At 34.6% G+C, this 57,671-nt stretch carries 55 protein-coding genes and 1 pseudogene (1 of these 56 running past the window's edge); 27 read left to right on the plus strand and 29 right to left on the minus strand.

Annotated elements, in window-relative coordinates; translation table 11 throughout:
- A pseudogene (locus tag EGI22_RS07390) lies at window positions 1-370 on the minus strand (hypothetical protein); the annotation flags it as partial.
- A gap of 151 nt (window positions 371-521) precedes the next feature.
- Between EGI22_RS07390 and EGI22_RS07395 the strand changes: the two are divergent.
- The gene (locus EGI22_RS07395) at window positions 522-788 is read left to right on the plus strand and encodes a rhodanese-like domain-containing protein (protein ID WP_255067484.1); all 267 of its coding nucleotides are present in this window, start codon (window positions 522-524) and stop codon (window positions 786-788) included.
- Here EGI22_RS07395 and ruvX read toward each other — a convergent pair.
- From ruvX to EGI22_RS07435, 8 genes are all read right to left on the minus strand, one after another.
- On the minus strand, window positions 771-1,190 hold the full coding sequence (gene ruvX / locus EGI22_RS07400; protein WP_255067485.1) for a Holliday junction resolvase RuvX: 420 nt from the start codon (window positions 1,188-1,190) through the stop codon (window positions 771-773). The genes EGI22_RS07395 and ruvX overlap by 18 nt on opposite strands.
- A gap of 11 nt (window positions 1,191-1,201) precedes the next feature.
- On the minus strand, window positions 1,202-2,461 hold the full coding sequence (locus EGI22_RS07405; protein WP_255067486.1) for a pitrilysin family protein: 1,260 nt from the start codon (window positions 2,459-2,461) through the stop codon (window positions 1,202-1,204).
- 81 nt (window positions 2,462-2,542) lie between these two features.
- Window positions 2,543-2,689: a hypothetical protein gene (locus tag EGI22_RS07410; protein WP_255067487.1), complete on the minus strand. Its 147-nt coding sequence runs from the start codon at window positions 2,687-2,689 to the stop codon at window positions 2,543-2,545.
- Window positions 2,690-2,928: 239 nt separating this feature from the next.
- Window positions 2,929-4,314: an NADH-quinone oxidoreductase subunit N gene (locus tag EGI22_RS07415; RefSeq protein ID WP_255067488.1), complete on the minus strand. Its 1,386-nt coding sequence runs from the start codon at window positions 4,312-4,314 to the stop codon at window positions 2,929-2,931.
- A gap of 35 nt (window positions 4,315-4,349) precedes the next feature.
- Entirely contained in the window at window positions 4,350-5,792 is a 1,443-nt protein-coding gene (locus tag EGI22_RS07420) for a NuoM family protein (protein ID WP_255067489.1), read from the minus strand.
- 15 nt (window positions 5,793-5,807) lie between these two features.
- The gene (gene nuoL / locus EGI22_RS07425; RefSeq protein ID WP_255067490.1) at window positions 5,808-7,742 is read right to left on the minus strand and encodes an NADH-quinone oxidoreductase subunit L; all 1,935 of its coding nucleotides are present in this window, start codon (window positions 7,740-7,742) and stop codon (window positions 5,808-5,810) included.
- A gap of 19 nt (window positions 7,743-7,761) precedes the next feature.
- On the minus strand, window positions 7,762-8,106 hold the full coding sequence (nuoK, locus tag EGI22_RS07430) for an NADH-quinone oxidoreductase subunit NuoK (protein ID WP_310588135.1): 345 nt from the start codon (window positions 8,104-8,106) through the stop codon (window positions 7,762-7,764).
- Window positions 8,107-8,161: 55 nt separating this feature from the next.
- Window positions 8,162-8,974: a 3'-5' exonuclease gene (locus tag EGI22_RS07435; protein WP_255067491.1), complete on the minus strand. Its 813-nt coding sequence runs from the start codon at window positions 8,972-8,974 to the stop codon at window positions 8,162-8,164.
- 145 nt (window positions 8,975-9,119) lie between these two features.
- On the opposite strand from EGI22_RS07435, the gene EGI22_RS07440 reads away from it, so the two are divergent.
- From EGI22_RS07440 to EGI22_RS07450, 3 genes are all read left to right on the plus strand, one after another.
- Window positions 9,120-9,602, plus strand: coding sequence for a hypothetical protein (locus tag EGI22_RS07440; RefSeq protein ID WP_255067492.1), 483 nt, complete (start codon window positions 9,120-9,122; stop codon window positions 9,600-9,602).
- Between the two features lie 78 nt (window positions 9,603-9,680).
- Complete coding sequence (locus tag EGI22_RS07445; RefSeq protein WP_255067493.1) at window positions 9,681-10,838, plus strand: acyl-CoA dehydrogenase; 1,158 nt, start codon at window positions 9,681-9,683, stop codon at window positions 10,836-10,838.
- A gap of 289 nt (window positions 10,839-11,127) precedes the next feature.
- Entirely contained in the window at window positions 11,128-12,054 is a 927-nt protein-coding gene (locus tag EGI22_RS07450) for an AraC family transcriptional regulator (RefSeq protein ID WP_255067494.1), read from the plus strand.
- 56 nt (window positions 12,055-12,110) lie between these two features.
- Here the strand turns inward: EGI22_RS07450 and EGI22_RS07455 are convergent, their stop codons facing one another.
- Window positions 12,111-12,593, minus strand: coding sequence for a hypothetical protein (locus EGI22_RS07455; RefSeq protein WP_255067495.1), 483 nt, complete (start codon window positions 12,591-12,593; stop codon window positions 12,111-12,113).
- Between the two features lie 40 nt (window positions 12,594-12,633).
- On the opposite strand from EGI22_RS07455, the gene EGI22_RS07460 reads away from it, so the two are divergent.
- Window positions 12,634-13,752 carry a tail fiber domain-containing protein gene (locus EGI22_RS07460; RefSeq protein ID WP_255067496.1) on the plus strand — a complete coding sequence of 373 codons (1,119 nt, stop codon included), beginning with the start codon at window positions 12,634-12,636 and terminating at the stop codon, window positions 13,750-13,752.
- Window positions 13,753-13,760: 8 nt separating this feature from the next.
- The gene (locus tag EGI22_RS07465) at window positions 13,761-14,132 is read left to right on the plus strand and encodes a hypothetical protein (protein ID WP_255067497.1); all 372 of its coding nucleotides are present in this window, start codon (window positions 13,761-13,763) and stop codon (window positions 14,130-14,132) included.
- Here the strand turns inward: EGI22_RS07465 and EGI22_RS07470 are convergent.
- Complete coding sequence (locus EGI22_RS07470; protein ID WP_255067498.1) at window positions 14,119-17,271, minus strand: VCBS repeat-containing protein; 3,153 nt, start codon at window positions 17,269-17,271, stop codon at window positions 14,119-14,121. The two genes, EGI22_RS07465 and EGI22_RS07470, sit on opposite strands and share 14 nt — an antisense overlap.
- A gap of 264 nt (window positions 17,272-17,535) precedes the next feature.
- On the opposite strand from EGI22_RS07470, the gene EGI22_RS07475 reads away from it, so the two are divergent.
- Window positions 17,536-18,561 (plus strand): glycosyltransferase, encoded by a 1,026-nt coding sequence (locus EGI22_RS07475; protein WP_255067499.1) that lies wholly within the window; start codon window positions 17,536-17,538, stop codon window positions 18,559-18,561.
- Window positions 18,562-18,583: 22 nt separating this feature from the next.
- On the opposite strand, the gene EGI22_RS07480 is transcribed toward EGI22_RS07475, so the two are convergent.
- Window positions 18,584-20,062 (minus strand): zinc-binding dehydrogenase, encoded by a 1,479-nt coding sequence (locus tag EGI22_RS07480; protein WP_255067500.1) that lies wholly within the window; start codon window positions 20,060-20,062, stop codon window positions 18,584-18,586.
- 131 nt (window positions 20,063-20,193) lie between these two features.
- Between EGI22_RS07480 and EGI22_RS07485 the strand changes: the two genes are divergently transcribed.
- Together EGI22_RS07485 and mazG are read left to right on the plus strand one after the other, a co-directional pair.
- A complete protein-coding gene (locus tag EGI22_RS07485) occupies window positions 20,194-20,838 on the plus strand; it encodes a thioredoxin family protein (RefSeq protein WP_255067501.1) in 645 nt (214 codons plus the stop codon).
- Window positions 20,839-20,841: 3 nt separating this feature from the next.
- Window positions 20,842-21,657, plus strand: coding sequence for a nucleoside triphosphate pyrophosphohydrolase (mazG, locus tag EGI22_RS07490; RefSeq protein ID WP_255067502.1), 816 nt, complete (start codon window positions 20,842-20,844; stop codon window positions 21,655-21,657).
- Window positions 21,658-21,725: 68 nt separating this feature from the next.
- Here mazG and EGI22_RS07495 read toward each other — a convergent pair whose 3' ends face one another.
- The 4 genes from EGI22_RS07495 to EGI22_RS07510 all read right to left on the minus strand — a co-directional run bounded on the left by EGI22_RS07495 (window position 21,726) and on the right by EGI22_RS07510 (window position 23,981).
- Window positions 21,726-22,091 carry a DoxX family protein gene (locus EGI22_RS07495; protein ID WP_255067503.1) on the minus strand — a complete coding sequence of 122 codons (366 nt, stop codon included), beginning with the start codon at window positions 22,089-22,091 and terminating at the stop codon, window positions 21,726-21,728.
- A 30-nt stretch (window positions 22,092-22,121) separates the two neighbouring features.
- A complete protein-coding gene (locus tag EGI22_RS07500) occupies window positions 22,122-22,490 on the minus strand; it encodes a DoxX family protein (RefSeq protein ID WP_255067504.1) in 369 nt (122 codons plus the stop codon).
- Window positions 22,491-22,554: 64 nt separating this feature from the next.
- Window positions 22,555-22,959, minus strand: a complete 405-nt coding sequence (locus EGI22_RS07505) for a transcriptional regulator (RefSeq protein ID WP_255067505.1) — start codon at window positions 22,957-22,959, stop codon at window positions 22,555-22,557.
- Window positions 22,960-23,048: 89 nt separating this feature from the next.
- Window positions 23,049-23,981, minus strand: coding sequence for a carbohydrate kinase family protein (locus EGI22_RS07510; protein ID WP_255067506.1), 933 nt, complete (start codon window positions 23,979-23,981; stop codon window positions 23,049-23,051).
- A gap of 95 nt (window positions 23,982-24,076) precedes the next feature.
- Between EGI22_RS07510 and EGI22_RS07515 the strand changes: the two genes are divergently transcribed.
- Window positions 24,077-24,565 carry a GAF domain-containing protein gene (locus EGI22_RS07515; protein WP_255067507.1) on the plus strand — a complete coding sequence of 163 codons (489 nt, stop codon included), beginning with the start codon at window positions 24,077-24,079 and terminating at the stop codon, window positions 24,563-24,565.
- A gap of 189 nt (window positions 24,566-24,754) precedes the next feature.
- On the plus strand, window positions 24,755-25,255 hold the full coding sequence (locus EGI22_RS07520) for a hypothetical protein (RefSeq protein ID WP_255067508.1): 501 nt from the start codon (window positions 24,755-24,757) through the stop codon (window positions 25,253-25,255).
- A 72-nt stretch (window positions 25,256-25,327) separates the two neighbouring features.
- On the opposite strand, the gene EGI22_RS07525 is transcribed toward EGI22_RS07520, so the two are convergent.
- On the minus strand, window positions 25,328-27,049 hold the full coding sequence (locus tag EGI22_RS07525) for a M3 family oligoendopeptidase (RefSeq protein ID WP_255067509.1): 1,722 nt from the start codon (window positions 27,047-27,049) through the stop codon (window positions 25,328-25,330).
- Between the two features lie 135 nt (window positions 27,050-27,184).
- Between EGI22_RS07525 and EGI22_RS07530 the strand changes: the two genes are divergently transcribed.
- From EGI22_RS07530 to EGI22_RS07540, 3 genes are all read left to right on the plus strand, one after another.
- Window positions 27,185-27,700 (plus strand): YceI family protein, encoded by a 516-nt coding sequence (locus tag EGI22_RS07530; protein ID WP_255067510.1) that lies wholly within the window; start codon window positions 27,185-27,187, stop codon window positions 27,698-27,700.
- A 214-nt stretch (window positions 27,701-27,914) separates the two neighbouring features.
- Window positions 27,915-28,130 (plus strand): DUF2683 family protein, encoded by a 216-nt coding sequence (locus tag EGI22_RS07535; protein WP_255067511.1) that lies wholly within the window; start codon window positions 27,915-27,917, stop codon window positions 28,128-28,130.
- Window positions 28,118-28,429: a hypothetical protein gene (locus EGI22_RS07540; protein WP_255067512.1), complete on the plus strand. Its 312-nt coding sequence runs from the start codon at window positions 28,118-28,120 to the stop codon at window positions 28,427-28,429. Before EGI22_RS07535 ends, EGI22_RS07540 begins: the two co-directional genes overlap by 13 nt.
- 82 nt (window positions 28,430-28,511) lie before the next feature.
- Here the strand turns inward: EGI22_RS07540 and prfB are convergent.
- Window positions 28,512-29,589 (minus strand): peptide chain release factor 2 gene (prfB, locus tag EGI22_RS07545; RefSeq protein ID WP_255067513.1). Its coding sequence is split into 2 segments (ribosomal slippage): window positions 28,512-29,537 and window positions 29,539-29,589, totalling 1,077 coding nucleotides; the frame shifts between segments, so codons are not numbered across the junction.
- A gap of 133 nt (window positions 29,590-29,722) precedes the next feature.
- On the opposite strand from prfB, the gene EGI22_RS07550 reads away from it, so the two are divergent.
- The 4 genes from EGI22_RS07550 to EGI22_RS07565 all read left to right on the plus strand — a co-directional run bounded on the left by EGI22_RS07550 (window position 29,723) and on the right by EGI22_RS07565 (window position 31,735).
- Window positions 29,723-29,863, plus strand: coding sequence for a hypothetical protein (locus EGI22_RS07550; RefSeq protein WP_255067514.1), 141 nt, complete (start codon window positions 29,723-29,725; stop codon window positions 29,861-29,863).
- Between the two features lie 391 nt (window positions 29,864-30,254).
- Window positions 30,255-30,539 carry a DUF2442 domain-containing protein gene (locus tag EGI22_RS07555; RefSeq protein WP_255067515.1) on the plus strand — a complete coding sequence of 95 codons (285 nt, stop codon included), beginning with the start codon at window positions 30,255-30,257 and terminating at the stop codon, window positions 30,537-30,539.
- Between the two features lie 176 nt (window positions 30,540-30,715).
- Window positions 30,716-31,423: a 2-phosphosulfolactate phosphatase gene (locus EGI22_RS07560; protein ID WP_255067516.1), complete on the plus strand. Its 708-nt coding sequence runs from the start codon at window positions 30,716-30,718 to the stop codon at window positions 31,421-31,423.
- Between the two features lie 42 nt (window positions 31,424-31,465).
- Window positions 31,466-31,735 (plus strand): hypothetical protein, encoded by a 270-nt coding sequence (locus EGI22_RS07565; RefSeq protein ID WP_255067517.1) that lies wholly within the window; start codon window positions 31,466-31,468, stop codon window positions 31,733-31,735.
- On the opposite strand, the gene EGI22_RS07570 is transcribed toward EGI22_RS07565, so the two are convergent.
- From EGI22_RS07570 to EGI22_RS07585, 4 genes are all read right to left on the minus strand, one after another.
- A complete protein-coding gene (locus EGI22_RS07570) occupies window positions 31,732-34,095 on the minus strand; it encodes a PA14 domain-containing protein (RefSeq protein WP_255067518.1) in 2,364 nt (787 codons plus the stop codon). The two genes, EGI22_RS07565 and EGI22_RS07570, sit on opposite strands and share 4 nt — an antisense overlap.
- Before the next feature lie 5 nt (window positions 34,096-34,100).
- Window positions 34,101-35,615, minus strand: a complete 1,515-nt coding sequence (locus EGI22_RS07575; RefSeq protein WP_255067519.1) for a DUF1501 domain-containing protein — start codon at window positions 35,613-35,615, stop codon at window positions 34,101-34,103.
- A 4-nt stretch (window positions 35,616-35,619) separates the two neighbouring features.
- Window positions 35,620-37,503, minus strand: coding sequence for a DUF1800 family protein (locus tag EGI22_RS07580; protein ID WP_255067520.1), 1,884 nt, complete (start codon window positions 37,501-37,503; stop codon window positions 35,620-35,622).
- 94 nt (window positions 37,504-37,597) lie between these two features.
- Window positions 37,598-37,948: a YraN family protein gene (locus tag EGI22_RS07585; protein WP_255067521.1), complete on the minus strand. Its 351-nt coding sequence runs from the start codon at window positions 37,946-37,948 to the stop codon at window positions 37,598-37,600.
- Between the two features lie 96 nt (window positions 37,949-38,044).
- Between EGI22_RS07585 and lipB the strand changes: the two genes are divergently transcribed.
- From lipB to EGI22_RS07610, 5 genes are all read left to right on the plus strand, one after another.
- Window positions 38,045-38,737 (plus strand): lipoyl(octanoyl) transferase LipB, encoded by a 693-nt coding sequence (gene lipB / locus EGI22_RS07590; RefSeq protein WP_255067522.1) that lies wholly within the window; start codon window positions 38,045-38,047, stop codon window positions 38,735-38,737.
- Between the two features lie 4 nt (window positions 38,738-38,741).
- Window positions 38,742-39,752 (plus strand): dipeptide epimerase, encoded by a 1,011-nt coding sequence (locus EGI22_RS07595; protein ID WP_255067523.1) that lies wholly within the window; start codon window positions 38,742-38,744, stop codon window positions 39,750-39,752.
- 52 nt (window positions 39,753-39,804) lie between these two features.
- Window positions 39,805-40,320, plus strand: a complete 516-nt coding sequence (locus tag EGI22_RS07600; protein WP_255067524.1) for an META domain-containing protein — start codon at window positions 39,805-39,807, stop codon at window positions 40,318-40,320.
- Between the two features lie 103 nt (window positions 40,321-40,423).
- Window positions 40,424-41,425 carry an SMP-30/gluconolactonase/LRE family protein gene (locus EGI22_RS07605; RefSeq protein WP_255067525.1) on the plus strand — a complete coding sequence of 334 codons (1,002 nt, stop codon included), beginning with the start codon at window positions 40,424-40,426 and terminating at the stop codon, window positions 41,423-41,425.
- Between the two features lie 132 nt (window positions 41,426-41,557).
- The gene (locus tag EGI22_RS07610) at window positions 41,558-43,690 is read left to right on the plus strand and encodes a peptidylprolyl isomerase (RefSeq protein WP_255067526.1); all 2,133 of its coding nucleotides are present in this window, start codon (window positions 41,558-41,560) and stop codon (window positions 43,688-43,690) included.
- 61 nt (window positions 43,691-43,751) lie between these two features.
- On the opposite strand, the gene EGI22_RS07615 is transcribed toward EGI22_RS07610, so the two are convergent.
- Both EGI22_RS07615 and recG read right to left on the minus strand, forming a co-directional pair.
- On the minus strand, window positions 43,752-45,119 hold the full coding sequence (locus tag EGI22_RS07615; RefSeq protein ID WP_255067527.1) for a Gfo/Idh/MocA family oxidoreductase: 1,368 nt from the start codon (window positions 45,117-45,119) through the stop codon (window positions 43,752-43,754).
- A 44-nt stretch (window positions 45,120-45,163) separates the two neighbouring features.
- Complete coding sequence (recG, locus tag EGI22_RS07620; RefSeq protein ID WP_255067528.1) at window positions 45,164-47,257, minus strand: ATP-dependent DNA helicase RecG; 2,094 nt, start codon at window positions 47,255-47,257, stop codon at window positions 45,164-45,166.
- Here recG and EGI22_RS07625 point away from each other — a divergent pair.
- The gene (locus EGI22_RS07625; RefSeq protein WP_255067529.1) at window positions 47,248-49,131 is read left to right on the plus strand and encodes a hypothetical protein; all 1,884 of its coding nucleotides are present in this window, start codon (window positions 47,248-47,250) and stop codon (window positions 49,129-49,131) included. The genes recG and EGI22_RS07625 overlap by 10 nt on opposite strands.
- On the opposite strand, the gene EGI22_RS07630 is transcribed toward EGI22_RS07625, so the two are convergent.
- The 3 genes from EGI22_RS07630 to EGI22_RS07640 are packed head-to-tail and all read right to left on the minus strand — an operon-like array spanning window position 49,132 to window position 53,015.
- Entirely contained in the window at window positions 49,132-49,527 is a 396-nt protein-coding gene (locus EGI22_RS07630) for a hypothetical protein (RefSeq protein ID WP_255067530.1), read from the minus strand.
- 54 nt (window positions 49,528-49,581) lie between these two features.
- The gene (gene nadC, locus EGI22_RS07635; RefSeq protein ID WP_255067531.1) at window positions 49,582-50,433 is read right to left on the minus strand and encodes a carboxylating nicotinate-nucleotide diphosphorylase; all 852 of its coding nucleotides are present in this window, start codon (window positions 50,431-50,433) and stop codon (window positions 49,582-49,584) included.
- Between the two features lie 53 nt (window positions 50,434-50,486).
- Window positions 50,487-53,015 (minus strand): M14 family zinc carboxypeptidase, encoded by a 2,529-nt coding sequence (locus EGI22_RS07640; RefSeq protein ID WP_255067532.1) that lies wholly within the window; start codon window positions 53,013-53,015, stop codon window positions 50,487-50,489.
- Between the two features lie 205 nt (window positions 53,016-53,220).
- Between EGI22_RS07640 and EGI22_RS07645 the strand changes: the two genes are divergently transcribed.
- On the plus strand, window positions 53,221-54,858 hold the full coding sequence (locus EGI22_RS07645) for an amidohydrolase (RefSeq protein WP_255067533.1): 1,638 nt from the start codon (window positions 53,221-53,223) through the stop codon (window positions 54,856-54,858).
- A gap of 1 nt (window position 54,859) precedes the next feature.
- Here the strand turns inward: EGI22_RS07645 and EGI22_RS07650 are convergent, their stop codons facing one another.
- Together EGI22_RS07650 and EGI22_RS07655 are read right to left on the minus strand one after the other, a co-directional pair.
- Complete coding sequence (locus EGI22_RS07650) at window positions 54,860-55,588, minus strand: polyprenol monophosphomannose synthase (RefSeq protein WP_255067534.1); 729 nt, start codon at window positions 55,586-55,588, stop codon at window positions 54,860-54,862.
- On the minus strand, window positions 55,589-55,897 hold the full coding sequence (locus EGI22_RS07655; RefSeq protein WP_310588137.1) for a DUF4296 domain-containing protein: 309 nt from the start codon (window positions 55,895-55,897) through the stop codon (window positions 55,589-55,591). It abuts the gene before it with no gap.
- Between the two features lie 127 nt (window positions 55,898-56,024).
- Between EGI22_RS07655 and EGI22_RS07660 the strand changes: the two genes are divergently transcribed.
- Window positions 56,025-56,885 (plus strand): DUF58 domain-containing protein, encoded by an 861-nt coding sequence (locus EGI22_RS07660; protein WP_255067537.1) that lies wholly within the window; start codon window positions 56,025-56,027, stop codon window positions 56,883-56,885.
- A protein-coding gene (locus tag EGI22_RS07665; RefSeq protein ID WP_255067538.1) for a hypothetical protein crosses the window boundary here: on the plus strand, window positions 56,882-57,671 show its 5' portion. The gene runs 86 nt beyond the window's last position; only the first 790 of its 876 coding nucleotides appear in the window; its start codon is at window positions 56,882-56,884; its stop codon lies beyond the right edge, outside the window. The genes EGI22_RS07660 and EGI22_RS07665 overlap by 4 nt, the downstream gene beginning before the upstream one ends.

Below are 57,671 nucleotides of genomic sequence, written 5' to 3' on the forward strand. Positions count from 1 at the left end.
TTTGAAGACGCTCCAAAAGCATCAAAAAAACACTATCAAATAGGCTGAATTGCAGCTTACTCTTTTTCTGAATACGATCTAATAATGACTTTAAGCCATAATGCTCAAGGGAATAGCCGAATACCTTTTGGTAACCATAATTGTACCGGCCTAATTCCAATAATTCGCCTTCGAGAAGGGCTTTCAAGTCACCACCGCCTAATTCATAAAACTTGATTCCAATGTTACGAAGATCCTCAGGCTTATAATCTTCGACCTTCCCAAGAGAGTACAAAACCTTCGACGTTGGTTTACCATCAGCATTTCGATAACTCTCCAAAATGCGTAAATAAGTACCCGATTCTTTCTTTTCAACTTTCAAATAAGCCATAATGCAAAATTACAACCGTAAGACACTGAAAGTCAATACCTAAAAACCAAATCGGCTCTCTACAATTTTTTGAAAATTAAGCCAAAATCCTGCTCAGGTATTCATCTGAGAGCTTTTTGAAAAAATAGGTGTCAAAGTCAAGAAAAATCCTTTGGCCATTTCTAAAAATGAGTTTCTTGAACTAGACAACTTTACTTTGATAGATATCAGAGAAAACTACGAACACGAAGAATTTAATATAGGAGGAGAAAACATTCCGCAAGATGAATTCGAAATTGAAAATATCAGAGAAAACGAGAAAATAGTGTTGTATTGTAGCAGCGGTATTAGAAGCAAAACACTTGCAAACAAAATCAAAGCTAAAAATCCTCTGCTTGAAGTTTACTATTTAGATTGTAGCTTAAAAGAATTTATTTGAACTCAAAAAAGACTGAAGAATTATCACAGCACTAATCTTATCAATATTTCCCTTTTCCCTCCTATCTTTCTTTTTTGTACCTGAGTCTATCATACTCTGCAAGGCCATTTTAGAAGTAAACCTTTCGTCATAGAAATGAACCGGTTTATCAGGGAAATTAGTTTTTAAAGTCTCGGCAAATTTTCTCACATCAGCAGTAATGTCAGTGTCTTGAGCGTTGAGATTAACAGGTAAACCAAGCACAAACTGTTCAACGGGTTCATTTTGACAGTAATTTTTAAGATAAGCCAATAGTTCGTTGGTTGGAACAGTTTCTAAAGCTGTTGCAATAATCTTTAAAGGATCTGTAACCGCCAAGCCTGCTCTTTTTTTACCATAATCTATTGACAAAACTCTACCCATATCTGCATTTTTTAACCCGCTACTACACTATTTAAATCTGCCATATATTTATTTGCCATTTCCGAAATATCCATCGCTGTTACCATATCTATTCTACAGAGCAAAGTATCATAGAAATCTAAAGGAAGACTTTCATGCATTATCGCTTTGTGCTTATCCATGATGTCAAAAACCGTATTTGTACTGCTTAAAACCGAACCTTTCATATAGTTTTTGACCAAGTCTAATTCGTCTTGGCTTACAAAAACATTCTTTAGCACGTCTATTTCTTTTTGGATTTCGTCCATAGCCAAACCTACATTTTCTTTTTTCACATCGGCACCAATAGACCAATACCCTTCAGCAGCCAATGGAACCAATGAAGATGAGATACCATAAGTAAGACCTTTTTCCTCTCTAATATTCTTCATCAGTCTGCTACCAAAAAAACCTCCAAAAATGGTGTTAAATACCAAAAACTTAACAAAATCCTCATGGTGTCTATTAAACATCCTGCGACCTATTCTGATAGAAGATTGTACACTATTTTCTTTTTCAATGTTCAGATAAAACTGAGGCTGGCTAATCGGCGATATAATTGCTCTAGCTGCAACTTTTTCGACATTTTTATTGAAAATATTTTGTACCATTTCTATTTCTTTCGAAGAAATGTTTCCACTTAAAAAAATATTAAAATCTTCCTCTTTGATAAAATCATTATGAAAAGAAGCTAGACTATTACGGTCTATTTTTTCTATTTCATCTGGCCCCAGCGTCTTACCAAATGAATGCGTTTTACCAAAAAGATGTTCTCTGAAAAATTTATTCGCTTCAAAAGCCGTTTTTTCAACACTTACCAAATAGGATTGGGAAGCTACATTTTTTTGAATTTCCAATTCATTTTCAGGAAGCAAAGGCTCAAAAATCAATTCTTTAAGGATATCTAAATATTCTCCAAAATGTTGAGTTAGACCATGTAAAGTTATGATTAAACGTTCCTGATTTTGACCAGCTTCCAAAAAACCGCCAAATCTTTCGAAAGTCTCAGCTATTTCTTTGGCTGTTTTGGATTGGGTACCAAGCGGAAGTAATTTTGATACAAAAAATGACTGCCCAAACTGTTCCCCGAAATACGAACCCGCTTTAAAAACCACTTCCATCCTGAATACATCTAGGTTAGAATTAGAAATAGAATAAATGCCTATACCGTTGATTTGGCTATTTTTAACTATTGAAGGAAGATTTATGGAAATTGTTGGATGAAATTCAGGAGCTATCGTTCTGTCGAGCATAGGAAAAGAGTTTTTTCAGAAAATTAAACAAAAAAAAAGCCCTATCCGAAGATAAGGCTCAATTTCTTTAGCTTACTAAAATTAATTAGCAACTGAATCAACAACAGCAGCAGCTGAATCAACAACAGCAGTAGCAGCTGAATCTACCATAGTAGCAGCTGAATCGATTGCAGCAGCAGCATCTTCAGTAGCTTCTGTAGCAGAAGTACATGAAGCAAAAGCGATCATTCCAGCTACGAATAAAATTCCAAATACTTTTTTCATTTCTTAGATTGTTTATTGTTATAAGACAGTACAAATTTAAGAACATTTTAAGTTTCTGTCCAATTTTTCTTAAATTTTTCTTAAAAAAAATTTAAAATTTATTTAAAATATCAAAATGAATATTGAAAAAGTGCAATTTCGGCCTGGATTGTATTAAAATTATCTATTTTTTTGATTTTATAAAAACGAACCTTAATAAGTGTTTAAAATAAACTTCTTAAAATATTAGGGGCAATACCAAACAAAATTGTCAACGCAGCACATACATAAAGTGTGTATTTGCTCAAAGAAGAAATTTCAATTTTACCTAAGTCAGTTTTCTTAAATGAAGCTCGAATAGGATTGAAATAATAATATAAGGAAACGGCAGACATAAGAACTCCTAAGATAAGTATCCAGAAATATCCTTTAGCAGCTGCATCATTCAATACAAAAAACTTACTCCAAAATCCCGACGTTAATGGAATACCTGCCAATGAAAGCATAGAAATCAATAAAATTATAGCTAAATCTGGATTTCTAGAAAACAAACCATCAAATACATTTATATTCTCACTTGGTCTACCTTCAACTATCGTATTAGAAGAAATAACTAAAAATACGCCAAAGGCAGAAATAGTAGCCAAAGCGTAACTTAAGGAATAAAATCCTAAATTTCCGTAAGATTGTGCACCTAAACCTATCAAGCTTAAAAGCATAAAACCGGCTTGAGATATGCTAGAGAATGCTAAAACTCTTTTGAAATTAGTCTGAAAAACAGCAGTAACATTTCCAATAACCATACTTAGACCAATGATGATTACCAAAAACTTGGACCAATTTTCATATTCAAGATTAAAACTATAAGCTGCTAATCTAAATAAAGCAAAAATAACAGCTGTCTTAACGATTGTTGCCATAAAAGCTGAAAAAACTGTAGGTGCACCTTGGTAAACATCCGCAGTCCAAAAATGAAAAGGAGCAGCACTGATTTTAAACAATAAACCAATGAAAATAAATACCATGCCTAGCCAGAAAAACATTTTCCCTTCCAACAAATTGTTAGCCACTGAATTTCCACTGCTAATATCAAAAGACCCTGTAGCTCCATAAAACATAGCCACTCCAAAAAGAAATATCCCAGTGGCAAAAGAGCCCATTAAAAAATACTTTATAGCCGCCTCATTTCCTCTTAAGTTGCGTTTGTCGCTTCCTGTCAATACATACAGCCCTACCGAAAGTATTTCAAGACCAACAAAAAGCATCAAAAGGTTTTGAAAACTAACCATAATAAGTGCTCCAACTAAAGCAAACTGCATTATAGCGTAGTATTCCGCTGGATATGCATGTGTATCGTCAAATTGCCTTGAGCTAATTCCTGATACTAAAATAGCAGCGAAAATCAATACCCATTGAACTAAAATAATTGGGTTACTGATTTCCAACATTCCATTGAAATATAGTCCTGGAGCGTTCCAATCTAAAAAATTAGAAGCCAAACCCACCAACATAAACAATAAATTATAGGGCAATAAGCTCTTTTTATTTACAGAAAGGCCTAAAAACAACATCAATAGACCTGAAACTGAAAAAACAATAATTGGATACATAAATCTTTATTTTCTTCGGTATATACCTAATATTATTATCTAACTAAATTGGTTAGGGTATTTACAAATGTGCCGCTAACGTTTAAAATAAGGTTTGGAAAAACTCCAGTTACAATTACTACAATTGCGATTGGAATAAGTATGGCTAATTCTTTAGAACCAATATCCGAAATTTCGGTTGCACTTTCGCTTAAAGGCCCAAACATGGTCTTTTGGAAAAATCTTAACATATAAACAGCTCCAAAAATAACGCTAAGACCGGCTATCACTCCTAAAATAGTATTAAAATCAAAAACAGATTTTAGCATTAAAAACTCACCGATAAATCCATTGGTTAATGGTAAACCAATACTGCCCAACAATACTATCATAAACATAATAGAGAGCTTTGGAGCGGTCTGAGTCATTCCACCCAATTGGGCTAAATTTCTACTACCCGTTTTTTCAAATATAAGTTTGGCGATATAAAACAAACCAACAGCATTAAAACCGTGGGCTACCATCTGAAAAATGGCACCTTGCATACCACTAACACTTAAAGTTAAAACCGTAGCAGCCATCAATCCCATGTGAGCAAAAGAAGAATATGCTATCAAACGTTTTATCTCTGATTGTTTTATAGCTATGATAGATCCATAAATAAGACCTATGATCGCTAATGTAATTACGATTCCTCCATAATTATTGATTCCGTCTGGTGCAAAAGGCAATAATATTCTGATTAATCCATAAACGCCCATTTTGGAAAGCAAACCTGACAATAACATTGTAGCAGGTGTTGGAGATTGGCTGTATGCATCGGGCAACCAAGTATGAAATGGAAAAACTGGCATTTTAATAGCAAAAGCCAATAAAAGACCCCAAAACAAGACTTGCTTTATCGCATTTGGTAGTAAAGTGACCGTAACTCTCAAAGAATCAATATCCGAACTTTGACCTCTCATATATAGAAATATAAAAGAAACCAACATGAACAAACTACCAAACACCGTATATATCAACATTTTAAAAGTAATCTTCGAAGAATTTTCTCCTCCCCAAAAATTAGCAATCAAATAAACGGGCACCAGAGCAAGCTCAAAAAAGAAATAAAATAGGAATATATCTTTTGCAGAAAAAACACCGATCAAAGCCGCTTGCGTTAAAAAAATCAAACCCAACAAGTGCGACATGTTTTCGTATTTTAAGCCTTTAACCGCCAAAAGAATCAAACTTACTAAAACAACTGAAAGACCAACCATTAATATAGAAAGCCCATCTAAGCCTAAATGAAATCTTATTGCAAAATCCGGCAACCATGCTTTATCAAAATTCAAAAGAGAAGGATTACTTTTAAAATTTATAAAAGCATATACAAAAATTGCCAACTGAACAGCAATACCAATATAAACAACAGGTGTAAAATTAGATTTGCTTTTATTGAGTAATAAAAACAAACCTGCAATCAAAGGAACTATTAAAAGTAAAAGCGTTAACATAAGCTGCTTTTCAAATTATTTGTTTTGTAATAGATTAAAAGTAGACAATAAACTTGGCCCAAATTGATACAGTACCAAAAGCAAAATACCCAAGGTCATAAACAATATATAGCTGCCAGTTACACCCACTTGTAACTCTTTTATCTTTTTAGATGAGAAATTAACTCCTTCACCAACACTATTAACTATTTTATCTATCAACTTTTTGTCAATAACATTGGCAAAGAAAAAAGATATGGCACTTATTGGACCCACAAATACTTTATTGTAAAGTTCATCAATATAATATTTGTTATAAACCAGTTTTTTCAACCCTACAACTTCACTATCAGCAACAGGAACATTTTTGCCATTTCCAAAAACCATATAAGCAAATAATATGGAGATAACTGCTACCAGAACTGAAGCTCCCATTAAAATAAGCTCTAAGTTGTGACTGATATGAACAACCCCAAAAGATGAATTTACCAAACGGCTATTTTCAAAAATTGGACTTAAGAATTCATTTAATCTATGCGGGAGGTGAAAGACTTCTGGAAATCCAATAAATCCACCAATAGCAGACAATACAGCCAAAACAATCAGAGGCGTAGTCATGCTTTTAGGGGATTCATGCAAATGATGTTTTTGTTCTTCAGTGCCTCTAAAAGAGCCTTTGAAAGTAACAAAAAACAAACGGAACATATAAAAAGCTGTCATAAATGAGCCCAACATACCTAAAGCCCACATGATTTTATTGTGCTCAAATACATGAGCCAGAATTTCGTCTTTTGAGAAAAAACCAGAAAAAGGAGGAATACCACTAATGGCTATTGTGCCTACTAAAAAAGTTATAGCAGTTATTTTTATTTTAGACCAAAGTCCACCCATGTTTCTAATGTCTTGGTCGTCGCTCATAGCATGTATTACGCTACCAGCTCCCAAAAACAACAAAGCTTTGAAAAATGCATGCGTGATTACATGAAACAATCCGGATGAATAAGCCATAACGCCTAAGCCTAAAAACATATAACCCAACTGACTAACTGTAGAGTAAGCCAAAACCTTCTTGATATCGTTTTGAAAAAGACCAATTGTAGCACCCAAAAGTGCCGTAGCCAAACCTATCCAAGCGATAAATTCTAAAGTAAAAGGAGACAAAGTGTACAAAACATTTGACCTGACAATCATATAAATACCCGAAGTAACCATAGTTGCTGCATGTATCAAAGCAGAAACAGGCGTAGGGCCCGCCATGGCATCTGGTAGCCAGGTAAATAATGGTATCTGAGCTGACTTACCCATTGCTCCAACAAACAATGCCATTGTGATAGCTACAATAATACCATCTCCAACATGGAATGCTTTTGCTTTCTCAAAAACCTCTAAATATTCTAATGTGCCAAAATTCTGAAGTATCAAGAAAATACCAATCAAAAAGCCCACATCACCAATACGGTTCATAATAAATGCCTTCCGGGCAGCATTGGCATAATCTGTGTTTTTGTTCCAAAAGCCAATCAATAAATATGAACAAAGTCCAACGCCTTCCCAACCGATAAACATCATCAGGTAATTACCACCTAATACTAGCAAAATCATCGAAAAAAGGAACAAATTGAGATAAGCAAAAAACTTACCGTAGCCTTCGTCATGGCTCATATATCCAGCCGAATACAAGTGTATAAGTGTACCTACGCCTGTTATTACGAATAACATAATGATAGACAACTGATCCAACTGAAAGGAAAACCCAACATTTAGACCAGCAATACTGATCCAATCAAAAAGATTGACAATTATCGCTGTTTCTTTAAAATTAAGATACGCAAGTAAAACACACACAAAGGAAAGTAAAGAAGCACCTGTTCCAATCCAAGGAACTGCAGTTTTAGAGATTTTTCCATACCCAAGTCCATTTATCAAAAAGCCAATCAATGGAAACAATGGTATCAGAGCGATAAAAGTCATAAATTGTATTTTTTGAATATTAACCTCTTAATTTATTAAGAATACTAATGTCTATTGTTTTGATATTTCTGAATATCATTACAATGATAGCGAGCCCTACCGCTACTTCGGCTGCAGCTACAGCCATAATAAAGAAGACAAAGATTTGCCCATTCGGATCTGACTTATAGGATGAAAAGGCTATCAATAGCATATTGACAGCATTCAGCATAAGCTCGATGGACATAAAAATGATAATGGCGTTTTTCCTGATTAATACCCCTACTATACCTATTACAAATAGCATTGTGGCCAGTAAAACAAAGTTTACTAAGGGCACTTTCATAAAAACATCAGGAATTCTATCTATTGAACTTTCAAACATGAGAATGTTTAGAATTTAAATTTTCCGCAAAAATAGTACTATTACAACAAAAAGCCTATCTTTTCATTTTGATTTTAATTTCTGTAAGCTTTCTTTTCGTGTCCAAAGGAAAATCATTGTTGATAATCCAATCATAATATTGGGGTTCTCTTGTCAAAACATCTTCAACTTTTTTGCCAGCATTCTTACCAAAATTAAACACAATATCTCCACTATTGTTTACAATCATTCTCTGTGCAAAGTCTACAAGATTATTGGAGCTAAGTTTGTGTAAAGTTTCAACATCGTTTTTCACAGGCTCATATTCCTCTCCTTTAGCATCTTTGAGTTTTACACCTTCGTATTTTTCAACCTGAGCACATACCACTTCTAAAGTTGCCAAAGTATCCACTTCTGCACTATGTGCATTTTCAAGGGTTTTTCCACAATAATACTTGTAAGCAGCACCGAGCGTACGTGGTTCCATAAGATGAAAAATTTTCTGAGCATCTACAAATCGACGATTTTTTAAATCAAAAATATTGTTGTCAATTCTTAAAAACTCTTCTACCAACATCGGAATATCAAACCTATTACTATTAAAACCGGCAATGTCACAACCATCTAAAAACTGGGAAAGCGACTTAGCCATTTGACGAAAAGTAGGTTCATCTTTAACATCTTCATCGTATATTCCATGTATCAAACTAGTTTCCAATGGAATAGGCATTCCAGGGTTTACCCTTTTAGTTTTTACCTCCACTGAACCATCAATATTGGCTTTGGCTATGCAAATTTCCACAATTCGATCTTTCGAAATATTGATTCCAGTAGTTTCTAAATCAATAAAAGCGATCGGTTTTTTTAATTTCAGAGTATGAGTTGTCATAACTATTAGCTAAGTCAATAAATATACTGCAAAAGTAGAAAATCATTTTGGGAATATAGGTAGGAAATAGATTTATATGGATTTCAGAATCATTAAAAAGAATTTTTTAGACGATTTTCTCGTTAAAAAATAAAAACCAAAATATATGTTAGTTGATTTTGAAACATTGCCAGATACCTCAAAAGTTTGGGTTTATCAAGCCAATAGAATGTTACTTGAGTCTGAAATAAATGAAATTTCTAAATATTTGAATGGGCAGGTTGCTTTATGGGAATCACATGGGTCGCCACTTCAGGCTTCTTTCCAGTTTTTTTATGATAAATTCTTAGTTTTGGGGGTAAATACTGAATTCCAGGATCCTTCTGGCTGCTCAATAGACACATCTACGAGATGGCTAAAAAACATCCAGCAGAACTTAAACATTGACTTTTTTGACAGATCCATAGCTTACTTCGAAAACGAAAGCCTAAATTTCTTTCCGATTTTAGAAGCTAAAAAACAAGTTTTAGCTGGAAAAATTAGTGCAGAAACCACTGTATTAAACCATCAGATAGGAACTCTTGGCGAATTAAAAAGCAATTGGAAACTAAAAGCAAGCGATAGTTTTATGAAAAAATACTTTGTATAGTCAAAGATTTTCAAAAACAGTATGCTTGCATACTATTATTGATTTTTATATCTTTCGGAAAAATCAACAATTAATACAATGCATAGCATAGAGGGCGTAAATTTTCAATTATCAGAAGAGCATCTAGCCGTAAGAGATGCTGCGAGGGATTTTGCACAAAACGATCTTTTACCAGGTGTAATAGAAAGAGATATTGATACCAAATTCCCGAAAGAAGAGGTCAAAAAAATGGGTGAATTGGGTTTTTTAGGCATGATGATAGACCCACAATATGGCGGTAGTGGAATGGATACCTTAAGCTATGTCCTTGCCATGGAAGAAATTTGCAAAGTTGATGCGTCTGCGGGAGTTATTATGTCAGTAAACAATTCTCTGGTCTGCTATGGTTTAAATGAATATGGAACCGAAGAACAAAAGCAAAAATACTTAAAACCTTTGGCCTCAGGCCAAATAATTGGAGCGTTCTGCCTTTCAGAACCCGAAGCAGGATCAGATGCAACATCTCAAAAAACAACAGCTGAAGATATGGGTGACCATTACCTAGTTAATGGAACAAAAAATTGGATAACCAATGGAGATTCTTCTTCCGTTTGTCTAGTAATGGCCCAAACTCATGTGGAATTAAAACACAAAGGAATAAATTGTTTGATAATAGAAAAAGGTCAGGAAGGTTTTGTAGTTGGAAAAAAAGAAGACAAAATGGGAATTAGAGCTTCAGATACGCATTCTTTGATGTTTTCTGATGTAAAAGTATCCAAAGAAAACAGGATCGGGCAAGAAGGGTTTGGATTTAAGTTTGCAATGAATACACTAAATGGTGGAAGAATCGGCATAGCGGCACAAGCACTTGGGATAGCAGCTGGTGCCTATGAACTTTCTGTAAAATACAGCAAAGAAAGGAAGACTTTCGGGAAGCCTATAAGTGAGCATCAAGCTATTCAGTTTAAATTGGCTGAAATGAAAACCAAAATTGAAGCTGCCAGATTACTAGTTTATAAAGCCGCCAGAGACAAAGACATGGGCCTAGATTATGTAGAATCAGCAGCTATGGCTAAACTTTATGCCTCAGAAATTGCAATGTGGGTAACGACAGAAGCAGTCCAGATTCATGGTGGATACGGTTACGTAAGAGAATTCCATGTAGAAAGAATGATGCGTGACGCCAAAATAACTCAAATATATGAAGGCACTTCTGAAATACAAAAATTGGTAATTGCGAGGGAAATTTTAAAATAAACTCTCAATATTCTACTTAAAAGGAAGCTTTGGCTTCCTTTTTGTGTTTCTAAGATTTACACAAAGTGGTTTGAGACCACTTAATCAAAAAAAATTATCGAAATATTAGACAATTTTTAGAAAAATCAAGGATTTGTCCAAGAATCATATAATTTATTGAACAATTTTTAGTTAATCTATTGTTTGCATCTAAAAGAATAATTATTAGTTTTGTACAAACTATGTTTTCAAACATTTAAAAAAATATAATAATTAAACCCCTGAATTATTATTTATTAAAATCCTATTTATGGAAGACTATAACAAAATAATTGAATCGCTTGGTGTTAAGTTTGGAAAAGCTAGACATATAAATATATTACAGCCTATCACTATTAAGAACTTTTATGATGTGGAAAACACATTGTTAGTCCTTTATAATGGAGATGTTAAGATCGAAGGTGTTGAAGGTAAAATTGAGGTTGGAGATATTCTTTTTATTCCTGGTGGTAAGGCAGCGACTATAACTTACGGCGTTGGAGAGGCTAAGCCGATATCATACGAAGAGTTTATGACTCGTCGCGAGCATTATTTCGAAGCAATGGATGTGCCTGAAGAAATCGGTATAGTTAAAAACTCATTTGGACTAATAGCATTTGAAGCCAAAGTATTTGATTCGGTAAATTTCTTTACTTCACTGGACATTCCTCCGTTTTTTATAAACAAAAACTCAAAACTTGCTCAGCTTATCAAGGATATTTTGATAGAAGATTTTACTGACGAAGCTGGTAGAGGAAGAGTAATATCTATAAAAACAGAAGAAGCTGTTATCGAGGTTATTAGATATATCTTAAGAAATAGAATGTTTGTTGAGCAATTGGCTACAAACAGTACTTATTTCAAAGATCCTCGTTTGATTGATATCTTTACTTATATCAAAAACAATATCGACGGTGACTTATCTAACAAACAGTTGGCCAATGTAGCCAACGTATCAGAAGATTATGTAGGTCAATATTTCAAAATGTTGACAGGAATAAACCCTCAAGATTACATAGAATACCAAAGAATGGAGGAAGCGGTAAACTTGCTTAGGACTTCTAAGAAAAGCATCAGAGCTATTGGAGGTGAAGTAGGTTACAAAGACACTGCCTATTTCTGCCGTAGATTTAAGATGATGTTTGGTATACCGGCTGGTAAAATGAGAAGACGAGAATCTTTGATGATTGGCAAATAAGATTTCAAAAAAAATACTAAAAGTGGCTATTGATTAAATTTTCAATAGCCACTTTTTTATATAACCTTGATTTCCATATTTCCTTTTAATTCTTTCTTATTGAGCTTGTCCCATATTTTAAATAAAAAATGATAACTCTTCCCAGGTATCATTGGTTTTCCTATAGTTAAATTAAATTTTAATGCTTCAGCATTTTCGGGGCTTACACCTTTATCGCCATATTTATTGAAATAATCCTCAACGAAATAAATAACATTGTTATCTTCATCTACTACTGAGTTCTCTCCGCCTGGATGAACAAAATTAAATTTATCAACTTCAAAATCGTCTATTCCATTTAATTCAATGGTTAATTGTTGACCAAACTTAATTTCATTTTTTAAGATCTCTTTACTATTGGCCAAAACCTTTACTTCCTGAGGATTTAATCCAGCGTATTTTATATAAAGAGCTAATTCATCATTACTTAAGTCTTTGGAACATGAAACAAAAAAGACATTAAAAAATAGTAGAAAACAGAATAAGTTTTTTTTACACATAAATTAAGCTATATTTAGGTCTAATCTAATTAGAATTACCATGAAAACAAAATTAAAGCTCCTATTTAGCTTGTTGTCTCTTTGTATTTTACTGCAAAGTCAGGTTAGTATAAACAGCCCAAAAATAAATACCGAAATTATTGAAAAGTCTTCCGATGCAAAAGCTATAGCTGATATAGTACATGGGGATGATGTTATAATTGGTGGCAGTCTTTGTGTAGGTCAAGATTGTGTAAATGGAGAATCTTTTGGTTTTGATACACAAAGACTAAAAGAAAATAACTTACAGATACATTTTGATGATACCAGTGTATCTTCAAGTTTTCCAAAAAATGATTGGAGAATAATAATAAATGACTCGGCAAATGGGGGTGCAAGTTATTTTGCAGTAGAAGATGCCACAGCAGGAAATAGACCTTTTTATTTAGCTGCAGGATCTGGTGCAAATGCCTTGTATGTTTCATCTAGCGGAGGAAATGTGGGTTTGGGAACTTCTTCGCCAGCTATGGAACTACAAATTACTGATGGAGATTCTCCGACTATAAGATTGGAGCAAAGTAGTTCATCTGGATTTACCCCTCAAACCTGGGATATTGCAGGTAACGAAACAAACTTCTTTATTAGAGATGCTAGCAACGGCAGTAAATTGCCATTTAAGATTTTTCCTAATTCTCCTACTGGCAGTATTGAAATAAGTCCTACTGGTGTAACCATTAAAAACGTAGGACTTATTGATCCCACTTCCCCTTCAGACAAAAGATTGAAAAGAGACATGATTGCCATAGCAGATGCTACCTCTTTATTAAAGAAATTAGTACCTAAAACATTTTATTTTAACGATAAATCCGTAAATAATTTCGGATTACCTAAAGGAAAGCAATATGGCTTAATTGCACAAGAAGTTGAAGTAATCATGCCAGAGCTGATTAGAAATATATCATTAGGAAAGGATAAAACTCAATACAAATCAGTTGGTTATGAATCTTTTATATCTATATTGATACAGGGTTTTAAAGAACAACAATCAACTATTGAAAAACAAAGCAATGAAATAAGGGAACTAAAAAATGAGATTGCAAAATATTCAGATTTAGAAATGCGAATTGTAGCAATAGAAAATTCTCAAAACAAAAAAGTCTCTAATAAAACATCAAAATAAATAATATCATGAAAATATTAATATTCTCTATTTTCCTGTTTGCCAGTTTTTCGACGTTCGCCCAAGACACAGACGAAAACGGCAGAATAAAAGGTACCAAAGCTAGTACATCTTTTATAAAATCTGAAGTCAACTTTTTAAGCTTAAGTACACTCAGCACACAATCAAATGCCAAACTTATTTATAATTTACCTGATGGTATTTCTAGTGGGAAAATAATATTATTCCATCCTAAGAAAGACATAGAATTAAAATCATATAATCTTACTTCAAGTTCAGGCACGATTGATGTTGATTTAACTTCCCTTAATCAGAAGTCGTTTACTGCAGCATTATATACACCTAGCGGAAAGTTAATTAAAAGCCTTAATTTGAATTGAGTTTAAATACTTTAAATTCAGAATTGTTGAAAGCAGCCAAAACCAAAGGGCTGCTTTTTTCATTTATCATCTTAAAATGCCGAAACGCCCCATTTATCCAAAAGCCTGATTTTTGATTTTCCAAAACTTGAAATTTGCCTTTTGAAGTACCCTCTAAAAGCAAACCTTTATTTCCTTCCATAAAACCAGAATTGGTAGGTTCTAAATCGTAATCATTACCTCCTATCAATATATCTTTAAACCCATCTTTGTTAAAATCAAAAATCAAAAAGTCTTTCACACTGTTCATTTGGACCTCATTAGGAAGCTTTTCAACCTCAAAAATTTTCCCATCTATGTTTTTAAGAATTATGCTCTCCATTAATTCAGCTCTAAATACCTCGCTTTGAGGACTTATCCAATCTGTTTTAGATTGGGCATAAGAGATATAATTTGGAAAAATGCCTCTTAGTGTGGGTATTTGTCGAATCAAATCGTCTCGGGTTGGAATAAGACATTTTACATTATTTAAATAGTAGGTTGGAATTGACTGTTTAATCCCTGAATACTCTCCTAAATGGATTTCTAATGGATGATCTTTGTCGAATTTATATCTATAATTCTTTCCAATATTTCCTAACACAAAATCTATATCTCCATCGTTGTCTAAATCTGCTGATTCTATACAACTCCAAAGTCCTTTTATTTTATTTATAGCAGGCAATCTATTTAAGGTCCCCTTTCTGTTTTCGTAAAAAATGGGCTCTAAAAATTCTCCAACAATTACCAAATCCTCCCATCCATCTTTGTTAAAATCCACCGCAACAGCGTCTTTTATGATACCTATTGACCCTAAACCAATTTTCTCAAAGCCATGCTTTGTATTTATAAGCATAAAACTCTCTGATGATTCTGGAAACTTGCCAGGTTTTACATATCCTCCCCTAAACAAGTCCAAATCACCGTCATGATCGATATCAAATTTTACAATGACAGAACCCGGAGAAATCATTTCTGGCAATAAGTCCAAGGTTTTATTTATAAAATGGCCTTTTTTGTCATTAATCCATAATTGATCTTGATAAAATTTTGTATTTTCGGGAAACTCATTCGACCCTGCAACAACGTAAAGGTCTTCAAAATCATCATTGTTGGCATCAAAAAATAAACAATCACTATCTTCACCAGATTGGTTTGGCAATAAAAACCCTTCTTTAAATCCAGCAGATTGGCTTTGAATACGAAATGAAGCAGGCTGTATACTTGAACCACCAATAAAAACATCCTCTAGCCCATCATTATTTACATCTGCCACTCCTATTGTTGGACCCTGCTGAGAGTATTTTCGTAAAAGTAAATTTTCCCGGTAATAGTCTATAAATCTGCTCTCTTTATGGGAATATGTAAAGGCAACAGAGCTAAAAAGAGGCCTGTACTTAATTTTTTCAATTTCCTTTTCAAAAACAGCATCTTTTTCAAAAACTTCTAGAACTTGGTTTGCTTTTATATTTTCAAAGATTTGTTTTTTTCCCCCTGACCAGGTAACTATCAGCTTTTCGATATTTAATTCTTTCTCTAATCCAAAAATAATGCTTGGATCTACCGAAGATAAATATCCCCGCGAAAGCGTTTGAAAATGTGTTTGCACTATGCCTTTATTATAAACTTCCACTTTTGCCCCTTGTCCAAATCTGTTGTTTAACGAACCATTTAATACTATTTTTAAATAATTACTTTTACAGTTATTTCTAAAAATGCTTGCTGATTCATTAATATTATTCACAACATAATCCATATCGCCATCATTATCGAGATCTACAAATGCAGCTCCATTTGAGAAACTGGTTTTTTGTACCAACCAACTTTCACTCATATTTTCAAAACTCCAATTGCCTACGTTTTTAAAAAATTGATTTTTTTTATCAAGATGAGGTAAGTTTTTCGAATTGTAGTTCATGTATTTTTTCATGTCCGATTCAGATGAGACTTTACCCGCAAAACTCATATTATAAGACACATAGTCAGCATCAGTAACATCCCTTAAGTACCCATTGGTAATTACAATGTCTTTTTTTCCATCATTATCAAAGTCAACCATTAACGGAGACCAAGACCAATCAGTAGCATTAATCCCGGCAAACTGGCCTACTTCACCCATTTGAATCTGACCATAATTATCTGTACCAAAGTTTTTAAAAAGCATATTCCTCGTGAATTCACTATCATAACCAAGTGTTTTTTCAGTTTCAAAAACATGATAAGAAGTCATCAACATCTTTTTTTGCTGTTCATTATTCGATGGCAGCATGTCAGTTGTTATTATTTCCGAAAGTCCATCGTTGTTAAGGTCTGCTATATCATTTCCCATAGAAAACCTGCTTTGAAACGGCAAAACACTTGAGGATTTTTCAATAAAAGCTTTGTTTTTATTATTAATGTATAGTGCATCATTTGGCAAAAAATCACTTGAAGCCAAAATGTCTTCCCAACCGTCATTGTTTAAATCTCCTACAGCCAGTCCTAATCCATGTGTGTTTTTCAATTTCCCTTTTTCTCTACCTACTTCCTTAAAGTACCCATTTCCATTGTTTTCAAATAACTTATCATATGCATAATCTTCATATAAATCTATTTTGTGCAAGAGATTGGGATTTCTGATTAGATTTGAAGTTGTCAAAAGATACATGTCAAGGTCACCATCATGGTCAAAATCAAAAAATGCAGCTTGATTTGAATAACTTGTATCAGCTAAACCTCTTTCCAGAGCTTCATCATGAAATTTAAGATTTCCTTCATTAATATAAAAATGATTGGCTCGCTTGTCTGCCGACTCATTTCCAGACTTACAGACATAGATATCAACCAATCCGTCGGAATTGATGTCAACAATTGAAACCCCTGTGGACCAATCTATACTTTCCACACCAGAACTTTCAGTAATATCTTCAAAAACAAAATTTCCTTTATTTAGATATAATTTATCGCTAACTTGATTTCCTGTAAAATACAAATCCATTAACCCATCGTTATTAATATCCAATACACCAACACCTCCGCCGTTATATAAATTATGATAATCGAAAACGTTGTATTTTTCGTTTTCTGAAATCATATTATTAAAATAAACATTAGATAAGTTATCTGGAATTTGATCAAACAAAAAAGACTGTTTTTCGGTGCAAGAAATTAATATTGTATATAATATTATAATATATGAAACTTTCAATGGCATTAATATTTTAAGAAAATTTAGCCCTATTTTTAAAATTTGAGCTTACCCAAATATAAAGATTAATATTCCATTTTGGAACAAATTAGAAATGTTAACCTAATATTTAGTAGTAATTACAAAATTTGAGCTCATTTATTAAAATTATTAAATGGCATACTATTTGTAAAAATCTAAAAAACAAATAGCTACAAAGTGAAAAATCAACCTTATAAAGTTAGCTTACTTATTCCTGCTAGAAATGAAGAAAAAGTACTTGGAAGACTTCTAGACTCGATCGAAAGATTAAAATACCCAAAAGATGATTTAGAAGTATTACTAGCTAGTGATGGCTCCTCTGATGACACATTAGCAATAATGCAAGATTTTGCTAAAAACAAACCTTGGGTGAAAGTTTATGATATTCCTGACAAAAAACAAGACGAAACGCTTAATGGTAAAGCTCGAGTCTTGGCCATACTAGCCAAAGAAGCTAAAGGCGATTGGTTGTTTTTAACCGATGCTGATATTGAACTTCCTAACACTTGGATTAGTGGGATGTTGACTGAATTAGAGAACACAATTGAGAATAGGAAAAGCATAGCAACAAAAGAAATAGGCGTATTAGTTGGGGTATCTGGCATCAGAACAACCTCTGTAATGGCGGCAATGCAAGCTTTGGAAATGTTTTTGATGATTACACTTAATAAAGAAATGTCTGACCAAGGAAAACCAACTACTGGCATGGGACACAACATGGCAATATTGAAAAAAGCTTATTTAGAATGCGGTGGCCATGAAAAAATGGGCTTTAGTATTGTAGAAGACTACACCCTTTATAAAATGATAATTGGAGCTGGATATGATTTCCGACAAGTATTCATGCCAGAAGTATTAGCTTATACATTACCGGCCGACAAATTTTTCGAACAAAGGAAACGTTTTATTATGGGTGCATTTGAGGGAAGGTCTGGCCCGATGGTGATGGGTCTGATTCAAGGGCTTTCATTACCTGCATACATCGCCATTGCTTTCTACAATTGGATGATTGCCTTAGGAATATTCCTAAGTGTTTTCGGCTTATACGTAATAAAAACATTAAAGTTTGAGAAAACTTTGAAAATAAATGGGTATCTAAAATATTTGCCAATATTTGCTTTTTATATGCCCATTGGTTGGTTTTTTCAATTCATACATTACTTTTTGCCTGGAAAAGTAGTTTGGAAAGGAAGAAAATATTAAACTGTTTTTAAAAATTTCTCAATTAATAAATCACGCTAAGCAGTTCAGCTACACAAACGGGATTGGGATTGTTTTCCACAAAATAAGTGGCTTCAACTTTCATTTTTAATCCATTATTTGCAGATTCTATTACTTCTAAAATCTTAGCTACCATTTTCAGTTTGGAATTTACCTTCACAGGTTTCAAAAACCTAACCTTGTCTGAGCCGTAATTGATACCCATTTTAGAGTTTTTTACTTCATAAATTTCATTCAAAAACCTTGGACTTAAAGACAATGTCAATAAACCATGGGCAATTGTACTACCGAATGGCGTTTGAGCCGCCATTGAAGGATTTACGTGAATCCATTGTTGGTCAAAAGTAGATTTTGCAAAGTCATTAATTATATTTTGTGTAATTTTTAACCAATTGCTTTCGCCAATTACCTCTCCTACTGCCGCCTTAATTTCCTCAAAATCTCTGAAAATCCTTTTAGATTTTTCTTCCTTTTTTTCAAAAACTAATGATTCTTTTACCAATTCTGCATTACAAACAACCACTGCTTTTCCAATTACCTTCCTTTCCCTTAAATCTACAAGTGCTTCGGCTGAGTTTTCTAATGTATATGTTTTAAAAACATGAGGTTTTATTTTGCCTTCTTTGTACCAATTTGCAAGTTCCATAATATTCTCTTGACTCTCCTTCGGTTCAAGATTAGAAAACTGTCCCCAGAATACGCCTACCACAGAGCAGCCTTTTAAAAGTGCCAAATTGAAAGGGAGCTTAGGTATTTCTCCGGCAGCAAAACCGACAACTAGATATCTACCATTCCAAGCCATACTTCTAAGTGCAGGTTCAGCATATTTATCGCCAACAGGATCGTAAACCACATCAATTCCTTTGTTTTGGGTATATTCTTTTATTTTTTCTCTTATATCCTCCTTGTCATAATTAATAGTAAAATCCGCTCCTTTTTCCTTACAAATTTCTAGTTTTTCATCAGTAGATGCCGCAGCTATTACCACAGCACCCATAAGTTTTGCTAATTCTACAGCGGCCAAACCTACACCTCCAGATGCTCCTAAAATTAAAACTCGTTCTCCTGCCTGTAATTTAGCCCTGTTTTTTAAGGCGTGATAAGAAGTTCCAAAATTATACATGAGTGAAGCACCATCCACATAATTCATATAGTCTGGCAATGGAAATACTCTATCTGAACCCACACAAACTTCCTCTGCAAATCCACCCCAACCGCAGAGTGCAAAAACTCTCTGACCTATTTGGAAATTGCTAACATTTTCGCCCAATTTTACAATTTTACCCGCGACTTCTCCTCCAGGCGAAAAAGGCAAATTTGGCTTAAATTGGTATTTGTTTTCGATTATAAGTGTATCTGGGAAATTTGCACTGCATGCTGCTATTTGAATTACTATCTCGTTCTCTTTAGGTTCAGGGCTAACTATTTCGCTATATTTCAGGTTTTCAGCAGGGCCAAATTCTGTGCATAAAAGTGCTTTCATTTTTTCAAAAGGTTGATATTTCAAATATTCGTTTGCCAAATCTAAGAAATCGTCGGAATAATATTAAATTTACCGAATGTTTTAGTCCAATATACTTTTGGCAATTTCGTTTTATCGAAAAATCAAATTCTATGTTTCATTCTTTCGTATTAATGTTAAGTCTATTATTTTTTGGAGATTATTTCCATGAAATAACTTTTCAAACCAAAATTGAACTTAATACAACTTTAGCCGTAAATGCTTATAAAATTGGTGATGAAATTAAGGATTTCTCTCTCAGAAATATAAATGGCAAGCTTTATAGTTTAAAATCTTTCCCTTCCGCAAAGGGTTTTATTATTGTTTTCACGAGCAATTATTGTCCATTTTCAAAAAGCTACGAGGACAGATTAATAGCTTTAGACAAAAAATACACTTTGCAGTCTTACCCTGTGATCGCAATAAATCCAAATGACCCAGAGGCTTTTGAAGAGGACAATTTAGAAAATATTCAGTCAAGAGCGAAAGAAAAAGGCTTTGTTTTTCCGATTTTAAGAGATGAAAAACAGGAGACTGCCAAAGCTTTTGGTGCCCAGCGTACACCCCACGTATTTGTAATAAAAAAAGAGGGTCAAAAATATATTTTAAAATATTCGGGAGCAATAGACGATAATCCGCAAGATGCAAGCGGCATCACAAAAAACTATTTGGAAGACGCTGTGCAGAGTCTTTTAGATAACAAACCAGTAATAATAGAACAAACCAAACCCATAGGATGTGCTATCCGTTGGAAATAATATATGTCTGTAAAACTACCTTTGCCTTTTTCAAAAAATAGAAGCAACGAACTTTTGGCTTTCAATAGGCTGCTTGATATCATGGACGATTTAAGAGCCAAATGTCCGTGGGATATGAAACAGACTTTTGAATCTCTTAGGCATTTGACCATAGAAGAAACTTATGAACTTTCGGATGCTATACTAGAAAATGACCTTCAAGAAATTAAAAAAGAACTTGGAGATATAATGCTTCACTTGGTTTTCTATGCAAAAATTGGCTCTGAAACTGAAGATTTCGATATAACAGAAGTACTGAACGGAATCTGCGAAAAACTCATAAATAGACATCCGCATATTTATGGCGATGTAAAAGTAGAAAACGAAGAAGATGTAAAAAGAAACTGGGAGCAGCTAAAGCTAAAAGAAGGCAATAAGTCGGTTCTGGGTGGTGTTCCTAAATCTTTACCTGCACTTGTAAAAGCTATGCGAATACAAGAAAAAGCTCGTGGGGTTGGCTTTGATTGGGAAGAAAAAGCTCAAGTTTGGGCTAAAGTGGAGGAAGAAATGCAGGAATTTAAAGAGCATTTTAACGCCGAAACGCAAGAAACCATTGATAAAGAAAAAGCCGAAGGAGAATTTGGCGACGTTTTGTTTTCGCTAGTAAACTATGCAAGATTTATAGATATTAATCCAGAAACGGCATTGGAGCGTACCAATAAAAAATTCATTCATCGATTCCAATATCTAGAAAATAAAGCCGCAGAAATGGGAAAGAAACTTTCAGAGATGACACTTGCTGAAATGGATATTTTTTGGGAAGAAGCGAAAAGGTTATAAAACAAAATAGCTGATTTTGTAATAAATCAACCATCTTTTACTTTCCTAAAAATCTCAAAGTTTTACGATTACGCGTTTGACAGTTTTCCTCTATAAATATACGATACAGCTAAAATCACCAAAAATACCAATGGAATAAAAGACTGACCAATAGGCCCATCAATCACCACCAAACTAACAGTAGCTGCTATAAAATCAAAGGCAAATCCTGCGTAAGCCCATTCTTTTATTTTACCTGGAATTTGCGGTACCAAAAGTGCAATTGCACCTAGGATTTTGAAAATATTTAACATTGGTGCAAAATAATCGGGATAACCTAAGTGTTCCATCATGACTTTCCCATCTGGAGAATTCCAAGTAAGTATAGGTGTCAAACCTACTAAAACAGCAACGATTACTGTTGTGGCCCAAAAAATAATTTTGTTTTTGTTCATAATACAATAGGATTAAATTTTAAATTAAATTCAAATTTGTCTCTTCAGTTTGTGGAAATACAAATAAGAGACTATCATGATTCCGAAAACTATAAGTGGAAAAAATGCCATGAAATTCAGACCATCAACATTGGCATGACCTACAAAAGCTGCAATAAATACGAATCCAAATCCAGCATATGCCCACTCTTTTATTTTAGCAGGAACTTGTGGTAAAATCAAAGCAAGTGCCCCAAATACTTTAAAAACAGTAAGCATAACACCAAAATAAGGTTGATATCCTAAATGTGCAATACCTTCTTTGGCGAGTTCGGTTTGAGAAGTGAGAGCAGGCATAAGCCCTTCAAACAAAAAAATAAATCCTGTGGAAATCCAATAAATGATTTTGTCTTTTTTCATATTTTTATAGGGTTAATTTTTTTTGTAAACTTATAATATGGAAATTGAGTTCCAGTGTTGTGATTCAGTCCTTTAATTTCACAAAACACTTTACATCTTTTTCATTAAAATACCATTCTACGCAATAGCCTGCGGGGTCGAGGTCTGGATCTTTGCATAATTCTTGGAAAAGAAGGCCCATTTGAGGAATATCCTGAATAAAATTTTCTATGATTGTGCCGCGATATTTTCCTTTTTTTAAAATAAATGTTTCCAATTCAGGAAAACTTTCTCCCTCTAGTATTTCAGCACCAGCAAGATAAATGATTTCATTGGAGGCATTCATCCACGAAAAACTCATGAACTTCCTAGTCATTGAAAAAGGAATAGCGGCATGTAATGTTTCGAAAGCTTCTTGTACACCTTCTGGAAATGACTCAGCTCTTTTGCATGCTATAACAATGTCTTTCTCAAATATATATTCTTCCATTTCTTAAGATTTTTCTTCAAAATTAAGCATGATTCTATTATAATTTGATGACGCATTGCGACTTTTAAAAGGCATTTTACGACATTCCCTTAGCTAAATAATCTATCTATATCAACGTCTTGTTTGATTGGCCCAACTGTTGTTAATTTTATTTTGGCCATGTTGGCTCCTGCTTTTGCACAAACTTCTATTGGTTGTTTTTCAAGATAGGCCGCTAAAAATCCCGCCCAAAAAGAATCACCCGCTCCAGTTGCATCTATCACATTAACTGCCTGAGGTTTATCATATATCTGTTTTGTGCCATTTTCATAAGATACAATACTACCTTTTTCCCCCATGGTATAGCATATCAGCTCAGCTCCCCATTCATGAAAATTGGCAAAAATTCTCTCTCTTTCTATCTCCTCACCATAAAACCTTTTGGCGTCATCTTCACTAAGTTTTATCAAGGCCCCGAAAGACAGATATTCTTTTATTATAGCATGAGCCACATGTCTTTCTGGCCAAACTTTCTCGGCGTAGTTTAAGTCCGCACTCAATATGCATCCCAAAGCTTTGGCCCTTTTGGCGGCATCTAAAACTGCAGATTGGGCCGGCTGCTTGCTCAATGGCCAACATGTTGTGTGAAAAATTGAGGCTTTCTGTAAAAGCTGATCTGTAATATTAAACTTTTCTATCATTTTGTCAGCCGTACGATAGGGTATAAAATCTGGCGTTCCTGTCGTTCTAGAAACCAAAACTATACTTGTTGGCTCTGTAGGATGAACAATTACGTTGGTAGTATCTACCCCAGCTTCATTTACCTTTTGAATCAAATACTTACCTAAGCCGTCATTGCCAACTGCACTTACAATGGCGGTATTATACCCAAGTCTTGCCATATTTGAAGCTAAATTGGCAGGGCTTCCACCTTGAAATCTTTCGAATTTTGAAGTGTTAAAAATATTCTCGGTTACTTCTGAGCCGATAAAATCACCCAGCAGTTCTCCAACGGCTAGCAGTGCGAATTCTTTTTTATCCATAGGTTTTGTATTTAAAAGCAAAAATTGAAATTTTTTCGACGAAATCAAATATTAATGAAAAATATTATTTGCACTTTTGCCGAAATTAAAATTATATGGCAGAAAGTCTTTTTATTCCAGAAACAAATGTCCGAGAGGAAATCTATAAATATATTTTGCCGCAAATTGAGGTTTTGTTTTCATCTGAAACTGACTTAATAGCTAACTTGGCAAATATATCTGCAGCCTTAAAACAAGCTTTCGGTTTTTATTGGGTTGGTTTTTACTTGGATAACAATGCGGGAGAATTGGTTCTAGGGCCATTCCAAGGGCCAATCGCCTGTACACGTATACGGTATGATAGAGGGGTGTGTGGCCATTGTTTTTCGACAAAAGCAACTGTCTTGGTTCCAGATGTTGATCAATTCCCTGGTCATATCGCTTGTAGTTCTGCCTCAAAATCAGAAATTGTCTTACCCGTTTTTAATGCTAAAAAAGAAATCATAGGTGTTTTGGATATTGATTCGGATGTTTTAGACGACTTTTCAGAAGTAGACAAAGTTTGGTTGGAGAAACTTTTGGAAAGTTTTGCCAATAGGTATTGATATATTAATGATTGATTTTCAAAAATTTTATTTGGCCTAAAGAAGCATTAACAATTTCCTTAACATTGATTATTAGCATGTTATAAAAAAGTCTTAGTTCTTTAGTTTTTTCATGCAAACCCGCCTATTGGTATTTGCATCTAAGTGATAAATCTCAGTAAAAAAGAATTTCACTTAAATATTACGATCATGAAAAAGCTATTTGCATTCTTCGCTCTAAGTTCCACTGTACTTTTTAACTCATGTACTTTTTATGATAACCCAGCACCAATTACTAACGAAATATTGGCGGAAGTTTTCGAGGTAAAGGCAGACTTTACCAAAGGCAATGAATTTCGAAATTTTTATAATCTCGACCCAATTATTTATAATTCTGACGTGTTGTTAGTGTATGAATTAAGTGGTGTGGACAAGAAAGGAGCTGATATTTGGAAACCCTTACCTCAAATTTATACTTTCAATGAAGGCATTCTGCAATACAATTTTGACTTTACTAAAGCGGACTTTAGTATTTTCTTAGACGCAAATTTTGACCCTTTAGTTTTGAACAATTCTTGGAGATTAAATAAGACTTTTAGAGTGGTTATAGTACCAGGGAAATTTGCAAATATTATTGATAAAAACAACTTGCAGAATGTTATGAATACTTTAAAATTGTCAGAAGAATCTGTGATCGATTTAAGTATATAAACTTCCGAATTACGAAAAAAGGTATCTCCAAATATTTAGAGATACCTTTTTTATGAATCAACTTTTAAACGCCTACGCTTTCAATTCGGCCAATTCTGCTTTTACAAAATCCATCAATTCAGCAATGTAGGCTTTCGAAAAATCGAACTTAATACCAGCCGCTTCATATATCTCTTTTATTGTTAGGGTATAACCTAATTTTAATGCAGCTAAATATCCTTCAAGACCTTTTTTAGGGTCTTTTTTATAATTTCGCCATACACTTATAGCTCCTAACTGAGCCATACCATATTCTATGTAATAAAATGGCACCTCGAAAATGTGTAATTGACGCTGCCAAGAATACGCTCTGAAATGCTCAAAACCTGTCCAATCAGTTACATTATCCGAAAATTCTTCATTAATTCTATTCCAAGCAGACTTTCTTTCCTCGACAGAATGTGTAGGATTTTCGTAAATCCAATGTTGGAATTTATCAACTGTTGCTATCCAAGGCAAAACTGTCAAAATATCCTCTAGGTGTTCTATTTTAGCTCTTTTCAGTTCTTTTTCATCCGTGAAAAAAGTATCCCAATGTTCCATCGAAATCAGTTCCATACTCATTGAGGCCAATTCTGCTACCTCCATTGTCGGATTTCTGAAAGCATTGATAGGGTAATTTCTTACTTCAAATGAGTGAATAGCATGACCACCTTCATGGACCATAGTTACCAAATCTCTTAAGCTATCTGTGGCATTCATAAATATAAATGGCACTCCGATCTCTTCCAAAGGATAATTATAGCCCCCTGGAGCTTTTCCTTTGCGAGATTCCACGTCAAAATGGCCCATTGCTCGCATGATTTTCACATATTCTGAAAGTTTAGGGTCAATCTTTTCAAAACATACTTCTGTTTTATTTAACAAATCTGCACCATCTTTGAATGGTTTCAGAGGTGTTCTTCCTTCCGCATCTACTTTTAAATCCCATGGTCTTAAATCACCAAGGTTCATTTTGGTTTTCCTGTCAAACACCATTTCGTTAACGATTGGTAAAACAGTCTCCGCTACTGCTTCATGAAAATCGAAACAATCTGCAGGCGTATAATCAAACCTTCCCATTGCTGCAAACATGTAATCGCGGAAATTCTGAAAGTCAGCATTCAATGCTTCCTGATGACGAAGATCTCTCAACTCATTAAAAATCACATCCAATTTGTCTCTTTCAGCATATCTTCTTTCTGATATTTTTAGCCATGCATTTTCACGGGTTTCTCTTTTTACGGCTTGCAATAATGTCGCTGCCTTAGGCATTGTCATTTCTTCACCGTTTATTTCTACAGTCATACCACCCGTAATTCCCTGATATTCTGTTTGTTTAAGCGAAATTTTAGTGTCTAATTCAATATTGGCTTCACGGAAAATCTCAACAGATTTACGCAAACCTCTTAGCATTATGTCATAACCTTCGCCAGATAAACCAAACTTTTCAGCTAATTCCAAAGATTTTTTGTTCAACTCGTCAGAGTAGATGGCCGTTTTAGGTGAAATTTCTTCCACGAAAAATTGGTAAGCTTTCTGATTTTCTTGGTCGGACGTATCGCAAGTCATTTTTATATAACGCCAAGCCATATTTTCCGACAAATACGATTCCAATTCACTGCGGTCTTTCAGCCATTTTTCTAATTCTTCCTTCGAATTTATCTCTCGGTTTTTAAGATTTTCGTAAAATGGTTGCACCAAATCCCAAGATTTCAATTTAAAATCTTCTCCTAAAAACCCTCTCTTTCTACGTTCTAATATTCTGTTGCTCATAATTTAAATTTTGAATTGCAATTTAATCATAAGTCCCCATTTTATGGTTTAGAAAAAATATTTTAAAATAAAATGAACTAAGTTTATTTAATAGATGTATATACATTAATTGTAAAAACATAAAATAAAAATAAAATGGCAATCTGGAAAATAGACCCAATGCACTCAGAAGTGCAATTCAAGGTAAAACACTTAATGATCAGTACAGTAACTGGCGACTTCAAAGCTTATGACGCAACTGCAGAAACTGCAAATGAAGATTCATTTGAAAATGCTCAAATCAGTTTTTCGGCACAAATTGACTCTATCTCAACTGGAAATGAGCAACGTGACGGACACCTGAAATCAGGTGAATTTTTTGATGCTGAAGCATTCCCAACCTTGAATTTTGTTTCAACAGCTTACGCCAATAACGTTTTGAAAGGTAATTTGACCATCAAAGACGTAACAAAAGAAATAGCATTAGATGCTGAATTCGGCGGATTAATGACGGATTTTTACGGACAAACAAAAGCAGGATTTGAGATTTCCGGCAAAATCAACCGTAAAGATTTTGGTTTGACTTGGTCAGGTATTACAGAAGCTGGCGGAGTTGTGGTTAGCGACGATGTGAAATTGATTTTGAACGTTCAGTTCACGAAGCAAGCTTGATTTGATTTTAGATTTATGATTTTAGATTTTAGATTTTAGATTTTAGATTTTAGGTTTTGGTGAAAAATTTAAAGACACTTTCTGAGTTCAGAGGGTGTCTTTTATTTTAGTTTCTGATATTATGGGATTTTTTTAATCAATTTGAATAAGCCACTTCATTTTCAACTCAAATTAAATATATTTGTTATTCATTCTCTAAAAATAGATATTCTAGATGGAAAGCATAATAATTCATCCAAATAATAAAAAACAAATAAGAGCATTTGCAAATATGGCAAAAGCCTTGAATATTGATTTTCAAATAAAAAATGAAAATTCTGAAAATGAAATAACAGAAGAAGAGTTTTTGAAAAAATTTAATGATGGGATAACTATTGAGGAATCTAGAGAAAATACTTTAAGGTATGTCAGAAGTTTATGGTCGAAATAAGCTTATCTCCTGCTCTAGATAATAAATTACAAGAATTAGTGCATATTCTTTGGGAAAATGATTATTTCGGTTTTGTAGAATCTGCCGAAAACTATGTAAATCGAATTTATGACTTTATTTCTAAAATCAATAAAAAACCTAAATATAAATGTAAAAATCAAAAATACGGCAGGTATTATGCTATGTTCAAGATGAATTCGAATACTACTTTCTACATAGTTTTCGAAAATTTTGGAGATAAATATTTAGTAAATACTATTTTTAATAACCACGAAATCGGATATAAACTTTACATTTAGAATAGGGAACCTTTGGGGGAAAAAATCAAAAAAGGCCATTTCAGGAATTGAAAGGGCCTTTTTTGATACTAAATCCCAATTATTAATCCATCATCAAATAAGCCTTTATAAAATCGTCTAAGCCGCCGTCCATAACAGATTGTATATCCGAGGTTTCGTGGCCTGACCGTGCATCTTTTACGAGCTTGTATGGGTGAAATACATAGTTGCGAATTTGCGAACCCCATTCGATATTTTTCTTTGAAGCTTCTATGTCACTCCTCGCTGCATTTCGCTTTTCTACTTCTATCTGGTACAAACGCGACTTTAGCATATTCATCGCGTGTTCTTTGTTGGCCAACTGGCTACGCTCTATTTGGCAAACAATTACAATTCCCGAAGGTTTGTGCGTCAGCTGTACCTTGGTTTCTACCTTGTTTACATTCTGTCCACCTGCACCACCAGAGCGAGAAGTATGAAACTCAATATCGCCAGGGTTTATATCAATTTCAATGGTATCATCCACCAATGGATAGGCGTACACAGAAGCAAAAGAAGTATGTCGACGTGCATTAGAGTCAAATGGCGAAATACGCACCAATCGGTGAACACCATTTTCGGACTTCAAAAACCCATAGGCCATTGGGCCGTCAATCTGCATTGAAGCCGACTTGATACCAGCTCCATCACCGTCTTGCCAGTCAATTTGCGTTACTTTATAATTGTGCTTTTGAGCCCACATGAGGTACATACGGTACAGTATACTCGCCCAGTCTTGGCTTTCTGTACCACCCGCACCTGAGTTGATTTCTATTACCGCCGAAAACTGATCTTCCTCGTTAGAAAGCATTTTCTTAAGTTCGAGTTCCTCAATGATTGCTTCTGTTTTTTTGCCTTCAGCTTTAATTTCTTCCTCACTTACTTCGTTCATTTGATAGAACTCATGAAGCGTTTCTAAATCGCTGATCGAAGTTTCAGCTTCTTCGTAGTATTCTGTCCAGTTTTTTAGGGTCTGGATTTCCTTTACAATTTTTTGTGCATGATCGGAGTCGTTCCAGAACTCCGGTTGGGCCTGTTGATTTTCTAAATCCCCGAGCTTCTCTTTCCGGTTATCGTAGTCAAAGATACCTCCTCAAAGCCGACACTCTGGCTCTCAAATCTTTCAACGCGTCTGTTGTCATGATTTCCTTAAATGGTTAAAAATTAATTAAAAAGTCTGCAAAGGTAGGTAGAAATGAGGGAAAATGGAAGTTTGGAATTGAGGAAATGTAGAATTTGATGTTTTATTATTAAATTTAGTTTTTAAAAACAAATATGGAAAACAAGAATAGAAAGAAAACGAAAAAAGAGCGTAAAGAGCATGAAGAAAGATTGAAGCTCATCGAATACAGAGGCAAAGTTAATTTAGATATTGATTTGGATGTTTTGAGGGATAGGAAGGGTGTACTTAATTAAAATTTTCAAGAAAGTAAATTCAACTTTATTGGACAAAAAAAGCAAAGTAATTTTCAATTATTTCGGCAATAATATTTTAATTCTTTACTTTGGATATAAACAATGTAAAGAGGAAAGTTGTAATGCAGAAATAATAGGAAAATGGGAAAAGAAAGAATCTAAAAGAGAAAATTTTATTTTTACTTTCTTCAAAAATGACTCAATTATAATGGAAAAAGCAAATTCCGTTATTAGAATGAAATATTTGGTTTCAAATGACAAATTGGAATTTATTGATAAAGAGACAAAAGTAAATGACTTCAAGTTTTAAATTAAGGATAGCAAATTATCATTAATACAAAAAGGAGATTTTCTTAATTTCTTTAAAAAATACTTTTGAATTAACTATAATATGCTAAAAATAAACAAAATAATCAACATCGAGCCATTTCAAATTACTGGCATATTCAATGACGGACAAATCAAAAAATTAGATATTTTTCCGATAATTCAAAATCATATTCATCATAAGGGAGTTAAAAATTTATTAAATGAATCTGTTTTTAATAATGCTCAATTAGGTGTTTTTGGTGAAATTTTTTGGTCAAAAATCGTTGAATCAAATGATAATCATTTGATGGATTATGATATTTCTCCTGAGTATTTTTATAATAATGGAGAAAATGTTGATTCATAAACCACTTATTTTTAGCAATTACTTTAAATTTGTCAAAGTACTGATATCTTAATTCTTCAATTATTATTCTTTATTTTTTACCATACTTGTATTGTTTAAGCTTTAGTAGACTTTATTTATTTTACCTAAAATCCTACCATTTTTATTTTTATTTTTGCCCAAATTTTAATTTTTAAATGAAAAACATTGACGTTTGTCTTAGCCCTGATTTATTGCATTTACACAAAATCAACAATTCTATAGTAGTGGTTACAGACATTTTTAGAGCTACTTCGTGTGTGGTTACGGGCTTTGCCTATGGCGTGAAAAGTATAATTCCTGTAGCAAGTGTTGAGGAATGCAAACAACTTCAAAACATGGGGTACATAGCCGCCGCCGAAAGAAATGCAGAGAAAGTAGAGGGATTTGACCTTGACAATTCCCCTTTTAGCTATATGGACGAACGACTGATTGGTGGAAAAATAGCCATGACAACAACCAATGGCACACTTTCTATAGCCAAAGCAAAAAATGATGCAGTAAAGGTTATTGTTGGAGCTTTTCTAAATCTTGAGGCTGTGGTAAATCATCTAAAAAATCAACCTTATGATGTTTTGGTGCTGTGTGCTGGATGGAAAGGCAGACCAAACTTAGAAGACACGCTTTTTGCTGGTGCTGTAGTTGATGCATTAAAAGATGAATACTTTGTTGGTGAGGATTCGGCAATTCTGGCTATGAGGACCTATCAACAAGCTAAAGACAACATGGCAGGATATTTAGCAAATGCTTCGCATATTCGCAGATTGCAAGGTTTAGGAATACACAAAGACATTAATTACTGTTTACAAAAAAATCTGTACGACGTATTGCCTGTTTTAAGGGGAAATGAGTTAGTTGTACATTAATCAATTTTTAAGTAATTTTAGAAAAACATAAAAAATACCACAATGGCATCATCTTTTAATATCAAGTTTCCAGGTTCACCGGCAGATTTTGTAGTAAATGCTCATAAGGCAATACAAACCCAAGGAGGAATATTCCAAGGAGATCAAAAAACTGGGACATTTAGCCTTAAAACTATGATAGGAGCCGTAAAAGGCAATTATCAAGTACTGCCAGAAGCAGGTGCCGAAACCAAAGTAGCTATAACCATTACGCAGAAACCAATGTTAGTTCCTGTTTCTAAAATCCAACAAGTAATAGAAGGTTATTTTTAATTTACCTCAAAGTATTCTGAAATAATATTCTTATTGATTTTTAACATTATTTCATACTTACCTTTCTTGAGTTTTTGGGTTGGTATATACTTAGTTTGAGTTCCCAGGTTTTCTTGAAATCCTTCAGAAAGCGTAACAATTACATTTCCTTTGGCATTTTTTAACTGCAAAAGCACTTCTCCAGGTTCATTTAGTCTATAAATTATAGTTTTGGTTGTTCCGTTTTCTTCTGCAACCGATAAATTCTTAGACGCATTCTTTTCTTGAATTTGCTGCTGACCCAAAGCTTGGTTTGCCATAAATTGTTGTTGTATACAATCAGCAATTTCCGCCGAAAAAACCGCCGAATTTCTAACTTCAAAACCAGGCAACAAAACGATACTATTACCAGCTGTAAAATGGATATTTTGAGAATTAGGCACTTTACTGATTGATTCTATTTGTTTTTTTGCGGCAAAAGTTGGATCTACTAAGTCCATTTTACCTAAAACCAAAGTATCTGAACCACAATTTATATCTACACCTCTGCAATTACAATTTGCATCAAATTTATCATAAGATGTTAAAGGGTCTCCGTCGTCACAAGGAGTATTTATTGGGTTACATAGGTCTGCTTCGAAAGTAATTTTACTGAAACCACTACAAGTAGCATTGCCATGGTTATTTAAAGCTGTTATCAAAATATGCTTAGCTTTAATATTATTAAAATTAGGGCCAACAAATCCAGAATAATCAACCAAGCCTGGAGCTTGTGACCAAGTGTAAGTCCCACCAAGTGGCAACCATGTGGTACCATCTACAGAATAATCAATTACGACTTGTCTAAAACCTTTGTTTGTTTGGCCTGTAACATTATAATTCCAAACTCGAGATTCCTTAAAACTATAAATATCATCAAAATCGTATTTTATCCAGTGCTGGTTTCCGATTCTAGCAGAATTTGGATTTGCCGCAGTAAGGCATGAAGTCCAAGAGGCTTCTTCGATTGGATTGAGATTATCTGTAGGCGAACAGTCGGCATACAATTGGTATTTAGCCCCTAAATCATTACAATCTGGGCCAGAGCAAGGGGTGCCAACACAGTTACAATTTGCATCAATTTTGTCATTATTGGTAAAAGCATTACCATCGTCGCAAGGGGTGTTTTGAGCGATACATGAAATCTCACAATTATAATCGAATATATAAAAATCAGGGATTTTTTTCCAAGTCTTTTGTGGATGAAAAGGTGTTTTCCAAAACAAATGGAAATGGTCTCGCCAAGAATTTTCCTTGTGTCTGAATTCGAAATAATAATATTTCCCTTTTTCTAGAAAAATCGGCCCAGAATTTTGCATCGTAGAGTTGTTGTGTTCGTATTCTCCAACTCCATAAAAAGCAAACATTTGGTGATTTTGTTTGTATTGTATAGAGTCATTTTTACTTAAGAAAAAGAATGTTTGATTGTCTCCTGTTAGATTAAACTCATAATTTCCAGAAACTGGAACTGTTAAGAATCCTTGTACCAAAGTGCCGTAATTGTCTCTTGTGGATTGTTCTAGTGGACCAAAAACCCCTTTTAGTTTTTCCATCCTATCAGGTATTAGCGGAAAATTCGGGGAATTTAATAAATCGTTTTCTACATAAGAGCCTGTTATGTTATCGTAATAATAAGCTTGTAAAACTCCCTTTTCACCTACACAAGCGTTAGCTGTCGGGGCAGTTCCAACACAATTACAAAATCCGTCTTGTTGGTCGTTACTTGTTAAACTGTTTCCGTCATTGCAAAGCGTTCCTCTAGCAGGGCAACTACCTTCGCATGCATATTCATAAATGTTGTTGAAGTCTACAATAAGCCAGTTCGCATCTCCATTCTTTTTCCAAAACAAATTCACAAAATCTCCACCTCCGCCTTCGAAATTCAGGATTTCAAAATAATAATATTGCCCTCCTGTTAAAGTTATGGAAGAAGAAGTTTGAACCGGATATTTGTCATATTCTAGAGTACCCGTATAAGCAGGAACCTCTGCCCTTTTGACTTTATGAGCAGGACTAGAATCTGTACTTAAATAGAATAGAACTTTATCATCTCCCGTAACATTAAAAGTATAGGTAGCGGTAGTAGGTACTTTTATGAATCCCCTAACCAAACCCGCATAATAATCCGTGAAATTTAATGGTGTACTTACCGTGGGAATCATTTGAAAACCATCAGGAGTCTCTGGAAAAAACTCTAAAGCATACAATGCACTTGTATCTGGCGTGCTTTTAAATCCTGTCCAATAGCTCCATTTAACTTGACCTGCAGGTCCAACGCAACTTTGGCTCTTCGCTAAAAAATTTAATCCAAAAAGAAAAAATATTAGTATTCGTAATTTCATGTTTATCAATAGGTTAAACAATCCAATGGATGATTGGTAGTTGAAATAGGTGTTTGCGAAAAATTCATTAATCCCAAAGGATAATTATTTGGAGAATAAGAATAAAAGTTACCTAAATTTGGCAAAACATAGCACAAATCAGACGGACTTACACCATACCAAAGTGCTAATTCGGCGTACATTTCGTCAGTAGAGACGGTTGGTATAAAATTGCCTCTAAATGATATATTGCTGTTATTTCCAGAGCTAAGGTCCATTTTTGGATATGCTCCGAATATCCTACCACCGTTTACTGCCCCACCCATCACCATATTGTTACCTCCCCATGCATGGTCTGATCCATTTCCATTAGAAGTTAATGTCCTAGCAAAATCTGAGATAGTGTAAGTCGTTACATTCTCTGAAATCCCCAATTCTACTGTACTGTCATAAAATGCTTTCATTGCTTGACTGACTATAGGCAACTTACTATTTAATCCTCCCAAAAGGCCATCGTGCATATCCCAACCACCATAATTCACAAAAAATATTTGCCTTTTGGCTCCTAATTGTTGTCTTACACTAATAACCTTGGTTATTGCCGCAAGGTCTTTGGCTAAAGACGTATTTGGAAAAGAAGTAGTAATAGTTGGAACTCTTTTTAAGGCCTCTTTGAATATCGCAAATGAAGCCATACTTTCTTTGGCAGTGGTTGAGTAAGTCTTTTGCAATAAGTTGGCGTACGTTTTTGCTACTAAACTATCAATCGCATGTGTTCTCATTTCTTGAAGTAAGCCAGAGTTACTCCAATAAGATGGAAAAGATTGAAGTCCTACATTATTTGGATCCACATTGTCACTAATAGAATATTCCGAAATCATTTGACCCCTTTGGAAAATATTTTTACCAGCTAAGGATATATTCATGGAAATACCATTATTGGTATTGTTTGCATTCAAAATATCAGCCATTCTTCCACCTACGCCTACGGCATTTCTACTCTGTGGTACTGAAGTTTGCCATTGCATTATTTGATCTGAGTGAGAATAAATACCCAAAGGTACTTTTTTCAGGGAAGACTTAAATTCTGAAGCATTGGCAATGGGCTCTACCAATGTACCAATATTGGAAACAAAAGAAAGCTTACCGCTATTGAAAAGGTCTCTAATTCCTGACATCTGCGGATGTACACTATAGGCAGAATAAGCACAATTTTTCCCCCTATGACTAGAACATTGAGGGTTGTTTAAAGCTAATAAATTTGCTGCATCTTGCGTTACCGCCAAATCCGTTCTTAGTGCTTTATATTCATTAAAACCATTATCTCCACCAACTGCTGTGCCTGTTGGCATCAATAAATTAAAAGAATCCATGCCGCCAGAAAACAAAATACAAACTATGGCTTTGTAATCTTCTCCGGGTGCATTTTTGTTTAGATTAGTCAATCCATTTAATGCACCAAGACTTGTTAGTGAGCTTAGTAAAGTTGAGCTTCCCATTGCTCCGCAACCAACATTTTTTATAAAATTTCTTCTATTCATGGGTTTATCTATTTATTAGGTAATCTGGTGATATCATTATTAAGAAAATCCCCATTCTTAATCGCCTATCGGCTAATGTTGGGTCGGGTACCCCGTTTACGTCAATTGTTAGTGGCATAGACAATAATACATTTTCAATTATCGCCATGTTTTCTTGATTTATCCTTCCTTGTGCTAAAATCAAATTGTATTTATCCAAAAACTCTCTTATTCTATTGTTTTTAGATAATACAAAATCTGCAGAAATATCGAATTTTGGATCTTGGTCTGGTTTATAGGTTTCATTGCTAAACATGCCCCAAAATTCCACTGGATCGTTAGAAATTAACCATTTATGTAAACCATTCATATAATTTGAAAATGAAAGCGAGTTAAGCATTTGGAACTCAGGCCCAACTTTTCCCGCTTCTTGAATTGGCCCATCAGGTACATATCCGGGTTGATAGAAATTAAAAACAGAAGGGGAATACAGTGGTTTTTGTTCAAGTCTATTATACAAATCCACCATAACGTTTCTATAAATCCCGCTTTGGTTGCTCAATTCTAAACCATTCACCAAATTCATATATCTTAAAAAAGGTTCTCTTAGATGCCCATAAGCCGTGTTTTCTTTTTCTCCGCAACAATCCCTTGCTTCGGGATCTAATAAAATGGCTCGTACTACTGCTTTTAAGTCTCCCCTTACATTTGAGCCATTATTGTTAAATATCTTGGCTACTCTTTCAATGAATTCAGGCGAAGGATTAGAGCTTACCAAATGCTGAATGAGCCTTCTGGATATAAAAGGACCGACATTAGGATGATTAAAAATAATATTTAAAGCATCTTGAATATCTTGTTCCCCTTGCTGTACAGGCCTGCTAATTACAGTTTGATTTAAAAAAGTTTTAATCCCTGGTTCGTGACCATTTACTATTCGCCAATCAATTGGTTTTTTCCATAACTTTGTATATTTCTCACTAGAATCGACCGGAAAAAACTTGAGTCTTTTTGTATAACTCCATTTGTCTATAGCATTTTCTCCTAGATATCGGCTATTTGACCAAGAAAGGCCTGTAAACACTTTTGCCAAGTTTGCAATATCATCATTGTCATAAGTTGGGATAGATTTATCGCTTCCATCTTTTTTCTCAGTACCATTGGTGTTGAGTTCATAAAGTCCAATCGAAAACAATTGCATAATCTCTCTCGCATAGTTTTCATCAGGAAAAACATGTTTTCCACCTGTAGTGTCTGTTGCGTGGTTGTTTATATATGTCAAATAAACAGACATAGCCGGATGATAAGTAATACTATCAATCAATGATCTATAATTACCAAAAGCGTTTTTATTGAGCATATCATAATAACTCGCTAAAGCATAAGGGTTTCCGTCAAAAGCTGAAATTCTGGAAGTCACAAATATCTCACTTAAGGCTAAACTAACTTTCCATCTTAGTCTGTCATTTGCGTGCATATTGGCCTGAAACCACGCTACATCAAACGCCCAATCGTCTATAAAAACATTATCCAAAGTATAATTTCCTGCAGGATTTTGTAAATTCAAAGAATCAACCATGTTCTGATGTAAACCTTGGACGTAGGCTTGCAGATTAAAAGAAGGGTTCATAGCAAACTGTTGGTTTAACCATGGCTCTATTCCTAGGTTTTGAAGAGCTTGGATTTCCGAAAGTTTTGGGCCCAATGTAGCTTGAGACAAAAATCTTGAAGAAGCTTTTGGGTTCGGCATATAGCCAGTACTCAATAGCGTTTTTATACCATTTGTCGTATTGGAACTAGCATTTACACTAACTCCTTTAATATTTCCTTTACCAAAGGTTCGGGTATTTTGTGAAAATGAGGATTGTAGGCTTATTACAAAAAATGTAAAAAATAGAATTGATTTCATGGGCAATTAATCACTAATGTAAAACTGACTTACAGTTAATTAGCAATTTCATTGCCAGACTTTAATTTAAGATTAAAATCTCCTTAATTTTCTATTAAAAAAAAGCATCTTCAAAATGCAGCAGCTCGAATTTTGGTTTTTCAATTATAGAAATGAAATCAAACCTAGCCTCTCCATGCCATGGAAATTTATGTAAATAGGCCTCCGCTCCTCTTTTAATAGCATTTTGTTTTCCTTTTCCCATCGTATCTTCTGGAAAACCATAATCGGCGTTAACTTTTAATCTTACTTCTACAAACACCAACATGTCTCCTTTCGTGCAAATAATATCAATCTCCGAATTTAATGAGTTGAAATTTCTGTCTTTAATCGCAAAACCCTTATCGATGAGATATTTTACGGCGTATTCTTCTCCTTCTTTTCCTTTGTCGAGTTTTTCACTCATATTTGTCGTGATTTTGATTCTATCAATAAATTTATAGCAATTTGCTCAATTTATTAGAATCAAATTTTGTTATTTTCTCAACAAATAAGGTTTTTAATGAAAAACAAAAAAGTAGAATATATAGATTTAGGACTAATAGATTATAAAGAAGCCTGGGACTTTCAAGAAGAATATTTCAAAAAAATAGTAGACATAAAAATCGAAAACCGAACTTTAGATACAAAAATCACTACGCCTAATTATTTGATCTTTTGTCAACATCCACATGTATTTACGCTTGGTAAAAGTGGCAAAATAGAAAATTTACTCGTAGACGAGCAAGGCCTAGAGGAAAAAGAAGCTAGCTTTTACAAAATCAATAGAGGCGGAGATATAACTTATCATGGACCAGGGCAATTGGTAGTTTACCCCATTCTTGATCTTGACAACTTTTTCACGGACATTCACAAATACATGCGATTATTAGAAGAGGCCGTTATACTTACTTGTGCTGACTTTGGGGTGACCGCAGGAAGAATAGAAGGTCTGACTGGCGTTTGGATAAATGATGTCAATCCTAGAAAAATATGTGCGATGGGCGTAAAATCTAGCCGTTGGGTAACCATGCATGGTTTGGCTTTGAATGTAAACACTGATCTCTCGTATTTTGGCAATATTGTACCTTGTGGGATTGACGACAAAGCAGTGACTTCTTTAGAAAACGAAACAAAATTGCCAGTCAATCAAACTGAAGTGGCTGAAAAACTTAAAAAACATTTAGCAGAACTTTTTGAAATGGAATTGTATTGAAATCATGAAAATAAAAACACATATATTTAATCTTAAAAGCAAATATCCTTTTAGAATTGCCCACGGTGTTAGATTAGAAACTGAAACTTTTGTTGTCGAACTTAAAGATGGCGAATTCACAGGATTGGGAGAAGCAACACCAGTTCCTTATTATGGTATAACTCCTGCTGTAATGAATCAAGTGATTCAGGAAAATAAAGACAAAATCGAAAGTTTTTCATGGAATCACCCATCCGAATTTTGGGAATATTTAAATCCTTACATAGGTCATAATCACTTTGTGCAATGTGCTATTGATTTGGCAGCTTATGATATTTGGGGAAAAAGAAACCAACAACCAGTCTATAAAATGCTGGGTTTAGATATTTCAAAAGTGCCTTTCTCTGATTATACAATTGGCATAGACGAAATACCAAAAATGATAGAAAAGCTTAAAGAGTTTGATTTTCCAATTTATAAAATCAAACTAGGTACAGAAAATGATATTGAAATCGTAAAAGCATTAAGAAAAGAAACCGATGCAGTCTTTAGAGTAGATGCGAATACAGGATGGGGTGTTGAAGAAACGATAAAAAATTCAAATAAATTGAGAGCATTAGGAGTAGAATTTATTGAACAACCTTTGAAGGCAGACAATTTTGAAGGAATGAAAGAAGTGATAAAATACACTAAGTTACCTATAATTGCAGATGAAAGCTGTGTTACCGAATCTGACGTTGAGAAATGCCTTGGACACTTTTCTGGAATAAACATAAAATTAGCTAAGTGTGGGGGAATCACACCTGCAATAAGGATGATTAAACAAGCAAGAGCTGCCAATATGCAAGTTATGATGGGCTGTATGACTGAAACCAGCATAGGAATCTCTGCTATTGCTTCCGTTTTACCATTATTGGATTATGTCGATATGGATGGAGCGATGCTGATAGCCAATGATCCAGCAGCGGGTGTTTATTTAGAAAAAGGAAAAGTAATTTATCCAAACAAACCCGGTTTCGGCGTTTTTTTAAAATAAAATACAACCAAAAAACATAAAATAGAGTCATAATTAAAAATCAAAAACTAAAATGGCTAAATTTCTTTTCTTGTTATTATTTATTTCGCTTTTAAAAATGGAATCTTGTACCAAAGTCGAAGTTCAGGCAGAAATTCAAACTAAAATCGAAGGTAAATGGATTTTAAAGCATAAGTTTTTAGGAGACGCTATAGATACGCCTTGTGGCTATGCTGTTACAAACGCAAGAGATATTACACTTGAAATTTCAAAAGATACTGAATCAAAAGAGCCAAATGTTTACAAGATTTCAGGTAATTCAGCAGTGAATTTATATTTTGGAAACCTAAAAATAAATACGACTGACGCTGCGAATGGTATTTCAACTATTACGATTGGACAATTAGGAAGTACAAAAATGGCAGGGCCACCAGAGCTAATGCAATGTGAAACGGGATATTTTGATTTGTTTAATCAGTCTGTAGAATTTAGAATAGAAAATGAACATTTGCAAATTGGTGTTTTCAAAAAAGACAATACGCCCTCGAGAGACGGAGGTACCTATTTGATTTACGAAAAAGCTATTTGAACATAATTAATTCATGTTAAAGAGGAACATCCGAAAGGCTTGTTTCTTTTTTTATTTTAAATGTGCTAGAAATTCTTAATTTTGGTTTTTAAACCTAAAAAAAATGAAACCCATTATTTCGACTATTATGGCTTCAATAATTACCTATTCTGCCTTAGGACAAATAAAAACTACAGGTAAAATTATCCAAAACGATGAAAAACTCTCAGAATTAATAAGTCTTGATGCGAAACTAGAGATTCTCGGTGAGGGATTTGAATGGTCAGAAGGTCCCGTTTGGGTTAAAGACGGTGGATATTTGCTATTTTCGGATGTACCTACAAATATTATTCATAAATGGAAAGAAGGAGAAAAAATAACGGAATTTTTAAAACCTTCTGGTTATACTGGCATTATGCCTTACAGCCATGAATCAGGTAGCAATGGCTTAACAATAAGCAATGACGGACAATTGATAGCCTGCGAACATGGTGATAGGCGAGTTTCTATTATGCCAATCGATGGAATGGGCGGAAAGTTTTCTCTTGCAGATAACTACCAAGGAAAAAGGTTTAATAGCCCAAATGACGTTGTTCAATCAAAATCTGGAAACGTATATTTCACTGATCCACCTTATGGCTTACCTTCTTTTGTTACTGACCCATCAAGAGAAATTGACCTATTTGGAGTTTATCGAGTTTCTCCTGATAGAAAAGTTTTTTTAGAAATAGCAGATTTAATAAGACCCAACGGTGTGGCTTTGTCTCCAGATCATAAGATTCTATATGTAGCACAATCTGATACAAAAGCTTACATCATGGCATATCCAATAAAAAAAGATGGCAGTTTAGAAAAGGGAAAATTACTTTTTGATGCTTCTTATCTAAACGAACAAGGCCTGAGCGGAGCACCAGATGGCTTGAAAGTAGACGAAAAAGGAAATATTTTTACAACTGGACCAGGAGGAATTTTGATTTTAAGTCCTGAAGGTAAACTATTGGGCAGAATAGAAACGGGGGCTCCAACTGCCAACTTAGCTTGGGGCGAAGATGGTAAAACCTTATTTATTACTGCTGACATGTACCTGTTTAGGTTAAAAACCTTAACCAAAGGGGCTAATTTTTAACTGGCATTAATTTTGTAAAAATAAAACAAATTAGAATTCTTTGATAATCAATGGGAATATTCCTATTTTTGCACCTCAAAAAATTTTCACAATAGTAAGAGAAACCGAAAAACAGTATTTTTTAATAATAAAATGGCAATAGTAAACAAAATCAGAGAAAGATCAGGAATAGCAGTAGCGGTGATTGCCGTTGCATTATTGTTGTTCATTGTTGGAGGAGATATTTTTTCTAACCAAGGTAATGGGTTTTTTGGATCAAACAATAACCAAGTTGGTGAGATTAACGGAACAACTGTAGATTATCAACAATTTGTAAATTTAGTTGAATCTCAAAAGCTTCAATTTGAAAATAATTCTGGAAGATCAGCAAATGAGCAGGAAGTTTCACAAATCAGAGAACAAGTTTGGGAAAAACTAATTTTTGATAATGTTTACGTAGAAGAATTTGAAAAATTAGGGATTACAGTTTCCGATGACGAATTAAGAGAATTAATTCAAGGAACGAAAAATATGCATCCCTATGTGAAGCAACAGTTTTCAGATCAATCTGGAAATTTTAATGCTGCTCAACATGCTGAGTTTATTAGATCTTATTCAGCTAACACAATGCCGGCGGGTCAAAAAGCCATGTGGGATAATTTTAAAAGAGAGCTAAAAACAATTAGAATGAGAGAAAAATACTCAAATCTATTGAACAAAGCTTCATTTGTTACACAAGCGGAAGCAAAAGCTGAATATGTTGCTAACACTGAAAAAGCAAGTGGCAAATTCTTATATGTTCCTTTTTATTCTATACAAGACTCTACAGTTAAAGTAGAAGACAGTGAGATAAGCAGCTATTACGGAAAACATAAAGAAGAATTTAATCCTTTTGATAGCAGAAGCATAACTTATGTTTCTTTTCAATTGGTACCGACAAAAGAAGATAGTTCTGCTCTTAACGACGAAATCAGAAATTTAGCCAAAGGACTTGCTTCTGCAACTGATGCACAAGCATATGCTTCGGCAAATACAGATATTAGAACTCCATATTTGAGGTCTACTAGTGAACTTAGTGAAAACTTGAAAGCTTCTCTAGCATCAACTGTAGTTGGCGGTTTGATTGGACCATTCAAAGAAGGTAACACTTACAGCATTCACAAATACGAGGGTACTTCTACTGATTCTCTATACACGGTTAGAGCTAGCCATATTCTAATAAGGTCAGACTCTACTATGTCAGACAGTGCTAGAGCTGCTGCTAGAACAAATGCACAAAATATTTTGAATCAAGCGAGGTCTGGTGCTGATTTTGCCACATTAGCAAGTCAAAATGGCACTGATGGCACCGCCCAAAGAGGTGGAGATTTAGGAACTTTCCAAAACAACGGCTCTATGGTAAAACCATTTGAATCAGCAGTTTTTGCATTTTCTGGTACAGGTGTTTTACCTAATTTAGTTACCACTGATTTTGGATATCATATCATTAATGTTACTGAAGCTAAGTCAAATACAAAATATAAATTGGCTTCAATAAATAAAGAATTACAAGTAGGTGAGGCTGCTTCAAATGAAATGTACCAAAAAGCGGAGAATTTAAGGGCTGGAGCATCTACTTTAGCTCAATTAGAAACAGCAGTGAAAAAAGACAATTCAATGACCCTATTGAATGCTGATAATCTATTGCCAAATAGTACAAATGTTAACACGATCCAAAATGCTCGTGAAATTGTAAACTGGGCTTACAGCAAAGATGCAGAAATTGGTGCAGTTGCTGATAGAGTTTTTGTAATTGGTGAAACTTATGTTGTTGCAGCTTTGAAATCTGGTTCAGACAAAAATGACCCTAAAGCTATGGATTTTAAAGATGCGATTTCAGCTAAAATCAGAAATGAGAAAAAATCAGAAAAAATTACTGCAAAACTAGGTGATGGTAAAGGAGACTTAACGGCTCTTTCTAAAAAATACGGTGCTGGTGCTTTGGTTGAAGAAGTTGCTGATGTAAATTTCTTTAGTGGAATGTTGAACAGTGCTGGTTTTGACCCAATTGCCCTAGGTAAACTTTTCGGATTGAAAGCTGGTCAAAGAAGTGGTGTTTTCACTGGTGAGTCTGGAGTTTTTGTAATGGAAACTACAGCTAAAACTCCTGCTCCTGCTATTACCGACTATGCTCCATTTAAACTACAAGTAGAGCAAAGAACTGGTGCAGGAAGAATGGGAATGATAGGAGAGCAAATATTAAGAGAAAATGCTAAAATTGAAGATAACAGAGCAAAAATGTTCTAATCCTTGATTTTTTGAATATTAAAAAAGCCCTTAAATTCAGTTTTAAGGGCTTTTTTGTTACTTATACTTTTCTATAATCTGGATGCTTCCAAGGGTCTCTATATTTTCTTGATAACCTTGTTGTGGCTTCCTTGTCTCCAACAATCTCCTTTTTAATTGGGTCATAAGTTAATGGTCTTCCCAATTCCATCGATAAATTTGCAATGATACAACTTGCTGTAGAAATATGCCCTTCATGAATATCTGCCACTGGTCGAGTTTTGTTTTCTATTGCTCCAAGAAAATCCAACATGTGTAACCTTGTAGCAGGTGCCGCATTCAATTCAATTCTTTCTTCTGTTAGATCTTCAGGATATTTTTCTTTTTCAAATACCACATCTTTATGGATAGTTTCGCCTTTACCAATTGGAATAAAATCATACCGCATTGTGCTGGCTTTTAGTGTTCCTTTTTCGCCATAAAGAAACAGTGCCCAAGGATAATCAGGATCAGGTGCATTTCCCCAAGAACGATGCGTCCAAACACAATTTAATTCATCGTGCTCAAAAACTGCAGTTTGTGTGTCCGAAATGTTTGACTTTGCATCTTTGTTTATGTATATCCCACCAACTGCACTTATTTTGCTCGGCCATCCTAAGCCTAACATCCAACGTGCAGTATCATACATATGAACGCACATATCGCCCGTTATACCATTTCCATATTCCATAAACGCCCTCCACCATCTTATGTGTGGCAACCCATCATAAGGCCGCATAGGAGCTGGCCCAGTCCACATCTCATAATCAAAAAAATCTGGGACCGGCTCTAACGGCGGATTAGAGTTGTTTCGCATTGAATAATAACAGCACATTTCTACATGCTTTATTTTTCCGAGCAATCCCCCATCTACAATATTCTTTTTTGCTTCAATAAGATGCGGTGTACTCTTTCTTTGAGTACCTACCTGTACGACTTTATTGTATTTTCTTGCGGCGGCCACCATGGCTTCTCCTTCCATTACATCTACACTGATAGGTTTTTGCACATAAACGTTTGCACCTGCCTTTACGGCATCTATCATCATCAAAGAATGCCAATGGTCAGGCGTTCCTATCAATACGATGTCCAATTCATTTTCAGCTAATAATTTCCTATAATCGCCATAAAGCTTTGGCACTTTACCTGATTTTTGTCTTTTGCTAACCAAATCTCCAGCGGCTTTCAGCATGTTTTTGTCTACGTCACAAAGTGCAATAACTTCTACTGAAGCTACCTGAATAAGTCTAAACAAATCGCTTTTTCCATACCAGCCAGTGCCAATCAAAGCTACTTTGTAGGTTTTGTTAGGATTCAAAATATCCATGGCATTAGCCCCAAAATGACTCATAGCTAGGGTAGCGGCTGCACCTTTCAGAAAATTCCTACGATTAATATTGAATGTTTTCATTTATTATGGTTGAATATTGTAAAGTAAATATAGAAAAAACAGACTCAACTTATCCTATTCCAGCTCAATTCTTTGTTTTTAATTTTGTCAATATGCAGTTTTATGGGAAGGTGGTCAGCCATTTCTAGATTAGGGTCTTGTTTTAATATCCTAAATGCCTCCTCACGGGCAATTTTTAGTATTTGTTCATCTTTGGCCAGGTTGGCTATTTTCAAGTCTACCAAGCCACTTTGTTGCGTTCCACTCATATCTCCAGGACCTCGAAGTTCCAAGTCAACTTGTGAAATTAGAAATCCATTTTCTGTTTGTACCATCGTATTCAGCCTCTTTTGGGTATCTTTGGAGAGTTTATAGTCGGTCATTAAAATACAAAACGATTGATCTGCTCCCCTTCCTACTCTACCTCTAAGCTGATGCAATTGTGACAAACCAAACCTCTGGGCACTTTCTATTACCATTACAGACGCATTAGGCACATCTACACCAACCTCGATTACAGTTGTGGCCACCATTAGTTTTGTTTCTCCTTTTTTAAACCGCTGCATTTCGTATTCTTTGTCTTTGGGCTTCATTTTTCCATGTACTATACTCAAAGGAACCCCAGGAAATGCCCGCTCGATAGATTCATACCCGTCGTAAAGATTTTTCAAATCCAACTTTTCTGACTCTTCTATCAATGGATATACAATGTAAATCTGCCTGCCTTTTTTGAGTTCGTCTCTCATAAACTCAAAAACCTTTAGCCTATTGGCATCGTATCTATGTACCGTAACAATGGGTTTTCTGCCTGGGGGCATTTCGTCTATTTCCGAATGATCCAAATCTCCAAAAAGCGTCATAGCGAGCGTTCTTGGAATAGGCGTAGCAGTCATGACCATCATGTGGGGATAGAAAACTTTGTTTTTCTCCCAAAGTTTTGCCCTTTGAGCTACACCAAATCGGTGCTGCTCATCAATAACCACCAAACCGAGATTTTTGAATTGTACAATATCTTCTAAAAGAGCATGTGTACCTACCAAAATCTTCAAGTCTCCACTCAAAAGTGCCTCATGTATAACCGTCCGATCTTTCTTTTTGCTTGATCCCGTCAAAATCTCGATCCTTACGCCCAATAACTCCCCGAATTTCTTAAGATTGACATAATGCTGCTGAGCTAAAATCTCCGTTGGGGCCATCATACACGCCTGTGCTCCTCCATCTATCGCCATTAGCATTGAAATAAAAGCCACTATGGTCTTACCGCTTCCCACATCGCCTTGTATCAAACGATTCATCTGTTTGCCCGATTTTAAATCTTCAAAAATTTCTTTGACGACCCTTTTCTGTGCATTGGTAAGGTCAAACGGAAGGTGATTGGTGTAAAACTCAGTAAGTAAAGTTGTTTTCTGGAAAACCTGACCCGCATAATCATTTTTGCGGACCAAGCTCAATTTTATCAGCCTTAGTTGATTATAAAATAATTCTTCAAACTTCAATCTTCTTTGAGCTTGATGCAATTCCTCAAAACTTCTAGGAACATGTAGCCAGCGTAAAGCATAATTTTTGGGTATTAATCTGTACTTTGCACAAAGCGAAGCTGGAATGGTTTCATTTATATAAGGATCAGCAATATCTAAGAGATTTTTAATCCAGATACTTATCGTTTTGCTATCAATATATTGCTTCCTAAGTTTTTCTGTTAATGAATAGATGGATTGGAAATAACCCTTTTTGTTATTGTTTGCCGTCAAAAGGTCAATTTCTGGATGTGTGATTGAAAAATTACCACCAAACCAAACCGGCTTTCCGTAGATTACATATTCAGCATTGGGTTTAAGGAATTTCTGAAAATAGCTTATACTCTGAAACCAAACCAATTCCATGTGGCTGGTGCCGTCTCTGAAAGTTGCCACTAATCGTTGTTTGCCAGTGCCACCAACTAACTCTACGGAAACAATCCGTCCGATGATTTGAGCAGCAAACATATCCTCACTAATTTCTGAAATCTTATGAAATTGTGTCCTATCTTCGTGTCGAAAAGGATAATATTCGATCAAATCGGCAAAAGTAAAAATCCCCAATTCCTTATTGAGCCACTCGGCTTTTTGGGCATTTACACCTCGAAGAAGTTCTATTTTGGTTTCAAAAAATGACGACATGGAACAAAAATAGGTATTTGAACGGTTATTTGATAAATTCTAAACTATTTTCAACCCGAAAACAAAGGATGATAGCTTTTTATACCGCACAATTGAGCAACCTTAGAGAAAATCAAGTTCTTCTACAGAAATCCTATAATAAAACTTCAACTTATAGACTAGTACTCTTAATAGCTGGATTAATAATTCAGATACAAGCTTTTAGATTCAACTTACTTTTGGGAGGACTGTCTTTGGTAGCTTTTGTTTTTGGTTTTTATTATTTGGTCAAATACCATGAAAAGACCGAAGAAAATCTACTTCAAAATGAAAACCAACAAGACCTTCTAAAGTATGAATTAGACGCTTTAAGCAATATTGGAAATAAAAAATACGATAATGGGGAAAAAATTAAAGACCCTCACCATCTTTTTTCAGCAGACTTAGACCTTTTTGGAGAAAACTCCCTGTTCCAATTGGTCAATAGAGCCAAAACCAAATTAGGCAAAGAAATGCTTGAAAGTGCCATGCTCAATATAGAAACTGATGAAAACATCATAAAAAATAAACAAGAGGCTGTAAAAGAATTAAGCTCAAAAACTGAATGGAGACTCGCTTTTTTAGCTTCTTTGATTAATATTTCTCAAGTTCAAGCAGAAACGGCCAACGAAATTGCACATATTCCTAATCCACCAAAGTTACAATTAAGGCAGTTTATCAAAATTTATGGTTTTATGCTTCCTTTTTTGTGGATCCTGTTTTTTATCGTCTTCTATTTTTTAAAATTTGAAGGAATAGGTTACGGTCTTGGTGTTTTTATTCTATTTAATTTTTTCATAAACGGTATAAATAGCAAAATCACCGAACCCTATTTGGAGCAAATAGCAGTAACGGGCAGGGCATTGCAGAGTTTCTCAAGAGCCGCAGAGCTTATTGCCAATGAGCATTTTGAGTCACAAGTTTTGCAGTTAGCTCTTCAAGAGTTTCCTAAAGCAGACCTGCAATCAAAAAATCCAATAGAAGAGTTTGCTCTCATAATTAAGAAGTTGGATATGCGAAAAAATCTAATGGCGTCACTTTTTTTGATAAGTGCTAAACCATTTGTGCCAATCGAAACCATAAAATTAGAAAACTGGCTTGTTAAAAATCCGAAGTTTTTCCAAGAAATATTTTCAACCATTGGCATATTTGAATATTACGCTAGCTTAGCTACCTTAAGCTTTAACCATAAAGATTGGGCTTTCCCTGAAACTCATTTAGATTCTTCGAAAAGTATAGAGGCTAAACTAGTAGGTCATCCGCTCATTAAAGGTCACCAAACGGTGGGCAATGATTTTGTTTTAGGAGAAAAAAATCGCGTTAACCTTATTACGGGAAGTAATATGTCAGGCAAAAGTACATTTTTGCGGACATTGGGCATAAACCTCATTTTGGCAAATTTGGGTGGACCCGTTTTTGCCGAAAATTTTAAATATAGACTCGGAATGATTCCAGTTTGTTATATGCGTATCACAGACTCTATAAACGAAAACGCATCTACTTTTAAGGCGGAAATAGAACGTATTAAATTGGTTTTAGAAGCTTTAAAAACTAAGGACAAATATATATTCTTGATAGATGAAATGTTGCGAGGCACCAACTCTGAAGACAAACTTAAAGGCTCCATGGCATTATTTGAAAAACTTATAAAAGAAGGAGCTACAGCACTTATAGCTACGCACGACCTTAGACTTTCAGAAATATCAGATAAATACGTAGACAAAGTCAAAAACTTCTATTTTGAATATTCTACCGAAAACGGAGAGCTATTCTTCGATTATAAAATAAAAGAAGGCGTTTGCAAAAGTTTCAATGCCTCTTTATTATTGGCTTCTATTGGACTGAAAATCGATTAATTATGCATGTAGTACTGCCGATTTATCTAAAATGCTGACTTGGATACAGTTTTGCTCTGTAATACTATCTGGAACAAACAGAAATCTTCTGTCAAAAAGAGTCCCGTCTATCCAATAGCTTATCCAATATTCGTTATTTAGATGAAAAACAGTAGGGTCTATTTTTTCAACTGCTAAAAAAGAAGCTCCTTGTAAGTTGTCAAAAAAATGTCTGAGTGTGCTGGTACTTACTTTTTCTCCTTTGTCGTCAAATCCAAAACCCGAAGAACTCACCAAAATATTCGTAATTTCTTCTGATCCATTATTTATCAAAAAAACATCCCATTGCTCAAATTCCGAAGGTGCTATCGCCAATACCACATTTTGATTTTGTGGAAAATCTATATCTTTTTTCATTAATTATTTCAAATTTCACAAACTAAACTGATCTAGAATTTTAAGCCTCTCAAACTATTTAATGGCTTTTAAACTTAAATCCAAACTTTTAACGGAGTGCGTCAAATATCCCATAGAAACATAATCTACCCCGCATTCCGCGTAAGCTCTTACCGTATCAGGGTTTATTCCACCAGATGACTCAACAGGGAATCTGCCATCTATAATTTTGATGGCTTCTCTGGTTTTTTCATAATCAAAATTATCCAGCATTATCCTTACAACACCACCTACTTCAAGCACTTGTTGTAGCTCTTCAAGGTTCCTTACTTCTATTTCAATCGGAATATTTAGAGAATTGTCAATTATGTATTTTTGAGCGGCTTCCATAGCATTTTTTATTCCACCAGCATAATCAACATGGTTGTCTTTTATCAAAATCATGTCGAATAAGCCAAAGCGATGATTTACGCCTCCGCCAATTTTGACAGCCCATTTTTCTAATAGTCTGAAATTCGGCGTAGTTTTTCTAGTATCAAGTACCTTGCATTTAGTGCCTTTTAACTTTTCGACAATTTCATTTGTAACAGTCGCAATTCCGCTCATGCGTTGCATACAATTCAGCACCAAACGCTCAGCTGTTAATATTGAACGGTCATTTCCTTCTACATAAAGCACTATTTCGCCGTATTTTATGGGCTCACCATCTTTTATTAAAACTTCAACCTGTAAATCTGGGTCAACGGTTTTAAAAATAAGCTCTGCCAATTCCACTCCAGCCACTATCCCATTGTCTTTTACAAGCAATCTAGCTTTGCCTTGGGCATCTTTTGGCACAGTGGAGTTTGAGGTATGGTCGCCTTCTCTTACGTCTTCACGAAGAGCACTTTCTATAAATTCAATTAAGTCTTTTTTTAGGATTTCCATTTATTATTTTTTTGTAAAACTAATAGCTATCTTTTATGAATTAAAATAACCCATCAATCTTCTTCAAATCTTCCTCCAGATATACCATTTCCAAAGAAAAGGGCATTTAAAAATAACTTATTTGTTCCATACCAAAATGCTCTAAAGTTTGGATTGTCAGAAAAACTTATGATTTTTCCTGCTCCCACTGTTTGAGCAATAACTGCTGGACTACTTTTAAATCGCTCTATGTTTTTAGAATGTACATATCCTGCCATCAAAGGTTTTTCTGTAAATATTAATGGCGTATTATAAGGATTGCCAGTTTCTTCAAAAACCACATTGTTAACTTTAAAAATCGGCAAAGTACTTTGCTTATAACCATAGCATATCGGATGGCTTGGGTCTATTTTGGCTTCTAAAATTGCTCCACTAGTGGCCATTGCACCATCATAACTGGTCTTCATCGCAAATGGTCTTTTTCCTTTTCCATCATTTGAGGCCTGAGGTTTTACAGAAACCGATCCTATTTTTTTCTGAGAAAGCCAAGAAGCACCATCTCCAAGTGCAACAATTGTTCCTCCGCCTGCAACATACTTTTTGATTTTCTCCTCCGAAAGTTCCCCATAGCGTCCCTGATTGATAATAATATGCGTGTATTTCTCTAAATCAATCCTATTTACCTGAGAAATATCTGCAAAACTCATTGGAAAACTAACTCTTTGGTCTAACAAATGCCAAACTTCTCCTGCGTCGTTATAATCAACTCCATCACCTACAATCATGAGAGCTTGGGGTTTTTGCATTCTTCTAAACTTTTCACTTCCCATATTAATACCGCTTGTCGTCAATCCTGTTGACTGAGCATAAAATATAGTTCCGTCTCTTTCAGCCAATTTCTTTAACAAACTTGTCGGATTTTTATCTCCGCATTGAATTTGGATAGTGCCGTAACTAAATTCTTTCTCTTTGCCATCTATCACCGATTTAAAAGGCTCCATGGCATATTTTAGAATATAGCCTGCATCCAAAAGTTCGTATGCTGAACGAGCGGCAAAATATCCATCCCATTCAAACAAGTAAGAATATTTACTTTCACCAACTACACTTCCCGATGGGAAATTAGCCTCAGTAATTTTTTCTCCAAGGCTGACATTTGACTTTGATTCTGCGAAAGGAACATTCATACAAAGCGGTAAGGTCCAAGCCGAAATGTCATAAAATGCACTATCCGCAAAAGTGGTTCTTTGTTCGAACAAAGACTTAACTAAACGATGTTTGGGCTGATTCATAGGTACAACAAATGCATCAGATTTTTGAAATTGTTTGGAGCCAATACCTTCGTTTTTTCCTAATTTATATACCTCGATTTGGTTCCTTCTCATCACGTTTACCATTTCCCAAACTCTAACGGGGTCATTTCCTCCACCAAAAACATAGGCCTTGATATCATCTGTAGATTTTTCAGAATAAAAATCACGCATGTAATTCAAAAGCTCAGTTCTCATTGATTTACCAGCTTTTAATGTAGATAGAGAAGCAGTAAACTGATTCCGGACAGTAAATGGAAAACTTATAACGCCATTTACATTTTCCTGTAAATGGCCTCTTGAAGAAGCTTGCTCAAACAAAATTCCTATTGAACCATTTACATCAGGCAAAGTAGATCCTTTGCCATAATAAAAATCATCGTAGTTTTCTTTGGTATAATAATACGAACCAATGCTATCTAGACCTGCTGCTTGAAACTTTCCGAATTTCACTGTCAAATCAATATTTTTTACTGGCGTCATTGGGTGTGTTCTCTCAGGAATACCCGGCTGAAAGAAAAACGTAGAATTACTTCCCATTTCGTGGTGATCCGTCAAAATGTTCGGCAACCAGTCGTAAAACTTTACCAATCTACCTTTGCTCTCTGGCAATTGCTGATATAGCCAGTCGCGGTTCATATCAAACCAATAGTGATTGGTACGTCCACCTGGCCATGTTTCTTTAAACTCTCTAGCGTTTATATCCGATACCAAAGTTTGGCTTTTGTTTTGATTTACCCACGTTGAAAATCTATTTCCGCCATCAGGATTAATACACGGATCTACCAATATTATACTTTCATTTAGCAAATCATCTATTTCTTTACCTTCAGCTGCTGCTAAGTAATATATAGTTAAAAGGGAGGAATTTAGCCCACTAGCCTCGTTTCCATGTACCGAATATCCCATCCACACTACAATTGGCATTTGCTCAATTTTTAGACTTTTCGAAATATCCGATTGAGAAAGTTTGGCATGTTCAGCTTTTATTTCATTTAATTTCACCAAGTTTTTAGGAGAAGAAACTGTAGCTAAAAGCAATTCTCTGTTTTCAAAAGAACGAGCATAGGTTTCAATTTTAATTCTATCAGAATGTTTGGCTACCTCTCGGTAATAGGCATATACTTCAAACGGGTTTACATGCTGCTCGCCCACTTCATACCCCAAAAACTCCTTAGGCGTAGGAATCTCTTTATTGTAACTTACATTGGTAGGCAAGTAATAACTAAGATCCACCTGAGAAAAAACAAAAAATGGCAAAAAAGCGAAAAGGAGGAAAAGTTTAAATTTCATGTTTGTTATTTGATGATAAATGATAATTTAGATCACTTCTAAAAACTTAATAAAAAAGGTTTAAAACTATCTCTAGTTCTTTCCAAATGAAAAAATGATTAATAGTATTGAGTTTTCAGAAGTCCCAAAAAATAAAGATATGCTTTGTATCAATTAAAACCAAAAAATGAATAAATTTGATTTAGAATAAAACCCTTTTAAAACTATGCAAAAACATTTCATCCCCTTATTACTGCTATTGCTTTTCACAAATTTTTCTTTTGCTCAAAAAAAAAGTAAAACTAAAGTAGAACCAAAAGACAAACTAGAGCTACTCAAAGAAGAAGTAGTGACTAAAATTGAAAATTCTCAAAAACTAACCCAGGAAATTAATGATATGCTCTTTAGTTTTGGAGAGCTCGGTTTTCAAGAATTTGAAACCTCAAAATATCTAACCTCACTATTAGAAAGCAAAGGATTTACAATAGAGCGAGGCATAGCTAATATTCCAACAGCTTGGATTGCAAAGTGGGGAAATGGGAAGCCAGTAATTGCCATTGGCTCAGATGTCGATTGTATACCCAAAGCTTCTCAAAAACCGGGCGTGGCTTATAAAGACCCTATTATTGAAGGAGCTCCTGGCCATGGTGAAGGACATAATTCAGGGCAAGCATTAAACATAACTGCCGTACTCGCCATTAAAGAAATAATGGAAAGAGAAGGTATAGCTGGCACATTGATGCTTTGGCCCGGCGTGGCAGAAGAACAAGTTGGTACAAAGGCAATATTCGTAAGAGATGGATATTTTAAGGATGTGGACGCTTGTATTTTTACCCATGTTGGCAATAATCTGGGAGTTTCATGGGGTGACGCAGGCAATACAGGTTTAGTATCTGTAAAATTTAATTTCGAAGGTGCGGCAGCTCATGCAGCTGGTGCTCCGTGGAGAGGAAAAAGTGCCCTTGACGCTGTGGAATTGATGAATATTGGTTGGAATTTTAAAAGAGAACATTTAGAAACTACCCAAAGATCGCATTATGTAATTTCTGATGGTGGCGACCAACCTAATGTTGTGCCTTCAAAAGCCACTGTTTGGTATTATTTCAGAGAAAGGACTTACCCAAAAATCAAAAACCTTTTTGACAATGGAATAAAAATAGCTGGCGGGGCGGCGATGATGACCGACACCAAGTTTACCTATGAAATATTAGGAAGTGCTTGGCCAGGGCATTTTAACAAACCAATGGCAGCGGCGGCTTATGCAAACATCAGAAAAGTTGGTCTGCCTAAATGGTCAGAAAACGATCAGCTATTAGCCAAAGCCTCACAAATAGAATTAAAATCTTCTGAAGTGGAAGGTTTAGCAACTGTTTTAGACACTGTTTCTGAACCAGTTTATTCGCCTTTGGTACTAAGACAAGGAGGTTCTGATGATATCGCGGATATTTCATGGTCTTTGCCAACTATAGTTTTGAGATACCCTTCCAATATGCCGGGAATGCCTGGTCACCATTGGGCCAATGCCATTACTATGGCTACTCCAATTGCACATAAAGGATGTACGGCAGGAGCCAAAGTAGAAGCAATGACTATTTTGGATCTTTTGTATAAACCAGAAGTGTTAAAAGAGGCATGGGAATATTACAATACGGTACAAACCAAAGATATGAAATATACGCCTTTGATATCTAACGATGACAAACCTGCGATTAAGCTTAATACCTCGATAATGGAGACTTTCAGGCCAGAAATGAAAAAGTATTACTATGATCCGAGTAAGTATTCAACATACCTTGAGCAATTGGGCATTCAATACCCTACTGTCAGGCGAGATCAATTGGACGCAATTAAAAATTTGAAGTAATTTACCTTTTAAAACTCTTAAACCAACTCCAGATTTTCATCATTACCACGCCGAAAACGGCTTCTTTAAAGATTTTGGTTGACATTTTTGATTGTCCGAGTGTTCGGTCTGTAAATATTATCGGCACTTCGACAATCTTAAATTTATATAAATAGGCATTGAATTTCATTTCTATTTGAAAAGCATATCCAACAAATCTTATTTTGTCTAAAGGAATTGTTCTTAAAACTTCATTTGAATAACAAATAAACCCGCCCGTTGGATCCATAAAAGGCATTCCTGTAAGAAAACGAACATATATTCCAGCCCCATATGACATCAAAACTCTGCCGATTGGCCAATTAACAACGTTTACACCATTTATATATCTTGAACCAATGGCTACGTCGTTACCATCCTTTGAGCATGCATGATACAAACGCACCAAGTCGTTGGGGTTGTGCGAAAAATCAGCATCCATTTCATAGATATAATCATACGCCTTCACCAATGCCCATTTGAAACCATGGATATAAGCAGTACCCAATCCAAGCTTACCTTTTCTTTCTTCTATATGTAATTGGCCTGGAAAAAGCTTTTGCATTTCTTTAACTTTCAAAGCTGTGCCATCAGGAGAACCATCGTCTACAATAAGAATATCAAACCAAACAGGCAAATCGGTCACCTTTTTTATTATGGCTTCAATGTTCTCAATTTCATTGTAGGTAGGTATAATTACCAGATTTCTCATTTAAACAGGATTTTTTTTGTTTTTCTTTTTCTCAATAATGGCCTCAGCACCTTCATAAATTTTCAGGAGCTCTTTTTTGTCTTTCGCATAAAAATCAAAACTATTAAGATATTGAAGTGAATCGATTTTGTGTTTTTTATAAATCTCTTTCTCAAGATACTTAAAAGCCACTTTTGCCGAATCTGCACCCATAAAATTTAACCTACTAACTTGAGACTCGGCCAATTTCAATTCGGCAAAAACTATAGACATCTTGGTTTTATCTATCACTTTTTCGTTCGATGAATTACAGGAAAGCATCCATATCATTGAAATAAGTACTATTTTTATGCCAAATTTGCCCAAAGCCTTAATTATTTATGTAAATGAAAACAAAAATAAAAAGATTATTGCGTAGGGTTTAATGTATTCTCATAAATTTCGTTAAAAAGGCAAGGTGAAAGAAATCATAAATAAGCTCAATAAGTTTGAAATAAAAATCCGGAAGGCCGTAAATTCCCATTTAAACGGTAATTTCTCTTCGATTTTTAAGGGAACGGGTTTGGAGTTTAGTGACCTAAGAACCTACCAATATGGTGATGATGTAAGGGCCATAGATTGGGTAGCAACTGCCAAAGGCCACGGAGCTTATGTTAAGATTTTTAAGGAAGAAAAAGAGCAAACGGTATTCTTTATGCTCGATGTGAGTGGATCACAGGATGTAGGAAAAGAAGGAATTCTAAAAATAGATACAGCGAAAGAAATATGTGGCGTGCTTACCTTATCAGCCATAAAAGAGGCCAGCCAAGCAGGACTATATTGTTTTTCGGATGAAAAAGAACTTTATCTGAAACCCGAAAATGGAATGAAACAAGCCTATAATATCATTTCAAAATTATTCAGACTTACACCAAAGTCCTCCAGAACTAATCTTGCAGAAGCCATTGCATTTGTTTTAAATATCTTAAAAAGAAAAAGCGTGATAATCTTAATATCAGATTTTTTGGATACAGATTATAAACACAATTTGAAAGCCTTGGCACGAAAACATGATCTCGTTGTTTTGCATGTGTACGACAAAAGAGAGGTAAATTTACCTAGTTTAGGTATAATCCCAATTTTTGATAAAGAAACAGGAAAATCAACTTGGATAAATACTAGTTCTGGTTTTTTTAAAAGAGAAATGAAAAACACTTTTGAAGATAACCGCTGGGAACTAGAGAGGCTTTGTAAACAAAACAAAGCAAATTATTTGGCCGTAGAATCGGGCTCAGATTATGTAAACAGTTTAATTCAACTTTTTAGATACCGAAAATGAGGAAAATTCTATTCTTGTATTTCTTGTTTTACGGAATTGCTAATGGGCAAAAGCCAAAAGCTAAGTTTAGCTCGGATACTATTTTGCTTGGAAAACCTATTTATTTGTCTTTGTCTTATCTTCATAATGGTTCAAGTGATTTGCTTTTCCCTGATTCTACCACCAATTTCCAACCTTTTGTATTTCAAAGCTCAGAATATTTCCCAACAAAAACAGACAAAGGAAGAAGTCTTGACAGTGTTGTTTATACGCTTGTCACTTTCAAATTAGATAGTATTTATAAATTAAGTATCCCTATAACTTTTATAAATTCAAAGAAAAAAGTATATTCAGACACCGCGAAAGTAAAACTTAAATCTTTGGTAAAAGCTACAGACATTTCGAATCCAAAAGCTAAAATTTCTACTGGTTTTTTTAATGTCCCTCTCGATTTTAATTACCCCAAAGTACTTTATTTGATAGTAATAATTGGATTCGGGTTAATCCTACTTTGGGCAGTTTTTGGAAAATTATTCAATCGGATCTTTAGATTATGGCAGTTTCAACAAAAGCACAAAAAATTTGTCAGCTCTTATAAAAAATTAGGCAAAAGCTCGGATAATATTGAAAATGTGGGTAAAGGCTTAGTGAAATGGAAAAATCATCTTGAGTGGCTTCTGAAAAAGCCCTACTCAACAATGACAACCTCTGAGATTACAAAGAATCTAAATAACCCTAGACTTGAGGAAGCATTAAAAGAGTTTGACTTGGCTATTTATGGAGGCATCCTTTCTAATCACATCCCCT

Source organism: Lacihabitans sp. LS3-19 (genome assembly GCF_024343575.1).
Classification (GTDB): Bacteria; Bacteroidota; Bacteroidia; order Cytophagales; family Spirosomataceae; genus Leadbetterella.

What these genes read in the sequence shown, in the direction of transcription:
- ruvX (WP_255067485.1), bottom strand. Translation starts at nt 1,190, where the DNA reads ATGGGTAGAGTTTTGTCAATAGATTATGGTAAAAAAAGAGCAGGCTTG.
- EGI22_RS07405 (WP_255067486.1), bottom strand. Translation starts at nt 2,461, where the DNA reads ATGCTCGACAGAACGATAGCTCCTGAATTTCATCCAACAATTTCCATA.
- EGI22_RS07410 (WP_255067487.1), bottom strand. Translation starts at nt 2,689, where the DNA reads ATGATCGCTTTTGCTTCATGTACTTCTGCTACAGAAGCTACTGAAGAT.
- EGI22_RS07415 (WP_255067488.1), bottom strand. Translation starts at nt 4,314, where the DNA reads ATGTATCCAATTATTGTTTTTTCAGTTTCAGGTCTATTGATGTTGTTT.
- EGI22_RS07420 (WP_255067489.1), bottom strand. Translation starts at nt 5,792, where the DNA reads ATGTTAACGCTTTTACTTTTAATAGTTCCTTTGATTGCAGGTTTGTTT.
- nuoL (WP_255067490.1), bottom strand. Translation starts at nt 7,742, where the DNA reads ATGACTTTTATCGCTCTGATACCATTGTTTCCATTGATTGGCTTTTTG.
- nuoK (WP_310588135.1), bottom strand. Translation starts at nt 8,106, where the DNA reads ATGTTTGAAAGTTCAATAGATAGAATTCCTGATGTTTTTATGAAAGTG.
- EGI22_RS07435 (WP_255067491.1), bottom strand. Translation starts at nt 8,974, where the DNA reads ATGACAACTCATACTCTGAAATTAAAAAAACCGATCGCTTTTATTGAT.
- EGI22_RS07440 (WP_255067492.1), top strand. Translation starts at nt 9,120, where the DNA reads ATGTTAGTTGATTTTGAAACATTGCCAGATACCTCAAAAGTTTGGGTT.
- EGI22_RS07445 (WP_255067493.1), top strand. Translation starts at nt 9,681, where the DNA reads ATGCATAGCATAGAGGGCGTAAATTTTCAATTATCAGAAGAGCATCTA.
- EGI22_RS07450 (WP_255067494.1), top strand. Translation starts at nt 11,128, where the DNA reads ATGGAAGACTATAACAAAATAATTGAATCGCTTGGTGTTAAGTTTGGA.
- EGI22_RS07455 (WP_255067495.1), bottom strand. Translation starts at nt 12,593, where the DNA reads ATGTGTAAAAAAAACTTATTCTGTTTTCTACTATTTTTTAATGTCTTT.
- EGI22_RS07460 (WP_255067496.1), top strand. Translation starts at nt 12,634, where the DNA reads ATGAAAACAAAATTAAAGCTCCTATTTAGCTTGTTGTCTCTTTGTATT.
- EGI22_RS07465 (WP_255067497.1), top strand. Translation starts at nt 13,761, where the DNA reads ATGAAAATATTAATATTCTCTATTTTCCTGTTTGCCAGTTTTTCGACG.
- EGI22_RS07480 (WP_255067500.1), bottom strand. Translation starts at nt 20,062, where the DNA reads ATGAAAGCACTTTTATGCACAGAATTTGGCCCTGCTGAAAACCTGAAA.
- EGI22_RS07485 (WP_255067501.1), top strand. Translation starts at nt 20,194, where the DNA reads ATGTTTCATTCTTTCGTATTAATGTTAAGTCTATTATTTTTTGGAGAT.
- mazG (WP_255067502.1), top strand. Translation starts at nt 20,842, where the DNA reads ATGTCTGTAAAACTACCTTTGCCTTTTTCAAAAAATAGAAGCAACGAA.
- EGI22_RS07495 (WP_255067503.1), bottom strand. Translation starts at nt 22,091, where the DNA reads ATGAACAAAAACAAAATTATTTTTTGGGCCACAACAGTAATCGTTGCT.
- EGI22_RS07500 (WP_255067504.1), bottom strand. Translation starts at nt 22,490, where the DNA reads ATGAAAAAAGACAAAATCATTTATTGGATTTCCACAGGATTTATTTTT.
- EGI22_RS07505 (WP_255067505.1), bottom strand. Translation starts at nt 22,959, where the DNA reads ATGGAAGAATATATATTTGAGAAAGACATTGTTATAGCATGCAAAAGA.
- EGI22_RS07510 (WP_255067506.1), bottom strand. Translation starts at nt 23,981, where the DNA reads ATGGATAAAAAAGAATTCGCACTGCTAGCCGTTGGAGAACTGCTGGGT.
- EGI22_RS07515 (WP_255067507.1), top strand. Translation starts at nt 24,077, where the DNA reads ATGGCAGAAAGTCTTTTTATTCCAGAAACAAATGTCCGAGAGGAAATC.
- EGI22_RS07520 (WP_255067508.1), top strand. Translation starts at nt 24,755, where the DNA reads ATGAAAAAGCTATTTGCATTCTTCGCTCTAAGTTCCACTGTACTTTTT.
- EGI22_RS07525 (WP_255067509.1), bottom strand. Translation starts at nt 27,049, where the DNA reads ATGAGCAACAGAATATTAGAACGTAGAAAGAGAGGGTTTTTAGGAGAA.
- EGI22_RS07530 (WP_255067510.1), top strand. Translation starts at nt 27,185, where the DNA reads ATGGCAATCTGGAAAATAGACCCAATGCACTCAGAAGTGCAATTCAAG.
- EGI22_RS07535 (WP_255067511.1), top strand. Translation starts at nt 27,915, where the DNA reads ATGGAAAGCATAATAATTCATCCAAATAATAAAAAACAAATAAGAGCA.
- EGI22_RS07540 (WP_255067512.1), top strand. Translation starts at nt 28,118, where the DNA reads ATGGTCGAAATAAGCTTATCTCCTGCTCTAGATAATAAATTACAAGAA.
- EGI22_RS07550 (WP_255067514.1), top strand. Translation starts at nt 29,723, where the DNA reads ATGGAAAACAAGAATAGAAAGAAAACGAAAAAAGAGCGTAAAGAGCAT.
- EGI22_RS07555 (WP_255067515.1), top strand. Translation starts at nt 30,255, where the DNA reads ATGCTAAAAATAAACAAAATAATCAACATCGAGCCATTTCAAATTACT.
- EGI22_RS07560 (WP_255067516.1), top strand. Translation starts at nt 30,716, where the DNA reads ATGAAAAACATTGACGTTTGTCTTAGCCCTGATTTATTGCATTTACAC.
- EGI22_RS07565 (WP_255067517.1), top strand. Translation starts at nt 31,466, where the DNA reads ATGGCATCATCTTTTAATATCAAGTTTCCAGGTTCACCGGCAGATTTT.
- EGI22_RS07570 (WP_255067518.1), bottom strand. Translation starts at nt 34,095, where the DNA reads ATGAAATTACGAATACTAATATTTTTTCTTTTTGGATTAAATTTTTTA.
- EGI22_RS07575 (WP_255067519.1), bottom strand. Translation starts at nt 35,615, where the DNA reads ATGAATAGAAGAAATTTTATAAAAAATGTTGGTTGCGGAGCAATGGGA.
- EGI22_RS07580 (WP_255067520.1), bottom strand. Translation starts at nt 37,503, where the DNA reads ATGAAATCAATTCTATTTTTTACATTTTTTGTAATAAGCCTACAATCC.
- EGI22_RS07585 (WP_255067521.1), bottom strand. Translation starts at nt 37,948, where the DNA reads ATGAGTGAAAAACTCGACAAAGGAAAAGAAGGAGAAGAATACGCCGTA.
- lipB (WP_255067522.1), top strand. Translation starts at nt 38,045, where the DNA reads ATGAAAAACAAAAAAGTAGAATATATAGATTTAGGACTAATAGATTAT.
- EGI22_RS07595 (WP_255067523.1), top strand. Translation starts at nt 38,742, where the DNA reads ATGAAAATAAAAACACATATATTTAATCTTAAAAGCAAATATCCTTTT.
- EGI22_RS07600 (WP_255067524.1), top strand. Translation starts at nt 39,805, where the DNA reads ATGGCTAAATTTCTTTTCTTGTTATTATTTATTTCGCTTTTAAAAATG.
- EGI22_RS07605 (WP_255067525.1), top strand. Translation starts at nt 40,424, where the DNA reads ATGAAACCCATTATTTCGACTATTATGGCTTCAATAATTACCTATTCT.
- EGI22_RS07610 (WP_255067526.1), top strand. Translation starts at nt 41,558, where the DNA reads ATGGCAATAGTAAACAAAATCAGAGAAAGATCAGGAATAGCAGTAGCG.
- EGI22_RS07615 (WP_255067527.1), bottom strand. Translation starts at nt 45,119, where the DNA reads ATGAAAACATTCAATATTAATCGTAGGAATTTTCTGAAAGGTGCAGCC.
- EGI22_RS07625 (WP_255067529.1), top strand. Translation starts at nt 47,248, where the DNA reads ATGACGACATGGAACAAAAATAGGTATTTGAACGGTTATTTGATAAAT.
- recG (WP_255067528.1), bottom strand. Translation starts at nt 47,257, where the DNA reads ATGTCGTCATTTTTTGAAACCAAAATAGAACTTCTTCGAGGTGTAAAT.
- EGI22_RS07630 (WP_255067530.1), bottom strand. Translation starts at nt 49,527, where the DNA reads ATGAAAAAAGATATAGATTTTCCACAAAATCAAAATGTGGTATTGGCG.
- nadC (WP_255067531.1), bottom strand. Translation starts at nt 50,433, where the DNA reads ATGGAAATCCTAAAAAAAGACTTAATTGAATTTATAGAAAGTGCTCTT.
- EGI22_RS07640 (WP_255067532.1), bottom strand. Translation starts at nt 53,015, where the DNA reads ATGAAATTTAAACTTTTCCTCCTTTTCGCTTTTTTGCCATTTTTTGTT.
- EGI22_RS07645 (WP_255067533.1), top strand. Translation starts at nt 53,221, where the DNA reads ATGCAAAAACATTTCATCCCCTTATTACTGCTATTGCTTTTCACAAAT.
- EGI22_RS07650 (WP_255067534.1), bottom strand. Translation starts at nt 55,588, where the DNA reads ATGAGAAATCTGGTAATTATACCTACCTACAATGAAATTGAGAACATT.
- EGI22_RS07655 (WP_310588137.1), bottom strand. Translation starts at nt 55,897, where the DNA reads ATGATATGGATGCTTTCCTGTAATTCATCGAACGAAAAAGTGATAGAT.